The organism is Nostoc favosum CHAB5714, from assembly GCF_020829495.1.
Classification (GTDB): Bacteria; Cyanobacteriota; Cyanobacteriia; order Cyanobacteriales; family Nostocaceae; genus Nostoc; species Nostoc favosum.
In genome coordinates, this window is record NZ_JAIVFQ010000009.1 from 1 (window position 1) to 56,983 (window position 56,983).

The 56,983-nt window shown below is 41.7% G+C and carries 57 protein-coding genes and 3 pseudogenes (1 of these 60 cut by a window edge); 24 read left to right on the forward strand and 36 right to left on the reverse strand.

The window, feature by feature from the left end; genetic code table 11:
* Positions 1 to 232: 232 nt before the first annotated feature.
* The gene (locus LC586_RS08830; protein ID WP_229484198.1) at positions 233 to 955 is read right to left on the reverse strand and encodes a hypothetical protein; all 723 of its coding nucleotides are present in this window, start codon (positions 953 to 955) and stop codon (positions 233 to 235) included.
* Positions 956 to 1,294: 339 nt separating this feature from the next.
* On the opposite strand from LC586_RS08830, the gene LC586_RS08835 reads away from it, so the two are divergent.
* Positions 1,295 to 1,789 (forward strand): hypothetical protein, encoded by a 495-nt coding sequence (locus LC586_RS08835; protein ID WP_229484199.1) that lies wholly within the window; start codon positions 1,295 to 1,297, stop codon positions 1,787 to 1,789.
* A gap of 94 nt (positions 1,790 to 1,883) precedes the next feature.
* A complete protein-coding gene (locus tag LC586_RS08840) occupies positions 1,884 to 2,273 on the forward strand; it encodes a translation initiation factor (RefSeq protein WP_229484200.1) in 390 nt (129 codons plus the stop codon).
* Positions 2,274 to 2,572: 299 nt separating this feature from the next.
* Here LC586_RS08840 and LC586_RS08845 read toward each other — a convergent pair.
* From LC586_RS08845 to LC586_RS08865, 5 genes and pseudogenes are all read right to left on the reverse strand, one after another.
* Positions 2,573 to 2,824, reverse strand: a pseudogene (locus LC586_RS08845) (malate dehydrogenase); the annotation flags it as partial.
* 201 nt (positions 2,825 to 3,025) lie between these two features.
* Positions 3,026 to 3,241 (reverse strand): NAD(P)H-quinone oxidoreductase subunit O, encoded by a 216-nt coding sequence (locus LC586_RS08850; RefSeq protein ID WP_229484201.1) that lies wholly within the window; start codon positions 3,239 to 3,241, stop codon positions 3,026 to 3,028.
* Positions 3,242 to 3,383: 142 nt separating this feature from the next.
* Entirely contained in the window at positions 3,384 to 4,244 is an 861-nt protein-coding gene (locus LC586_RS08855; protein ID WP_229484202.1) for a DNA-formamidopyrimidine glycosylase, read from the reverse strand.
* Positions 4,245 to 4,495: 251 nt separating this feature from the next.
* Positions 4,496 to 4,711, reverse strand: coding sequence for a photosystem I reaction center subunit IV (locus LC586_RS08860; protein ID WP_109011287.1), 216 nt, complete (start codon positions 4,709 to 4,711; stop codon positions 4,496 to 4,498).
* A gap of 551 nt (positions 4,712 to 5,262) precedes the next feature.
* Positions 5,263 to 5,847, reverse strand: a complete 585-nt coding sequence (locus tag LC586_RS08865) for a PAP/fibrillin family protein (RefSeq protein ID WP_229484203.1) — start codon at positions 5,845 to 5,847, stop codon at positions 5,263 to 5,265.
* A 242-nt stretch (positions 5,848 to 6,089) separates the two neighbouring features.
* Here LC586_RS08865 and LC586_RS08870 point away from each other — a divergent pair, with 242 nt between their 5' ends.
* Positions 6,090 to 6,326, forward strand: coding sequence for a DUF3134 domain-containing protein (locus LC586_RS08870; protein WP_229484204.1), 237 nt, complete (start codon positions 6,090 to 6,092; stop codon positions 6,324 to 6,326).
* Positions 6,327 to 6,405: 79 nt separating this feature from the next.
* On the forward strand, positions 6,406 to 7,497 hold the full coding sequence (gene mraY, locus LC586_RS08875) for a phospho-N-acetylmuramoyl-pentapeptide-transferase (RefSeq protein WP_229484205.1): 1,092 nt from the start codon (positions 6,406 to 6,408) through the stop codon (positions 7,495 to 7,497).
* Positions 7,498 to 7,922: 425 nt separating this feature from the next.
* Here the strand turns inward: mraY and LC586_RS08880 are convergent, their stop codons facing one another.
* The 5 genes from LC586_RS08880 to LC586_RS08900 form a co-directional block, all read right to left on the reverse strand.
* Positions 7,923 to 9,674 (reverse strand): diguanylate cyclase domain-containing protein, encoded by a 1,752-nt coding sequence (locus tag LC586_RS08880; protein ID WP_229484206.1) that lies wholly within the window; start codon positions 9,672 to 9,674, stop codon positions 7,923 to 7,925.
* A gap of 317 nt (positions 9,675 to 9,991) precedes the next feature.
* Positions 9,992 to 10,495 carry a MogA/MoaB family molybdenum cofactor biosynthesis protein gene (locus LC586_RS08885; RefSeq protein WP_229484207.1) on the reverse strand — a complete coding sequence of 168 codons (504 nt, stop codon included), beginning with the start codon at positions 10,493 to 10,495 and terminating at the stop codon, positions 9,992 to 9,994.
* A gap of 93 nt (positions 10,496 to 10,588) precedes the next feature.
* Positions 10,589 to 10,930: a photosystem II reaction center protein Psb28 gene (psb28, locus tag LC586_RS08890; protein ID WP_229484208.1), complete on the reverse strand. Its 342-nt coding sequence runs from the start codon at positions 10,928 to 10,930 to the stop codon at positions 10,589 to 10,591.
* 104 nt (positions 10,931 to 11,034) lie between these two features.
* Entirely contained in the window at positions 11,035 to 11,487 is a 453-nt protein-coding gene (gene dtd / locus LC586_RS08895; protein ID WP_229484209.1) for a D-aminoacyl-tRNA deacylase, read from the reverse strand.
* Positions 11,488 to 11,711: 224 nt separating this feature from the next.
* A complete protein-coding gene (locus tag LC586_RS08900) occupies positions 11,712 to 12,824 on the reverse strand; it encodes a CobW family GTP-binding protein (RefSeq protein WP_229484210.1) in 1,113 nt (370 codons plus the stop codon).
* Between the two features lie 246 nt (positions 12,825 to 13,070).
* On the opposite strand from LC586_RS08900, the gene cysS reads away from it, so the two are divergent.
* The 4 genes from cysS to LC586_RS08920 all read left to right on the forward strand — a co-directional run bounded on the left by cysS (position 13,071) and on the right by LC586_RS08920 (position 17,644).
* Positions 13,071 to 14,546 (forward strand): cysteine--tRNA ligase, encoded by a 1,476-nt coding sequence (cysS, locus tag LC586_RS08905; RefSeq protein ID WP_229484211.1) that lies wholly within the window; start codon positions 13,071 to 13,073, stop codon positions 14,544 to 14,546.
* A 58-nt stretch (positions 14,547 to 14,604) separates the two neighbouring features.
* On the forward strand, positions 14,605 to 14,805 hold the full coding sequence (locus LC586_RS08910; protein ID WP_229484212.1) for a hypothetical protein: 201 nt from the start codon (positions 14,605 to 14,607) through the stop codon (positions 14,803 to 14,805).
* Positions 14,733 to 16,172, forward strand: a complete 1,440-nt coding sequence (locus LC586_RS08915) for a TldD/PmbA family protein (protein WP_229484213.1) — start codon at positions 14,733 to 14,735, stop codon at positions 16,170 to 16,172. The genes LC586_RS08910 and LC586_RS08915 overlap by 73 nt, the downstream gene beginning before the upstream one ends.
* Before the next feature lie 125 nt (positions 16,173 to 16,297).
* Complete coding sequence (locus tag LC586_RS08920) at positions 16,298 to 17,644, forward strand: TldD/PmbA family protein (protein WP_229484214.1); 1,347 nt, start codon at positions 16,298 to 16,300, stop codon at positions 17,642 to 17,644.
* Between the two features lie 788 nt (positions 17,645 to 18,432).
* On the opposite strand, the gene LC586_RS08925 is transcribed toward LC586_RS08920, so the two are convergent.
* Positions 18,433 to 19,473, reverse strand: coding sequence for an FG-GAP repeat domain-containing protein (locus LC586_RS08925; protein ID WP_229484215.1), 1,041 nt, complete (start codon positions 19,471 to 19,473; stop codon positions 18,433 to 18,435).
* Between the two features lie 114 nt (positions 19,474 to 19,587).
* Here LC586_RS08925 and LC586_RS08930 point away from each other — a divergent pair, with 114 nt between their 5' ends.
* Positions 19,588 to 19,779 carry a DUF6887 family protein gene (locus LC586_RS08930; protein WP_229484216.1) on the forward strand — a complete coding sequence of 64 codons (192 nt, stop codon included), beginning with the start codon at positions 19,588 to 19,590 and terminating at the stop codon, positions 19,777 to 19,779.
* Positions 19,780 to 19,883: 104 nt separating this feature from the next.
* Here the strand turns inward: LC586_RS08930 and LC586_RS08935 are convergent, their stop codons facing one another.
* The 3 genes from LC586_RS08935 to coaD form a co-directional block, all read right to left on the reverse strand.
* Positions 19,884 to 20,210, reverse strand: coding sequence for a Ycf66 family protein (locus LC586_RS08935; protein ID WP_229484217.1), 327 nt, complete (start codon positions 20,208 to 20,210; stop codon positions 19,884 to 19,886).
* A 150-nt stretch (positions 20,211 to 20,360) separates the two neighbouring features.
* Complete coding sequence (locus LC586_RS08940; protein ID WP_229484218.1) at positions 20,361 to 21,029, reverse strand: DivIVA domain-containing protein; 669 nt, start codon at positions 21,027 to 21,029, stop codon at positions 20,361 to 20,363.
* Positions 20,939 to 21,490 carry a pantetheine-phosphate adenylyltransferase gene (gene coaD, locus LC586_RS08945; protein WP_229484219.1) on the reverse strand — a complete coding sequence of 184 codons (552 nt, stop codon included), beginning with the start codon at positions 21,488 to 21,490 and terminating at the stop codon, positions 20,939 to 20,941. Before coaD ends, LC586_RS08940 begins: the two co-directional genes overlap by 91 nt.
* Positions 21,491 to 21,894: 404 nt before the next feature.
* On the opposite strand from coaD, the gene lgt reads away from it, so the two are divergent.
* Both lgt and cobM read left to right on the forward strand, forming a co-directional pair.
* Positions 21,895 to 22,770, forward strand: a complete 876-nt coding sequence (gene lgt / locus LC586_RS08950) for a prolipoprotein diacylglyceryl transferase (protein ID WP_229484220.1) — start codon at positions 21,895 to 21,897, stop codon at positions 22,768 to 22,770.
* A 234-nt stretch (positions 22,771 to 23,004) separates the two neighbouring features.
* Positions 23,005 to 23,829, forward strand: coding sequence for a precorrin-4 C(11)-methyltransferase (cobM, locus tag LC586_RS08955; RefSeq protein ID WP_438822882.1), 825 nt, complete (start codon positions 23,005 to 23,007; stop codon positions 23,827 to 23,829).
* Here the strand turns inward: cobM and LC586_RS08960 are convergent.
* On the reverse strand, positions 23,744 to 24,139 hold the full coding sequence (locus tag LC586_RS08960) for a hypothetical protein (RefSeq protein WP_229484221.1): 396 nt from the start codon (positions 24,137 to 24,139) through the stop codon (positions 23,744 to 23,746). The two genes, cobM and LC586_RS08960, sit on opposite strands and share 86 nt — an antisense overlap.
* 86 nt (positions 24,140 to 24,225) lie before the next feature.
* Between LC586_RS08960 and LC586_RS08965 the strand changes: the two genes are divergently transcribed.
* The 3 genes from LC586_RS08965 to LC586_RS08975 all read left to right on the forward strand — a co-directional run bounded on the left by LC586_RS08965 (position 24,226) and on the right by LC586_RS08975 (position 26,691).
* Positions 24,226 to 24,579, forward strand: coding sequence for a phenylpyruvate tautomerase MIF-related protein (locus LC586_RS08965; RefSeq protein WP_229484222.1), 354 nt, complete (start codon positions 24,226 to 24,228; stop codon positions 24,577 to 24,579).
* 79 nt (positions 24,580 to 24,658) lie between these two features.
* Positions 24,659 to 25,753: a dual-specificity RNA methyltransferase RlmN gene (gene rlmN / locus LC586_RS08970; RefSeq protein ID WP_229484223.1), complete on the forward strand. Its 1,095-nt coding sequence runs from the start codon at positions 24,659 to 24,661 to the stop codon at positions 25,751 to 25,753.
* 491 nt (positions 25,754 to 26,244) lie between these two features.
* The gene (locus LC586_RS08975; protein ID WP_229484224.1) at positions 26,245 to 26,691 is read left to right on the forward strand and encodes a hypothetical protein; all 447 of its coding nucleotides are present in this window, start codon (positions 26,245 to 26,247) and stop codon (positions 26,689 to 26,691) included.
* A 77-nt stretch (positions 26,692 to 26,768) separates the two neighbouring features.
* Here LC586_RS08975 and LC586_RS08980 read toward each other — a convergent pair whose 3' ends face one another.
* The 5 genes from LC586_RS08980 to LC586_RS09000 all read right to left on the reverse strand — a co-directional run bounded on the left by LC586_RS08980 (position 26,769) and on the right by LC586_RS09000 (position 30,057).
* Complete coding sequence (locus LC586_RS08980) at positions 26,769 to 26,948, reverse strand: hypothetical protein (RefSeq protein WP_012410305.1); 180 nt, start codon at positions 26,946 to 26,948, stop codon at positions 26,769 to 26,771.
* A 1,066-nt stretch (positions 26,949 to 28,014) separates the two neighbouring features.
* Positions 28,015 to 28,464 carry a hypothetical protein gene (locus LC586_RS08985; RefSeq protein ID WP_229484225.1) on the reverse strand — a complete coding sequence of 150 codons (450 nt, stop codon included), beginning with the start codon at positions 28,462 to 28,464 and terminating at the stop codon, positions 28,015 to 28,017.
* A gap of 60 nt (positions 28,465 to 28,524) precedes the next feature.
* On the reverse strand, positions 28,525 to 28,905 hold the full coding sequence (locus tag LC586_RS08990) for a hypothetical protein (RefSeq protein ID WP_229484226.1): 381 nt from the start codon (positions 28,903 to 28,905) through the stop codon (positions 28,525 to 28,527).
* Between the two features lie 130 nt (positions 28,906 to 29,035).
* Positions 29,036 to 29,419 carry a hypothetical protein gene (locus tag LC586_RS08995; RefSeq protein ID WP_229484227.1) on the reverse strand — a complete coding sequence of 128 codons (384 nt, stop codon included), beginning with the start codon at positions 29,417 to 29,419 and terminating at the stop codon, positions 29,036 to 29,038.
* A 20-nt stretch (positions 29,420 to 29,439) separates the two neighbouring features.
* Entirely contained in the window at positions 29,440 to 30,057 is a 618-nt protein-coding gene (locus tag LC586_RS09000; protein WP_229484228.1) for a hypothetical protein, read from the reverse strand.
* Between the two features lie 958 nt (positions 30,058 to 31,015).
* Between LC586_RS09000 and LC586_RS09005 the strand changes: the two genes are divergently transcribed.
* Positions 31,016 to 31,414, forward strand: coding sequence for a helix-turn-helix domain-containing protein (locus LC586_RS09005; protein WP_229484229.1), 399 nt, complete (start codon positions 31,016 to 31,018; stop codon positions 31,412 to 31,414).
* Between the two features lie 67 nt (positions 31,415 to 31,481).
* Here LC586_RS09005 and uvrC read toward each other — a convergent pair whose 3' ends face one another.
* Positions 31,482 to 33,359, reverse strand: coding sequence for an excinuclease ABC subunit UvrC (gene uvrC / locus LC586_RS09010; RefSeq protein WP_229484230.1), 1,878 nt, complete (start codon positions 33,357 to 33,359; stop codon positions 31,482 to 31,484).
* 837 nt (positions 33,360 to 34,196) lie between these two features.
* Here uvrC and LC586_RS09015 point away from each other — a divergent pair.
* Positions 34,197 to 34,376 (forward strand): hypothetical protein, encoded by a 180-nt coding sequence (locus tag LC586_RS09015; protein WP_229484231.1) that lies wholly within the window; start codon positions 34,197 to 34,199, stop codon positions 34,374 to 34,376.
* Between the two features lie 21 nt (positions 34,377 to 34,397).
* Here LC586_RS09015 and LC586_RS09020 read toward each other — a convergent pair whose 3' ends face one another.
* The 9 genes and pseudogenes from LC586_RS09020 to LC586_RS09060 form a co-directional block, all read right to left on the reverse strand.
* Positions 34,398 to 34,820 carry a response regulator gene (locus LC586_RS09020; RefSeq protein ID WP_229484232.1) on the reverse strand — a complete coding sequence of 141 codons (423 nt, stop codon included), beginning with the start codon at positions 34,818 to 34,820 and terminating at the stop codon, positions 34,398 to 34,400.
* Between the two features lie 400 nt (positions 34,821 to 35,220).
* A complete protein-coding gene (locus LC586_RS09025; protein ID WP_229484323.1) occupies positions 35,221 to 36,477 on the reverse strand; it encodes an LL-diaminopimelate aminotransferase in 1,257 nt (418 codons plus the stop codon).
* A 150-nt stretch (positions 36,478 to 36,627) separates the two neighbouring features.
* A complete protein-coding gene (locus LC586_RS09030) occupies positions 36,628 to 36,963 on the reverse strand; it encodes a thioredoxin family protein (protein WP_118168824.1) in 336 nt (111 codons plus the stop codon).
* A 174-nt stretch (positions 36,964 to 37,137) separates the two neighbouring features.
* The gene (locus LC586_RS09035; protein ID WP_229484233.1) at positions 37,138 to 37,914 is read right to left on the reverse strand and encodes a PspA/IM30 family protein; all 777 of its coding nucleotides are present in this window, start codon (positions 37,912 to 37,914) and stop codon (positions 37,138 to 37,140) included.
* Positions 37,915 to 38,316: 402 nt separating this feature from the next.
* Positions 38,317 to 39,069, reverse strand: coding sequence for a PspA/IM30 family protein (locus tag LC586_RS09040; protein WP_229484234.1), 753 nt, complete (start codon positions 39,067 to 39,069; stop codon positions 38,317 to 38,319).
* A gap of 399 nt (positions 39,070 to 39,468) precedes the next feature.
* A pseudogene (gene tnpA, locus LC586_RS09045) lies at positions 39,469 to 39,723 on the reverse strand (IS200/IS605 family transposase); the annotation flags it as partial.
* A 190-nt stretch (positions 39,724 to 39,913) separates the two neighbouring features.
* Positions 39,914 to 40,111 (reverse strand): helix-turn-helix domain-containing protein, encoded by a 198-nt coding sequence (locus tag LC586_RS09050; protein WP_229484235.1) that lies wholly within the window; start codon positions 40,109 to 40,111, stop codon positions 39,914 to 39,916.
* Between the two features lie 9 nt (positions 40,112 to 40,120).
* Positions 40,121 to 40,300, reverse strand: a pseudogene (locus LC586_RS09055) (IS607 family transposase); the annotation flags it as partial.
* Positions 40,301 to 40,372: 72 nt separating this feature from the next.
* Positions 40,373 to 41,716, reverse strand: a complete 1,344-nt coding sequence (locus LC586_RS09060) for a hypothetical protein (protein WP_229484236.1) — start codon at positions 41,714 to 41,716, stop codon at positions 40,373 to 40,375.
* Positions 41,717 to 41,929: 213 nt separating this feature from the next.
* Here LC586_RS09060 and LC586_RS09065 point away from each other — a divergent pair, with 213 nt between their 5' ends.
* Both LC586_RS09065 and LC586_RS09070 read left to right on the forward strand, forming a co-directional pair.
* Positions 41,930 to 42,469: a DciA family protein gene (locus tag LC586_RS09065; protein ID WP_229484237.1), complete on the forward strand. Its 540-nt coding sequence runs from the start codon at positions 41,930 to 41,932 to the stop codon at positions 42,467 to 42,469.
* Between the two features lie 468 nt (positions 42,470 to 42,937).
* Entirely contained in the window at positions 42,938 to 43,249 is a 312-nt protein-coding gene (locus LC586_RS09070) for a hypothetical protein (RefSeq protein WP_229484238.1), read from the forward strand.
* A gap of 124 nt (positions 43,250 to 43,373) precedes the next feature.
* Here the strand turns inward: LC586_RS09070 and menB are convergent, their stop codons facing one another.
* Positions 43,374 to 44,207, reverse strand: coding sequence for a 1,4-dihydroxy-2-naphthoyl-CoA synthase (gene menB / locus LC586_RS09075; protein ID WP_109011247.1), 834 nt, complete (start codon positions 44,205 to 44,207; stop codon positions 43,374 to 43,376).
* A gap of 141 nt (positions 44,208 to 44,348) precedes the next feature.
* Here menB and LC586_RS09080 point away from each other — a divergent pair, with 141 nt between their 5' ends.
* Together LC586_RS09080 and LC586_RS09085 are read left to right on the forward strand one after the other, a co-directional pair.
* Positions 44,349 to 45,173, forward strand: a complete 825-nt coding sequence (locus LC586_RS09080) for a DUF2887 domain-containing protein (RefSeq protein WP_229484239.1) — start codon at positions 44,349 to 44,351, stop codon at positions 45,171 to 45,173.
* 114 nt (positions 45,174 to 45,287) lie between these two features.
* Positions 45,288 to 45,437 carry a hypothetical protein gene (locus LC586_RS09085; RefSeq protein ID WP_229484240.1) on the forward strand — a complete coding sequence of 50 codons (150 nt, stop codon included), beginning with the start codon at positions 45,288 to 45,290 and terminating at the stop codon, positions 45,435 to 45,437.
* Positions 45,438 to 45,612: 175 nt separating this feature from the next.
* On the opposite strand, the gene LC586_RS09090 is transcribed toward LC586_RS09085, so the two are convergent.
* Together LC586_RS09090 and menD are read right to left on the reverse strand one after the other, a co-directional pair.
* Positions 45,613 to 46,425 (reverse strand): DUF3800 domain-containing protein, encoded by an 813-nt coding sequence (locus tag LC586_RS09090; protein WP_229484241.1) that lies wholly within the window; start codon positions 46,423 to 46,425, stop codon positions 45,613 to 45,615.
* 230 nt (positions 46,426 to 46,655) lie between these two features.
* Positions 46,656 to 48,446 carry a 2-succinyl-5-enolpyruvyl-6-hydroxy-3-cyclohexene-1-carboxylic-acid synthase gene (gene menD, locus LC586_RS09095; RefSeq protein WP_229484242.1) on the reverse strand — a complete coding sequence of 597 codons (1,791 nt, stop codon included), beginning with the start codon at positions 48,444 to 48,446 and terminating at the stop codon, positions 46,656 to 46,658.
* A gap of 182 nt (positions 48,447 to 48,628) precedes the next feature.
* On the opposite strand from menD, the gene folB reads away from it, so the two are divergent.
* The 3 genes from folB to LC586_RS09110 all read left to right on the forward strand — a co-directional run bounded on the left by folB (position 48,629) and on the right by LC586_RS09110 (position 52,846).
* Positions 48,629 to 48,997, forward strand: a complete 369-nt coding sequence (gene folB, locus LC586_RS09100; protein ID WP_229484243.1) for a dihydroneopterin aldolase — start codon at positions 48,629 to 48,631, stop codon at positions 48,995 to 48,997.
* A 1,633-nt stretch (positions 48,998 to 50,630) separates the two neighbouring features.
* Positions 50,631 to 51,914, forward strand: a complete 1,284-nt coding sequence (locus LC586_RS09105; RefSeq protein ID WP_229484244.1) for a diguanylate cyclase domain-containing protein — start codon at positions 50,631 to 50,633, stop codon at positions 51,912 to 51,914.
* 371 nt (positions 51,915 to 52,285) lie between these two features.
* Entirely contained in the window at positions 52,286 to 52,846 is a 561-nt protein-coding gene (locus LC586_RS09110) for a sugar O-acetyltransferase (protein WP_229484324.1), read from the forward strand.
* A gap of 3 nt (positions 52,847 to 52,849) precedes the next feature.
* Here the strand turns inward: LC586_RS09110 and LC586_RS09115 are convergent, their stop codons facing one another.
* The gene (locus LC586_RS09115) at positions 52,850 to 53,230 is read right to left on the reverse strand and encodes a calcium-binding protein (protein ID WP_229484245.1); all 381 of its coding nucleotides are present in this window, start codon (positions 53,228 to 53,230) and stop codon (positions 52,850 to 52,852) included.
* A gap of 452 nt (positions 53,231 to 53,682) precedes the next feature.
* A complete protein-coding gene (locus LC586_RS09120; RefSeq protein WP_229484246.1) occupies positions 53,683 to 54,666 on the reverse strand; it encodes a DUF1517 domain-containing protein in 984 nt (327 codons plus the stop codon).
* 1,139 nt (positions 54,667 to 55,805) lie between these two features.
* On the opposite strand from LC586_RS09120, the gene LC586_RS09125 reads away from it, so the two are divergent.
* On the forward strand, positions 55,806 to 56,983 hold the 5' portion of the coding sequence (locus tag LC586_RS09125; protein WP_229484247.1) for a glycosyltransferase family 4 protein. It continues 55 nt past the right edge of the window; only the first 1,178 of its 1,233 coding nucleotides appear in the window; it begins with the start codon at positions 55,806 to 55,808; the stop codon falls past the right edge of the window.

Below are 56,983 nucleotides of genomic sequence, written 5' to 3' on the forward strand. Positions count from 1 at the left end.
AGTTGTGAAAAAACCTGTATCAAAGTTTCGTTCTAAAAAGCCAACACACAGAGGTACTGGACAACCAGTTGAAGCTCCTAAATTTCATATCACTAATCAGTCTTTCAGCCTTAACTGAACCGTATTGCAATATGTCCTGCAAAAGGGTTTTGATTTTTAATCAGATCATCAATGGTAGATGTGGTAACAGTCATAGTGTTGTGAAATTAATGTGTGAGGAGTCAAATAAGGTTTAAGGTTTCAGGCGTGTGGCGTAGCAGCGTAATCCATCTAATTCTGTAGCTACCGAATCTTCAATTTTGTCGGGTGCGCTGTCTTCTACACTCCCGCCTTGCAGTTGCAAAATGTCGTCGGCTTGTGTTTCCAGCAGCCAATCATTAAACTCTGTACGACTGACGCGATCGCCAATTCCTCTTCTAATGCGGTAAATTGGCACCAGATTATTAAAGTTGTACTCATAGTTCAGCTTGTCGTAGACTTCCAACGCCACAGACTTAAACTCGTCGTAAGATGCGATTCCTTCTCTTCTCCTGTCGGAGACGCTGCGCGAACGAGACGCTACGCGAATGGAAAGCTCCGCTAACGCACTCTTCCCATTCACTGGTACATCTGCACCAGTTACCGCAACATCAAACTTACTAATCCACTTCACCAACGCATTCGCCGCCCAAGTACCGACAATCGTCCCTTCAAATTTAAAATTAGAACTTCTCAAACCCTCACCCAACACCTCTAAACCCTTGCCAGATGTCAGAGAGTATCCTTTTTTGGAGATTGCGATCGCACCCTGATTCTGCAATTCTTCAAATGAACCCTGATAATCTGCTACCTTCTGGCTTTTGGATACAATTCGCTTAGTGAGTTGACCCTTCTTAACTTCCTGCTGCGTTCCTCCCAAATCCCACAAAGCCAAAAGGAGACGAGTTCTAGTTTGGGCTGTATTTTTTGATGTCATATTGAATATAGTTTTTGGCAAAGATCATCATAGTAACTGTATCTTTTTAAATTATTTATCCCGAAAAGATAACCGAGAAATTGCTGAATATTTCAGCGTTTGGGCTAAATTGATTAATCAAAAAATCAACAATATATTTCCTTCGGATGAATACAGTTTCTCTCAAAGGCAGGATGGAATACTTGAGAAAATCGATCATCATAACAGTGAAACGCTGTAGCTGTGCAGTTGTAAATTGAGTGGTATATGTTCTTTCAATTCCAGGTGAAATAACAGGAATTCCAACTTTGTATTTGCAACAGCAAGGCTTTTAGTAAATACAGGTGATGACGAAATCCGATGAACACAGTATATAAAGAACGTAAAATAGTCTCGCGTCTATTTGCAGTGCTGCTTTCCGCATTGCTAACCGTACCCTTGCTGAGTAGCTGCGGAGGAGGTTCCCGAAACGCTTCAGTACCACCACCTGTTGATGATACTGCTGGTAGAACAGTGAGCGATCGCAACGCTACAAACCAACCCGAAGCTAAGAAAGGATTAGGTACGGGGCAAAAAGTGGCACTTTTGGCGGGAGCTGCGGCACTTTACTACATGTACAATCAACATAAGAATGCTCCAAAAGAAGGAGCGCAAGGTAAGTACTATCTTTCCAAGAACGGGCGTGTATACTACCGCGATGCTGAAAATCGCGCTCACTGGGTAACTCCACCATCAGAAGGAATTCGAGTACCAGAATCTCAAGCGCAACAATATCGGCAATTCCAAGGCTATAACGGGAGTTCTTCAGGTCGCGATCTAACTGGCATAACTTCATCCGCAGCTCCAGCACTTTAGATAGCGAAGCGTGTGTAAATAAGAAAGCGGGTTTCCCGGAGGATAACGCCGATCGCGCACGTCGGAAACACGAACTTAAATCAGGAGACAGATTATGGTAGATGAATTTTTCCGAAAGGCGAAGGATCTCTTGTTGGGAGGTAACGGCGATCAATCTGAAGATGCTGAATACCGTGATCGCAATGTCCGTCCAGCCAGCGAAGATCCCTACGGCGACCCCGCAGATATATCCTCTTACGGTGATGTACGTCCAGCCAGTGAAGATCCCTACGGCGACCCCGCAGATATATCCTCTTACGGCAACCTTATTCCAGCCAGCCAAGACCCCTATGGCGACCCTGGAGACATCGCGTCTTACGGTAATGTACGTCCAGCCAGTGAAGACCCCTACGGCGACCCCGCAGACCAAGGGGAATTTGGTAACGTCCGTCCAGCCAGCGAAGATCCCTACGGCGATCCCGCAGATGAGGATTACCGCCGTTAACGCGAAACTAATGTTGTAATGTTGCTTTTTAGAGGGTAATAAATTTTGGAATAACTAATAAATAAGGCAGAGGGATTTGAACCTACTGCCTTTTGTTTTTGCAGTTATTTCAAGATTGCAAAAAACTAAAACAATTTGATATTTAAAACATGACTGAATCAACGTCAGTTCGACCAACCTCTCCGTGCCTTGAACTAAAGTTCAAGTCTTTCGCTCTCCGACTCGGAGAGGGACGGTTTTACGTAGTAACACCAGGGAGAGGTTTCTTTATTAAGCATTACGAATTACGAATTATTTGCTCACTTGTTTTTACCCAAAATTTCCTGCGATCGCTCAATACTTTTACGCACAGATTGAGCCGAAGTATGCAAACCCTCTCTTTCGCCATCGGTGAGATTTAATTCCAATACACTTTCAATTCCACCGCATCCCAACCGACAGGGAACGCCAATTACAACATCTTCTAAACCGTATTCACCTTGTAGATACGCCGCCACAGGCAACAACCGCGACTGATTTAGCAAAATCGATTCTACCATCACACTAGTAGCCTGGGGAGTTAGGCGAAGAAGACATAATTATTAAAGTACAATTTTTATCGACAATAATTTAGGAGTTAGGAGTCAGAATTAATGCTGACTCCTAAATTAGACCTCTTTGACAAGCCCCTAACACCCCACCCCCAACCCCTCTCGAAGAGCGGGGAGGGGAGACAAAGCATAGCTTTGGCGGGGTGGGGTTCTTATTTTTAATTATTTAAACTCTTCAAGCTGATCCACACGTAACCAAACATTTGGCGTTGGCACTTTCCCGAACTTAATCAGGGCATAATCACCTTTGATATCTACAATTTCGCCCTTGCTGTCAAACAAATAGGCAGGAAAGCGAGTATCACTGGCTTTTGCTTCCAGACTGTTTTCCAGCTTCTCGCGGATAGCGCGAACCATATCTCCTTTTTTGACTGCCATGAATTCCCCTCTCAAATTTCTAGATTAGACTTATCCGCATTTTAAGAGACTTCCGAGTTAAAAACTTCTAACTCTTGTACAGACGCGATTAATCGCGTCTCTACTGCTAACTCCTGTACAGACGCGATTAATCGCGTCTCTCCTAACTCCTAACTCCCCGTAGCGTTTGACACTGTGGGCAAAAGTGACTAGATCGCCCAGCTAACCTAATCCGCATAATTGGAGTGTCACAAACTCGACAGGGTTCTCCAGCGCGGTTATAAACCCAGGCAACACCACCATAATTGCCGTTGACACCCTTAACACTTAAGAAATTACTAAAAGTCGTACCGCCAGCCTCAATGCTGGTTTCTAACACTTGAATTATCGCTGTTCGCAAACGCTCAATTTGCTTTAGCTGCAAATCTATACACAAGGTTTCAGGTAAAATTCCACTCTTAAACAGGGCTTCATCAGCATAAATGTTACCTAATCCCGCCACCACCGATTGATCGAGTAGTGCAGTCTTAATCGGACGGCGGCGATTTTGGAGTTTGAGAGCTAGATATTCAACAGTGAATTCGGGTGAAAATGGATCTGCTGCCAGTGTTGCCAAACCAGTCATAATACTTTCTACAGCAACACCAGGCGGAACCCACCACATTTTCCCGAAGGTACGCTGATCAACAAAGCGTAATTCCTGGTGTTCCCCAAAGAATAATCTAACCCGCGTGTGCTTATGTAATGGTTCATCTCGATGCAGCCATAGTAGTTGACCGGTCATTCGCAGATGAACCCCTAGCCAACCTGTGGAAGAGGGGGAAGAAAGTTCGGCTAGTAGATATTTACCGCGACGATGCCAAGTGGCAATGGCATTCGTTTTAATTCCATCAACAAACTCACCAACAGAAAACGGGTAGGCGATGGTGCGATCAAGCAATACATCTCCACCCGTAATTTCTTGGTTAAGGGTCAATTGATTTAGGCCCCTTCGGACTGTTTCAACTTCAGGCAGTTCAGGCATTCAAACTGATTAAGCAAGCAATTTTGATGTACTTGGGGGTTCAATAAAGAAGAGATAGAGTAGTAACTTACACAGCCTTAGATGGCTCGTCTTACTACCCTAGAGAAACCGTAAATACCCGCAGGGCAGCTTCTCATAGATTAGGGTAGGCTTGGGTGAAAGATGAATGAACTGAAATTTTCAGACTTCATACTTCAGACTTAAGACTACCCTTCATCATCGCATCAAACAAGCCCCTTGTAGCTTTGCTGCTATTTTTTAGGTGCTTTAGCCTTTGGTGCTTCAACCTCGACTAATTCATCCTGGGCAAAGTTGTTGGTATTGATACCAGCGTAATTGACCTTTTCAAAGCGGACAATTACAGGGTATTTGATGCCGCTTTGGTCAATGGAAGCCACAGTTCCTAGATCCTGAAACCAGTAGGATTCAGGGCGGAGAATACGTACTTTAGAACCACGTTGAACCATGATTATTTTCCCTTTTAGTTATCAATCGCCAATCTAGAGGGCTAATTGATTTCACTCTACAACCTGAAGGTAGCAGCAAGAGTCTTTGTTAAGTTATTTGTCTGAATTGGGAGTAGGGAGTGGGAATTGGGAATTGGGAATTGGGAATTGGGAATTGGGAATTGGGAATTGGGAATTGGGAATTGAATATTAATAGAACTTACGCATTGACAAAAAATACCAAATATGAATCAAGGTGAAAAACCATATCTTTCGTAAGGGCACAGCAAAAGCTTAGCCCCTACAGCATGGTCTATTTACGATCGCAGGATAATTAAGAAAAGCCTGAAAACTTCCTCAAGCTCGTTAATGCACATCAGAATGCATTTGTACAGTGCGTAAGTCCTAATTAATTATTCTTTCTCCCTCATCTCCCTCACCTCCCTTATCTCCCCCACTCCCTACTCCCCATTCCCCACTCCCTACCCAAAATTGAAAATTGTATTAGACACCACTTGACAAGGCACACGTTATAGCGTACCTTCGTTCGCAAGCGTTTATTTTGTAGAAGCTTATGTTTTAGTTAAGACAAACACACTTCCCTCGTTACCTCTGCCAATCCGCAGATCGTTATCTATATAGGTGATATCTAACCAGCCTTGCTGTTTATCACTCTTGATTGCAAAATCAATTCCGGGAAATTTTCTACCTGCTTCAATTTGTTGGATAAAAGTTACCGGAGAATTGTATTCTATTAAACGTTGTAAGCCGATAATAGACCGCTCAAATTTCACTTGGACACGCCGACCTGAAACTGGCTCAAATTTAGCAGCAACGCTGACTAATCCTTCCAAATAAGGTAAGCCATAAATCTCAGCTATGTTGTAAACACTGGCAGTATCCACCCGGATACACTGATAGATTTGACCCAGTTTGCACAAAGGTAGACCATCTAAGTTTAAAAGAGCCTTGCTGGTGGTGTATAGTAATCGCCAATCGCCATCAAGCAAATTGTTAGCTTCTACCGGACGGGGTGTAGGATTAAAATCTTCTAAATTGGCGATCGCTGCTAAGATAACCTGTTTCTGTAGCTCAGTCGCCAGTAGACCGCGATTAGTAAGTGCGATCGTATCTATAAGAGCCGCTTTTCCCATCATCGCCTGTCACCTCAAAAATCAGTCCTTTCCATCAGCATAAACAAGATATTCATGACCTATGTGTAGAGTCATAAAAATTACGACTAAATCGCTTGACCTAAGCCTTATGCCTATTAAATAAAAAATTTCTATCTGAATGCGGATTTATCAACGAAAGGGTTGAAAAGATAACTAAATAAATCCGTGCCAAGTGATAGACTCTAAATGTCAACTTACGTATACATTTTCTTGTCCTCCTCGATATGTTGAACTCTCCATTACGTGAAGTACCCCGTAATCAGCGAGCCGATGTTATCCCCTTAAAGCAAGAGTCCTCTTTGTTGGACTGGTTGCAAACCAACGGTCGGATCATCGCGCGTGACGTTCACGAACCGGATTTTCAAGATGACGAAGTAGAAATAGACTCTCTAATGGGTGTAGAAGATGGAATTGGCTACGACCTTGATGATGATGACAATATAGGAATCGCCGAGGATTAGCCTTTTCAGGCTAGCGACTTGGTAGTATCCCTAGTTGCTGATATTGAATTTTATATGTGTGGAGTGAAGGGAAACTTTTGTGGACGCTAAATTATCTCCTGAGCAAGGTTTAAATATTTCTGGAATCGCTCTAGCCTCTTTATTAACCGTAGGGCTAGCTACAACAGCATTTTTATTGGATTCGATCGCCAATAGGCTACCCTGGCAAAGTATGTCGTTAACCCTGCCACTACTATTGTGTGCTATGGGTTCAGGTGTCGTGGGCTATTGGGTAATACCCCTACTTCAAGCGCTCAAAACTGGACAAATAATTCGTGAAGATGGCCCCCAAGCCCATCTAAAAAAGGCAGGCACGCCAACAATGGGAGGTATATTTTTTATCCCTGTAGGTGTGATAATTGCCTGCATTTTGTCTAACTTTGCTACAGACGTGCTTGCAGTTTCGGCATTGACAATCAGCTACGGATTGATTGGCTGGCTCGACGATTGGCAAATTCTGCGCCGTAAATCAAATAAAGGTATATCTCCCGGAACGAAACTGGCTTTGCAGGTGGGTTTTGCGGCAGTGTTTTGTCTATGGCTGATGTTTAATCAACCTTCTAATATTACAAATATTGCTTTGCCTTGGGTTAGCTTCACACTACCCTTAGGATTCCTATTTTGGCCATTAGCAGGTTTTGTGCTAGTTGCAGAAAGTAATGCGACTAATTTAACAGATGGTATTGATGGCTTGGCAGCAGGAACAGTAGCGATCGCACTTTTGGCATTAGGTGCTTTAGTCGCACCTACAGCACCTGGGTTGATGGTTTTCTGTGCTGCATTAAGTGGTGGTTGCTTAGGTTTCTTAGCCCATAACCGTAACCCAGCCCGCGTTTTCATGGGAGATACCGGTTCTTTAGCACTGGGCGGCGCTTTAGCGGCTGTAGCGCTATTGACAAATACCCTAGTAGCTCTATTTATTCTCAGTGGTATCTTCTTCGTAGAAACTCTTTCGGTGATGGCACAGGTAACTTATTACAAAGCGACCAAAGGCCCTGATGGCAAAGGCAAGCGCCTCTTCAAAATGGCACCCTTACACCATCATTTAGAACTCACTGGCTGGTCAGAATTGCAAGTGGTTGGAGTATTTTATGTCATCGCTGCTATTTTGGCTGCCATCTGCTTGGCGTAGGCGCAGCCCGCCGCAGGCATCGCTCCATTCTGAATCATGTTTTGAGAAAATAGTCGAATACAAAATGACAACTCCCACTTCTCCAGGGAGTTGTTTTTTATATAGGAAATTCATGAGTTTCTGATCGGACTTACGCATTGACAAGAAATACCAAATGTGCAGCATCAAGGTTCAAAACCATATCTTTCGTAAGGGCACAGCATTGCTGTGCCCCTACAGCATGGTCTATTGACGATCGCAGGATAATTAAGAAAAGCCTGAAAACTTCCTCAAGATAGGTAATGCACATCACAATGCATTTGTACAGTGCGTAAGTCCTATCTGATTTCATGCTGGAAAGCCTGACACTCAATGCCAATTGAAGGGCTGCTCATTTCACTGCTTGAGGTTTTTTGAATTATGAATTATAAATTAAAAATTAAAAATTAATAATATTTGTTTACATACTCTATAACCCGATTCTTCCCTGTTCGCTTTGCCTCAAGCATCGCTTGATTTGCCCGATTCAGAAAATCCTTAACTGTAATCCCTGGTTCTGATACAGCTATTCCAAAAGAAGCGGTAATGCCTTCAAGAATTTGATCGCCGTCCTTCAATTGCATTTGTTCAACATCTACCCTTAATTGTTCTACTCGCTTCCTGAGGTTTTCTAGTGTCATATTAGGCATCACAATCACAAATTCTTCACCACCCCATCTGCAAGCAATGTCAAAAGAGCGAATAGATTTTAACAGCAGTTTTGCTAATCCCTGGAGAACAATGTTGGCAGTCAAATGCCCATAGCGCGAGTTGTAAGATTTGAAGTTATCGATATCAAGGAAAATAACACTAAGAGGTTCTCCCGACCGTTCAGCCTCCGCTAGTCTCTGTTCCGTTATGGTTTGCATATAGTTTTGATTGAATAGTTGGGTCATTCCATCCCGCAAATTATCATAGGTTAGACGTTGTTTTATTGAGAGGTTATTTAGTGCAATGCCTAAGGTTCTAGCAATAATCTCAGTAATTTGTTGATCTTCTGGACTGATTTCTTCAAGCGCATTGATGTGTAAGATCCCAACTACTTCGCCTTGTCCAAACAATGGGGCACATAAATGTGTGCCGCTAACAGGCTGTATTAAGTGATTGCACATTAGTCCTGAAGTATGAGGCGATAAAAGGTTTAATTTTCCTCTCCGCAATGCCCAACAATCAGATAGTGAAAATATTTCTTTACTGGTTATTTCATCTCCCCAAAAACTATTCATCTGAACATAATTCTTGGAATTAGCAATTATATAGATACAACCACTCATATTAGGAAACAGCTTAGAACAGGTTAAAGCGACCACTTGATACACCTCATCTTCAGATTCGCAGCAATAAAGCATATCCGCCATATCTGAGAGATATATAAGTTCCTGTTTTTTTGCCTCTAATTTCAGTGTTTTTTCTTCTAGCTGGCGATTTAGATCAGTGAGCGATCGCTGTGCTTCTATAGATTCTGTAATATCGATACTAATGCCACCGATGCGGCAAGCGCCCGTTGCGCCATCGCTAAACGGAAACTTAAACGATAGCCAGTAGCACGGCTGATCGTTACCAGGTATCTTTACCTCTTCAATCAGCTTCAAAGGGCGTAGAGTCTTCAAAACGACTTGATCGTTTTCGATAACCCGCCGCCCTTCTTCTGGATCTGGCAAGTATTCACTATCGGTTTTCCCCAACCATTCTTGTGGATCTACCGAAAATCTAGACTGTATCTCCTGGTTGTAATAAAGCACTCTCGATTGCTCATCTTTGATATAAGCTCCAAACGGGCCCTGATCTAGGAATAGCCGTTGTATCTGCTGACTGCGTTGAAGTTCGCGGGTGTCTTCTTGATGTCTGGCGATCGCTTCTACAATTTGATAAGCGGTTGGCATCAGGTAGAATAAGGCAGACAAGGAAACAAGCGCCATTACATCAAGTACGCCTAAGTGCAGCAGGGACACTCCTATATGTGGCTCAAAGATCGCCAGAAAGTGATAAAATCCGCAAAACAGTACGAATCCACCTGATAAGAAAAAGGCTAGCCAAAACTTAGAAGGGATGGTTGCCTTAGTTTTGGCAAAGAAAACCCCTATTAGTATAGGGATGCCAAAGTATGAAAATGCAGTGATGCCGTGAGCAATTATGCAATTCCAGTAAATAGGCTCCATTGTTGATCTAATATTAAAATTTTATCCGTTTAACTATAATTCTGGTATCTTCAAAATGTAAGTAGAGAAAGGATGATTTTTGTGACTTATGCCTTAGTTTTACAAAAGTTTTTATAGTAACTTTCTCAAAGGCTGCTCATTTTACCAAAGTCCTTGCACCGTGGAGAACCAATGGCTTTAGACATGGGAGAAATCGAAGTCATTAGTCATTAATAGTTTTTCAAAACCTTAGCACTTTTTCATACTAATGACTATTGACCAATACTTCTCTACGAGAGGCTGCGCCAACGACTACGCTCAGTACAAGTGACTAATGACTAATTACAAATCTGACTCACCAAGTGAGTGAGTTCGGGTAAAATCAATTTTTCCATTGCCAGTCGCACAGCATTACTGGAACCAGGAAGCGAGAAGATTAATTTATTTTGATAAACACCAGCAACAGCGCGAGAAGCGATCGCCCGCGAACCAATTTCTTGATAACTTAAAAAACGGAATAACTCACCAAATCCCGGTAAGGTTTTTTCCAGTAACTTCTCAATGGCATCATAAGTAGTATCTCTTGGTGCAATGCCTGTACCACCACTGAAAATTACAGCATTCAAATTTGAGCTTTTACGTAAATTTTCTATCTGCTCTTGAATTTGTATTGGTTCATCTTTGATAATTGTGTAGGCTCCTACAGCATGGTTAGCACCAAGGAGTAACTGTTGAATTAGCTGGCCACTTTTGTCTGTTTCAAAAGTGCGTGTATCGCTGACAGTAACCACAGCACAAGTTACCGTAATTCTAGGCGAGTCTGGGTGAGGTTGTGATGTCATAGTTGAGTCATAAATTTTTGCTCATAGATAATGGGGAATGGCGCATTGGGCATGACAATAATTACCGATGCCCGATGCCCGATTCCCTATGCCCTATGCCTCATTTTTGCTCAGTCCCAAATCGTTTTCTTCAGCATACCGTTCCATGAAGCGCATAAAGCGATCCCATTCTTGGGCAGATTTCATCACGTAAAGTGCTTCTAATGCTTCCGGTTTCCCGTTGACAAATTTAGCTTTAACTTCACGGGTAATTATCTCCCCATCTTCGTCAATCAAGTACATTCCGGTAATATCTTCGGTGCTACCTTGATCTAAAATCTTTGGATTGGTAAAAATAAATGTTGCTGTACCACTGTCACCAGTGCGCGATCGCGTCAAGCGCACCTCTGGAATTACTTCTTCGTCAAGACCTCTAGAAAACTGGATTTTCGCCATGATGACTGAATTTAAACTTTTGTGATGGTTAATTTAATATTCTCTCATCAATTAGAACACCACGGTCTAGAGGCTACTGTTATTCATCTTTTTAGTGTATATACTTAAATTGCTTCTTTTTCAAGTAACAAAGTTACTGGGCCATCATTCTCAATTGTAACATGCATCATTGCACCAAATTGACCTGTTTCCACCTGCAAACCGCTAGCTTTTAACTTGGTAACAAAATGATTATACAAATCTGCTGCTGATTGGGGAGCGGCTGAACGGTCAAAAGAAGGACGGCGACCTTTGCGACAGTCACCGTAAAGGGTAAACTGACTGACTACTAACAAATCCCCGCCAATTTCTTGTATAGATTTTTGCCAGCGATCGTCTCCTTCCTCGTCAGGAAACAACCGTAATTCCAAACACTTACGCACCATCCAGTCGATTTCAACATCAGTGTCGGTATTGGCTATGCCTACGAGCAAATTTAGCCCCCGCCCAATTTTGCCGACAATTTCACCATTAACTGTAACTTGAGATGATTTGACTCGCTGGATAACAACGCGCATTTGAATTAATTCGTAATTCGTAATTCGTAATTCGTAATTCGTAATTATTGGCGAAACACTCGCGCGTAAACACAGGGGAGTGAGGAAGGGATGTCTACGACGGGCTACGCCTACGCTATTTTCTCATTTTCATTCTTCAAAATCGATGGCGGAGCCATTGGGAATGCATTCCCAGGTGGAACCTGGGAACGTACAGACGCGATTAATCGCGTCTCTGCTAACTTTTACTTGCCAAATCCTTTACCGCGAGAGGTTGAAGGTAGACAAATGCAGTTTTCAAGTTGACTAATTAAAGCCTCACGATCTAAATTTTGACCAATTAGCACGATTTGGTTTTTTAGTTTACCTTGCCATTCATCATCATCCAAAGTAAAGCGTTTACCACAAAGGTGGAAAATATGACGCTTCGGACTTTCATCAAACCACATAATCCCCTTCGCTCGGAAGATATTTGAGGGTAGCTGGTTATCTAAGAAATACTGAAACTTCCTAATAGAAAAAGGCTTATCACTTTGGAAAGAGATGGAAGTAAAACCATCATTTTCTAAATGGTCAGAATGATGGTGATCGTGGTGATCGTGGTCATGGTCGTGATGATCGTGACCGCATGTTGAGTGGTCATGATCATCATGGTCGTGATGTTCATGATCGTGATGGTCGTGTTCATCCACCACTGTGTCAAAATATTTATCAGACTCAAACAGACCAACACTGAGAATTAACGGAAGTGGCACTTGCGATCGCGTGGTGCGGAGAATTCTCGCTCCTTCCTTAACTTCGTTAATTTTTGTTTCTAACTCATTTAAAGTGGCTTCATCAACCAAATCAGTCTTGTTCAGTACAATTACATCACCATAAGCAATCTGGCTGTATGCTGCCTGAGAGTTAAATAAATCTAGGCTGTAATTAGCCGCGTCTACTACGGTAATAATCGAATCTAAGCGAGTTAAATCTCGCAATTCTGTACCCAGAAATGTTAAAGCTACTGGTAGTGGATCTGCCAATCCAGTTGTTTCCACAACTAGATAATCTAGATTTTCTTGCCGTTCTAAAACTTTGTAAACTGCATCTACTAAATCATTATTAATAGTGCAGCAGATACAACCATTATTTAGCTCCACCATGTTCTCACCAGTGGAAACAATTAGCTCGTTATCGATGCCAATTTCGCCAAATTCATTCACGAGAACGGCGGTTTTCAAACCCTGTTGGTTGTTGAGGATATGATTGAGTAAAGTCGTCTTGCCACTACCGAGGAAACCCGTAATAATTGTTACTGGCATTCCTTGTTTGGGCGTATCCATTGCCGAAGATTCGGGTGTAACTGCTGATTGCATAGCGCTGTTATCAAATAGTCAAAAAATAGTAATGTAGCGCAGATAGTCGAGAAAACACTAGCGCCGCTACGCGGAAGTCAAAAATCAAAAGTCAAAAGTCAAAAACCTTTGATTTCTGGGCTTTCGAGATTTTGTCCAATAGTATGTTGATTTCCGCCGTGACGTACTAGCATAGGGATGCTGGACTGTCATCCCAGCTGCTTTACCCTATTATTACGTATCTTCTTATTTCAGCATTACTCTGTTATGACCCTAACTCTTTACAATACCCTCACCCGTCGTCAAGAACCGTTTGAAACAGTCGAAGCAGGCAAGGTTAAGATGTATTACTGCGGCGTGACGGTGTACGACTACTGCCATTTGGGTCATGCGAGAGCTTGCATTGTTTGGGATGTAATCCGCCAATACCTCCAGTTTATCGGCTATGAAGTGCGATATATCCAAAATTTTACCGATATTGATGACAAGATTCTCAATCGAGCCTGTGTTGAACATTCATCAATGGAAGCTGTAGCCGATCGCTTTATCAAAGCATATTTTGAGGATATGGCGCGATTGGGAATCAAAGAAGCTGATGAATATCCCCGTGCTACTCATACGATGAATGGCATTCAACGGTTAATTCATGAGTTGGAAAATAAAGGGTTTGCTTACCCTGCTGACGGCGATGTGTATTATGCAGTCCGGCAGTTTGCTGAGTATGGCAAGCTTTCTGGACGCAAGTTAGAAGATATGCAAGCCGGGAAAAGCGATCGCGTCAATGTAGAAGATCCAGAATATCAAAAAAAGAAAGACCCCTTTGATTTTGCTTTGTGGAAGGCAGCAAAACCGGGAGAACCAGCTTGGGAATCACCTTGGGGCGCAGGTCGTCCGGGGTGGCATATAGAATGCTCGGCAATGGTGCGCGATCGCCTGGGTGATACCATAGATATTCATGCTGGTGGTGCTGACTTAATTTTTCCCCACCACGAAAACGAAATTGCCCAATCTGAAGCTGTAACAGGAAAACCCCTGGCGCGTTACTGGTTACATAACGGCATGGTGAAGGTAGATGGTGAAAAAATGTCCAAATCTTTGGGCAACTTTATCACTATTCGAGAATTGCTGGATCGAGGAGTTGATCCGATGGCAGTGCGGTTGTTCGTACTGACCGCTCAATATCGCACACCCATAGATTTTACCGACGAAGCGATCGCCGCAGCAACCAACGGTTGGCACACCATTAAAGAAGGTTTACTCTTCGGCTACCAATACGGTAAAAAACTAGGCTGGGAACTAGAAAAGGGGGAAAATTCCCCAATCCGAAATCCAAAATTTAAAATCCAAAATTCAGATGTTGAACGTTTCCAAGAAACTGTGAATAACGACTTTAATTTTCCTGGTGGGTTAACAGTGCTGTTTGAATTAGCCAAAGAACTGCGCCGTGAGGGAAATATTATTGTGCATGAAGGGAAAACCGAAACTTCCCCTGATGAGTTAAAGCGTCAATGGCAAACTCTCGTCACATTAGCTGGAGTTTTAGGTTTAGAAGCCGAGATAGAAGCGGAACCTGACAAGAGTAATGGTTTAAGCGATGCGGAAATTGAAGCAAAAATTCAGCAAAGGCAAGAAGCACGTAAAGGCAAGAATTTTGCCGAAAGCGATCGCATTCGTGACGAACTCCAAGCAGAAGGTATTACGCTAATTGATAGCCGTGATGGCACACGCTGGCATCGGAATTAGAGGGGAGATGAAGGGATGAGGGAGATGAGGGGGATGAGGGAGTGAGGGAGTGAGGGAGATGAGGAAGAATAACCAATACCCAATGCCCAATGCCCAACGCCCAATGCCCAATGCCCAATGCCCAATGCCCAATGCCCAATGCCCAATGCCCCATGCCCCATGCCCAATTCCCCATTCCCTTAAATTATGTGGCCTGAACTCAAAAAAGCGATCGCTAGTTTTGATATTCCTGCTGATTGGATTGGTATTAGAGCCGTAAAGGAGACTTCTACAACCCGTTCAGTCCGTGACGGCTTACCCCAGGTAAATGGCAAATCTTTTACTGTAGGAGCCATGCTGGAAGTTTTGGCAAATGGCTGTCTGGGTTATGCAGCAACTAACTCTCTGGAACTGTCTTCCCTAAAAGCTGCTGCCGAAACAGCCTATAAACAAGCACTAGCAGCCAGTGAATGGTGGATACATCCCTTCGGTGAAAGTGAGCGCCCTAAAGTCGTTGGTGAATATAAATCTCCATATCTTGAGCCATTGGATGCTCTGAGTCCGGGAGAAATCAACGATTTACTAGTTCGGATTTGCCAAACACTGAAAGTTGACGACAAGATTGTGCAAACCATAGCCAGTGCTAGCACCATTGAGAGAGAGTCTTGGTTTATTAGCAGTAACGGCTCAGAAGTCTATCAAAAAATTCTATCTATAGGCACTCATTATGGAGCTACCGCCCAAGATGGTGCGGTTGTACAGCAACGCAGTAACAATGGTTCTCAGGCAAACTGTTACCAAGGTGGACTAGAACTTTTAAAACAAGAAAACTTATGGTATCGGGTGCGGCAAATTGGCGAACAAGCAGTAGAACTCTTGACAGCAGAAGAATGCCCTACCACTCGTACCAATTTAGTTTTAGCCTCAGACCAAATGATGCTGCAAATCCATGAAAGTGTCGGGCATCCTCTAGAAATTGACCGAATTTTGGGAGATGAGCGTAACTATGCTGGGGGCAGCTTCGTTAATAAAAGTGATTTTGGCAACCTAGTATATGGTTCGCCACTGATGAACATTACCTTTGATCCCACCGTGCCTGGTGAATTTGCCAGCTATGGCTTTGATGATACGGGTGCTGTAGCAACAAAGGAATATTTGGTTAAAGAAGGAGTACTGCAACGGGGTTTAGGCAGTCTAGAGAGTCAAGCAAGAGCAGGTGTACCAGGAGTTGCCTGTGCCCGTGCTTGCTCATGGAATAGACCTGCGATCGATCGCATGGCAAACTTAAATTTAGAGCCTCTAAACGCTAGCTTTGAAGACATTATTGGCGGGATAGAACACGGCGTTTACATGGAATCTAACCGATCTTGGTCAATTGACGATCGCCGCTACAAATTCCAATTTGGTTGCGAGTACGCTAAATTAATTGAAAACGGTAAACTTACCAAAACCCTCCGCAATCCCAACTATCGCGCCACAACACCAGAGTTTTGGCACAGCTTAATCCAAGTAGGAAATGCCACAAACTGGCAAATGTATGGTACTCCTTATTGTGGTAAAGGAGAACCAAATCAGGCTATTTGGGTAGGACATGGTTCACCTGTTTGTGTATTTGCTAATGTCGAAGTTTTTGGTGGAGGAACGTGAAAAAAGTTAGGAGTTGAAAGTTATGAGTTAGGAGTTAAAAAAATCTTCAACTCATAATTCATAACTCCTAACTCCTAACTCCTCACTTTCTCCCTTTCCCCACTCCCTATTAATATTTAATATCTATGAAAATTGAGGAATTATCTGCGTTAGAAGTCAGCTTTAATCAACTGATTGAAACTCTGCTGATTAAAAAAGCCGAAAGTGAACAATTCACTGTGAAACTCAGCAGTGAAAGAAGTCAATTTACTCGTTTCAATCATGCGAAAGTGCGACAAAGTGGTTGTGTTGCTGATGGTTGGATCGAACTGACTTTGATGGCAGATCAGCGCAGCAGTGTTCGGCAGTTTCCTTTTACTGGAAATTGGGATGTAGATTGGCAGTTAGCATATACTGCTTTGCAGGAACTACGTGACGAACTTATTCTACTACCCATAGATCCGTATCTAGTTTTGCCATCAGGAAATAATACCAGTAGAGAAATACATTCTGGGAATTTATTGGCAGATGAGGCAGTAGTACCAACTGTGCTAAAACTAGTTGCTGAATTAGATTTTACAGGGATATATGCCGGGGGATTGGTAGTTAAAGCTTATGGTGATTCCAACGGTCAAAAACACTGGTTTGCTACTGATTCTTTTACATTAGATTATTCTCTATTTTCCACCTCTGGACAAGCAGTTAAGGGCACATTTGCTGGGAGTAATTGGGATATATCTGCATATATAGCCAAAATTAGCGAAGCCAAAAAGCAACTAGAACTGCTTGCTCGCCCAGCTAAAGAATTGCCACGGGGACAATACAAAACTTATTTTGCACCTGCTGCTGTTGCAGATTTATTAGTAATGCTTTCCTGGGGAGCAGTAAGCGAAGCTGATATCCAACAAGGAAACAGTGCTTTAGCTGCTTTATCGCGTCAAGAAAAACAACTTTCTCCAAGATTTAGTTTGAAAGAAAACTTTCAACGAGGATTAGTGCCGCGATTTAATGAATTGGGAGAAATAGCAGCACCGGAGTTACCTGTAATAGAAAAAGGACATTTGGTAAATACTTTGGTGAATTCTCGGACTGCTAAGGAATATCAGATAATTGCCAACGGTGCTAATGGTTCAGAGACTTTACGAGCGCCAGAAGTGACTACTGGGAATTTAGTATTTGAGCAGATTCTTCCGAGTTTAGATACCGGATTATATGTATCTAATTTACATTACTTGAATTGGAGCGATCGCCACACTGGTAGAATCACAGGTATGACCCGTTATGCTTGTTTTTGGGTAGAAAATGGAGAAATTATTGCCCCCATTGAAAACTTACGTTTTGACGAAAGTCTCTATCGTTTTTGGGGAGATAAGTTAGTAGATTTGACCAATTTTCAGGAGTTTATTCCCGAAGTAAGTACTTATGAAAGTCGTCAACTTGGAGGTAGTTTAGTTCCCGGTATGCTAGTAAATGATTTTACATATACTTTGTAATCATTTGCTCACAGGAAATCAAAAGCCAACAGATAGAAATCGGCTCTATCGCTTCCTTTATAGTTCCTAGTATTAAATCCATACTGCTTTTTTAAACCTGTTATTCTTATAGAGAAAAAGTTTTACAGTTTTCCAACTTTGTATTAAATAGCGTAAGTCACTTTAGGATCAAGGAAGCGATAGAACCGAGAAATCTACCCTAATATCATGTTCGCTTGATTACTTATTAAATCCGAAGAACCCCACCCCGCCAAAGCTACGCTTTGTCTCCCCTCCCGAAAAGCGGGAAGGGGAGTAAGGGGCGGGGTGCAATAACTGTAAGAATCATAACTAATTATGCGGACATGATATAAGAGCTAATTTGTAAACTAGAGTAAAGTCTTTGATTCGTAAGGGTTTCAGGAATTTGAGCCAATCAAGCGCTTATTCTCTGAAAGTAATGCCCAGCAATCAATTGTATATCCTTAAGATTTTCTTTACGAATCAGCTCTAAGAGGATGTTTGAAAAGTATTGGGCCGATAGAAATCGCTACTACACAAACGTTCGCGTAGCGTCCCGTAGATAAGGGAGTTTTCCCCGTGAACAACTGGCGCACGATTTATAATCGTCAGGGCTATAGCAATCCGAATTGAAACGTGAGAAAATACGAAGATTAAAAGTACGTAATTATAGGCTTTTCAACAATATTTTCTCTCACAAATGATTTAGGATTGCTATAGTAATAAATTAGACTTTACAAACATCCTCTAACGGGCGGGTGACATTGGAGCTAATGACAAACAAACTATTAAGCTAGAGCGACGTAAACATCAGCATTTCCAAAACCAACAATATCATTGCGACCATCGCCGTTGATATCGCCAAGTTGACGCGGATATTGGTTAAAGCTAGTCCATCCGCCATCAACCACAGAAAAATTATCGCTTTGAGCTACAAACAACGGCCCGAAAGTGCCATTGGTTTGACCTAGAGCGGCATAGACATCACTATTTCCAAAACCGACAATATCATCGAGACCATCGCCGTTGATATCACCAAGCTGACGCGGATATTGGTTAAAGCTAGTCCATCCGCCATCAACGACAGAAAAATTATTGTCCTGAGCTACAAACAACGGCCCGAAAGTGCCATTGCTTTGACCTAGAGAGACATAGACATCACTATTTCCAAAACCGACAATATCATCACGACCATCGCCGTTGACATCACCAAGCTGACGTGGATATAGGTCAAAGCTAGTCCATCCGCCATCAACGACAGAAAAATTATCGCTTTGAGCGACAAATATCGAACCGAAAGTGCCATTGGTTTGACCTAGAGCGACGTAGACATCACTATTTCCAAAACCGACAATATCATCACGACCATCGCCGTTGACATCACCAAGCTGACGTGGATATAGGTCAAAGCTAGTCCATCCGCCATCAACGACAGAAAAATTATTGCTTTGAGCGACAAATATCGAACCGAAAGTGCCATTGCTTCTACCTAGAGAGACGTAGACATCACTATTTCCAAAACCGACAATATCATCGAGACCATCGCCGTTGACATCACCAAGCTGACGTGGATATTGGTTAAAGCTAGTCCATCCGCCATCAACGACAGTAAAATTATCGCTTTGAGCGACAAATATCGGGCCAAAAGTGCCATTGCTTTGACCTAGAGCGGCGTAGACATCACTATTTCCAAAACCGACAATATCATCGCGACCATCGCCGTTGATATCACCAAGCTGACGCGGATATAGGTCAAAGCTAGTCCATCCGCCATCAACGACAGTAAAATTATTGTCCTGAGCGACAAATATCGGACCGAAAGTGCTCATTATAATGCTCCTTTAATCAATCATATTGCGCGTAGTAAAACCACGTACCTATTTAGGATTCAGTTTTACTTCCGGAAACTACGCTAATCATTTACAAACCTTTACACCTTTTTTATGACAGATTCTAACTACCAAGCCATGACTGATGAAGAGTTGCAAGACTGGGTTCGCTACCATCCCAAAGATGTAGAAGCCTTCCACATTCTCATGGATAGATTAGAGCAACGTCCAAAAGTGTTTTGCAGCACAGATGAAGAAATTGAAGCCGAATTGCAAAAGCGAATTAACCAATCGCGATCGCAGTGAAGGATACTGGGGACTGGGGATTAAGTAATTTTTCCAGTATCCAGTACCCATTTTTCTGAGTTTTAAACACAAATATCATTAATTAAATTCTCCCAATACTAAAATCATCTATTTCTGTAAATTGCATTAATTACAATATCTTTGATAAGTAGGTAAATAATTAATAAGCTCAATAAAAGTTGCCCAAATTGAAGAATTGGATCTAATCGCCAGCCTTGGAAAGTTAAAATAAACCCACACAAAAACATTATAATTGGCGTAAATATCGCTTGGATAATATAAAGTGCTAAAGCCCAACTCGTAAGTCTTGCTCCATATTTGACTAGCCAAAATACCATAAAAATCAAGTAAAATACTCCTAAAAGCAAATAAATAAGTCCCAGTATACTAGCTGAATTTGCTCCAAAGTTAACTTGAGCTAAAGCAAGCATTTTTGAAAAACCCTATTTAATTAAAAGCCAAAATTTTAAATCTATTACCAGTTAGGTATAGAAAAGCAAAAGTCTTTATTTATAAAAATTGTTGGGTTAAGCAATAGCGAAACCCAACCAATAATTTTTTCTCATCTCTCGTTAAAACCTCTATTTTTTCTTAGCAGGAGGTGAATTGCGCTGAGTGAGGTTATCAATTTGCAATTGTTGCCGTCCGTTGGTGATAATTCGCAACATCTGCTTGAGATCCTGCTCAATATTTTCCAGGATGCCATCGGCATAAGCATCAGCACCATCTTCAATTTCTTGAGCCTGAGCGATCGCAGTTTGCCTCATTTGCTCTAACTCTTGTTGACAAGCATACCGTTTACGCTCAATCTCGGAGAGAGTTTCTTGCATTATTGCCTCACACTCTTGTTGCACTTGTCGCCGCAGTTGTTCAGCTTCTTGTTCTGCCTGTTGAATAATATCGCTTTCAGCTAAAATTTGCGCTCTTTTAGCTTGCGCGACCTCAACAACCTGCTGTCCATACTCTTCCGCTTCCAGCAGAATTTCGTCCTTTTGCTTGAGGATAGCTGCTGCTTCTTGAAAAAGCGATGGTAAGGCAAGCCGGATGTAATCAAGCTGATCCAGGAGCTTTTCTTCATCTATGAGAGTGCGTCCCGTCAGAGGAATCCTGAGACTAGAGAGAACCATTTCCTCTAGGCGGTTGAGTTCCTCCTGAATATCTATGCTTCCCTCTCCACTGAGATGCTCTTGAGGGGGGGGATTGCTTCCGTTGAGATTGGGTTCAACATTGGAGAGTTCTGATTGTAGCATTGGTATATATCTAGGGCAATGTGTGGGGGAACGAGATGATCGATAGAGCCACCAAACCTTGCAATCTCTTTTACCACACTACTACTTAAAAAACTATACTCATTTGAGGTTGCGAGAAAAACTGTTTCTATTTGGGTAGAAAGAGTTTTATTGGTGTGAGCCATTTGCAGTTCCACTTCAAAATCTGACACAGCCCGTAAACCCCGCAGCAAAACTTGTGCTTGTCGCATTTGGGCATAGTTGACGGTAAGACCATCAAAGCTGTCTACTTCTATATTAGGTAGATGTTGTGTAGAAAGACTGATCTGATCTAGCCGTTGCTCCACGCTAAAAAGTGGCATTTTGTTGGGGTTCCGCAGTACAGCGACAATCACCCGCTCAAACAGCCGACTACCGCGCCCGATGAGGTCAAGGTGTCCCAAGGTGATGGGGTCGAAGCTACCAGGATAAATAGCAATCACAATTTTAGATATATCAAAGTTGTTTAGGTGATTATATCGAAACTCTTTTGTGTAACTTACTCAAATTTACCATCTTGCGCTCTGAGTAAGGATGCTAAACTCAATTGTTTTGCTGTTACAAGTTATGCTCAACTAGGCGTTAGGAACTATAGCGGTGCAATCTAGTCAGAACCTCACCCCGCATTTGAGTAAAGCAAACGCTCCCCTCTCCGATGCTTTGGAGAGGGGTTGGGGGTGAGGTTGAACAAAACCGCTATAAACTCCTAAATATGGATGCTGGATTTTTATTTGTATCCCCACGAGATTGTGAAGGATTTAAGTACAGTTCCAGTATTCAAGACCTAAGAAACTCCGTACTTAGCAAAGTGCGCGGGTAGTTAACGAACTCTTCTAGGTAATTTTTCATGGCACTGGATTTTTCCACCTTGCCCTTGGCGTTTCAATTTACTTCTCCAGGACCGATTCTGGTGAAATTAGGGCCACTCAGTATTCGCTGGTATGGCTTATTGATTGCTACAGCAGTGTTAATTGGCGTCATCCTTTCCCAGGAATTGGCAAAGCGCCGTAATGTTAATCCTGAGTTGCTAGGCGATTTATTCTTTTGGTTATTGATTGGGGCGATTCCTGGCGCACGGCTATATTACGTTTTTTTTGAGTGGTCAAAATATGCCCCAACTCCAGGAAAAATCTTTGCTATTTGGGAAGGAGGTATTGCCATTCATGGAGCAATTCTTGGTGGCGTTTTGGCTGCGTTAATCTTTGCCAAAATCAAGCAGGTTTCTTTTTGGCAACTGGCAGATTTAGTAGCGCCTTCGTTGATTTTAGGGCAAGCGATCGGACGTTGGGGCAATTTCTTTAATTCTGAAGCTTTTGGCGATCCCACAAATTTACCCTGGAAGCTGTATATTCCCCCAGATCATCGTCCTCTAGAGTATGCGAGTTTCGATTACTTCCATCCCACCTTTCTCTATGAATCGCTGTGGGATTTAACGGTGTTTGCGCTGCTCATAACGTTGTTTTTTCGGTCTTTGTCCGGTAAGCCACGTTTGAAGGTAGGCACGCTGTTTCTAATTTACTGGCCAGCCTACAGCTTAGGACGCTTGTGGATAGAAGGTTTTCGCACTGATAGCTTGATGCTGGGGCCGTTACGTATAGCACAAGTAGTCAGTAGTCTAGGAATTTTATTTGGATTAGTTGGATTAGCTTGGCTTTACTTACTCAAACGCCCTTTACCCGATGTAGTTCCTACTCCTAAAGGGGATGGGGAGATGAGGGGATGAGGGAGTAGGGGGAGCAGGGGAGGTAGGGGGAGCAGGGGAGGCAGGGGAAGCAGGGGAAGCAGGGGGAGAAAGAATAACTAATGCCGAATTCCCAATGCCCAAAAAATAAAAAATGCCCCAGAGTATTCTCTAGGGCTTAACCAGGGTGCATCTACCATTACTCTCTACTAGGGAAAGAGGGTGAATCCGGAAAGATACTGAGAAAATATCAAAAAAGTTTTTTGAGGGATTGCCGTGTCTTCTTCTAAAAGTGAGTATAGAGAAAATCTGAGTTATGAAAAAACACTATATGCTGTAGAACCATCTGTGTACATTGTCGGAGCAGGCCCTGGAGATCCTGATTTATTGACGGTGAAGGCGCAGAAACTACTGGCTGTTGCTGATGTGATTTTATTTGCTGATTCTTTAATACCTGAACAGATTTTAGAACTTTGCCGAAAAGATGCGGAGATAATTAGAACTGCGAATCAGACTTTAGAAGAGATTTTGCCGATTATGATAGATCGGGTGCGATCGCAACACAAATCTCTAGTCCGTCTCCATTCTGGCGATCCTAGTCTCTACAGCGCCATCCACGAGCAAATGCACCTTCTAAGAGAAGCAAATATTCCTTTTGAAGTCATACCAGGTATCAGCGCCTTTCAAGCCGCAGCTGCCAAACTCAAAGTAGAGCTGACTGTCCCCGGTTTAGTCCAAACCATCATTTTGACCCGGATCAGTGGACGTACAGAAGTCCCCGCCACTGAAGAATTAGCCTCTCTCGCGGCACATCAGGCTAGCCTCTGCCTGTATTTGAGTGCGCGTCACGTCGAAAATGCCCAAGCCAAACTACTCGAACATTATCCAGCCGAAACCCCCATTGCAATTTGCTTTCGCATCGGATGGCCCGATGAAAAAATTAAGGTTGTCCCCCTGAATGAAATGGCAGACTGCACTCATAAAGAAAAACTAATTCGCACTACACTTTATATAATCAGTCCAGCCCTCTCAGCAGCAACAGGGCGATCGCGTTTATATCATCCCGAACATAGTCATCTATTTCGCTCATCTCATAACTAAATGTTGGGCATGGGGCATAGGGCACTTGTACTGAGCGACTTGCCCTGAGCGCAGTCGTTCGCGTAGCGTCCCGTAGGGAAGGGAGCCGTAAAGCCTGCGGCATAGCTACGCTTAGGGCGCAGCCTCTCGTAGAGAAGTATTGGGCATTGGGAATGAGTATCTGAGGTGGATGAATGAGTATCTGAGGTGGATGAATGAGTATCTGAGGTGGATGAATGAGTATCTGAGGTGGATGAATGAGTGTTTGAGCGAATGCTTCAACTTCTAACTCTCCCTCATCTCCCTGACTCCCTGTACGGGTAAAGCGCATTGTGCTTTACCCCTACTCCCTCATCTCCTCTGCGTTTCGATAAACTTAACAATGTAAATGAAATCTAAAATTCTAATTTCGGTACTATGCCTTTAATTAAAGTGCAAACTTCTGCATCTGCTCCTCAAAAAGCTGAAATTGAATCAATGCTTTTAAACCTATCAGCCAAGTTAGCAAAACATTTGGGAAAACCAGAATCCTATGTAATGACTGCTTTTGAGCCAGAAATTCCTATGACCTTTGCAGGGAATACAGACCCAGTTTGCTACATTGAAATTAAGAGCGTTGGTACAATGAAGCCAGACCAAACCGCAGCAATGAGTCAGGACTTTTGCCAGCAGATTAACCAAACTCTAGGTGTGCCGAAAAATCGAATTTATATAGAGTTTGCAGACGCTAAGGGTGCGATGTGGGGCTGGAACGGCACAACCTTTGGGTAATTTACCGTCTTCTTTGGTCAAGACTAAGTTAATCTGGCAGGTGTAGGATAGAGATCCTAACATCAACTCTTGATTTTTTATGTCTGCTACGCCTTTTGTATCTCAAGTTGAGTTACACAACCCAGTAAAATCAGAATTAATTCCTCCCCTTCTCGGTGCTTCTGTTGCGGAGTTAAGTACTTGGGTGCAGCAGCAGGGACAACCTGCTTACAGAGGAAAGCAGCTGCATGAATGGATTTATGACAAGGGAGTGCGATCGCTAGCTGATATTTCTGTCTTCTCCAAGCAATGGCGGAAAGAAGTAGCAGAAATCCCCATTGGGCGCTCAACTTTACATTACCGCTCTATGGCTCCCGATGGCACAGTCAAATATCTTTTACGATTAGCAGACGATCAAATTATTGAAACTGTTGGCATTCCCACCTTTGCAGAAGGGGGAGATGGGCCAAAATCCCGTTTGACAGTTTGCGTTTCTACTCAAGTGGGTTGCCCAATGGCGTGTGATTTCTGCGCTACTGGTAAAGGAGGCTACAAGCGCAACCTAGCACGGCATGAAATTGTCGATCAGGTGTTAACTGTGCAAGAAGATTTTCAGCAACGGGTTAGCAATGTCGTGTTTATGGGACTGGGTGAACCGTTGTTGAATACTGAGAATGTCCTAGCAGCGCTGAAATCCCTGAATCAAGATGTCGGTATTGGGCAGCGATCGCTTACAGTTTCTACAGTTGGGATTCGCGATCGCATCCGTCAGTTCGCGCAAAATAATTTGCAAATCACCCTCGCTGTTAGTCTCCACGCACCCAACCAAGCACTGCGGGAAAAACTCATCCCCAGCGCCCGCGCCTATCCTCTAGAAGATTTGCTGACTGAATGTCGAGAATATGTGGAAATCACTGGACGCCGCGTTACCTTTGAATATGTTCTCCTTGCTGGTGTCAACGATTTACCAGAACATGCATTGGAACTGTCAAAATGCTTGCGAGGATTTCAAAGTCATGTGAATTTGATTCCTTATAATCCCATTCAAGAAGTAGACTACAAACGCCCCAACCGCGATCGCATTCAAGCATTTGTCAACGTCCTTAAGCAGCAAAATACTGCTGTTAGTGTGCGTTATTCCCGTGGTTTAGAAGCTGATGCTGCTTGCGGACAACTCAGAGCAAGTAAGAATTAAACCTCTTGCAGGCAATTTTAGAAATAAACATGTAACCGCAGATAAACCCAGATGTATCCTGAGAATTATCTCTGTTTATCTATGGTGTAAAACCGCCTGAAATCCCTTCTTTAACCTACTCGCCGGAGATACATGGATTACGGAAATCCGGCAACCTATCTAACAAATGTGAATGTATAATTTAATTAAGATGAATATCTAAAAAACGATATTTTTATGCAAAATCAAGATAATGCACTCGATATAACCTTGATTTAGAAAGCTATTCTCAATGCACTGTTACTTAGAGAACGATATGGGCTAAATAATACAAGTATGTTAGTGTAGTCCACTGGAGACATAGCGCAAGCCTTAATGGTGAATAAAGCATTAGCTTTCGTTAGCTATTTCAAGCTCCTGCATTTATGTATAGGGCAATTGTAAATAATGTTTACATTTTAATGGTTTAGCGATCGCTCAATCCAATCTATAACAATTGAGGAAATAACTGCATGTTGAATCGCTTATTAATGGTTAAAGCATGGCTACTATTGATTGTGCTTGCAAAAGCTTTATCGATTAATTCTCCTGCCTATGCACAAATAATTCAGACGAATCCTCAGCTACCTGAGTCTTCTCAAGAAAGAATGAGACGACAACAAGAGCAATTTAAAGAAACATTGCTTCGGCAACAGTTTCAGCAACCACAACTACAACAACAATTGAGACTACAACAGCAACAATTTACACAACAACGGCAAGAACTGATACGCCAGCAAGAACTGAGATTACAACAGCAAGAATTTACACGACAATGGCAAGACTTTACACGACAGCAACAACAAAGAGTAAAACAGCAACAACTCAGACAAGATCAACAAATTAAACAACAGCAAGAATTTAGGTTACAAGAACAGGTACGACAGCAACAACTTAGACAACAGAAGGACAACCTGTGAAATGTTCAAAATTCTTAATAAGTAACTTTATTATTAGAAATTAGAGAAAACATTCTCTAATTTTTAATTTTTAATTACTAGCGCTGTGCATAAATACCTGGGGCGTAAGCCTCAATCACTTTGCCAGTGCGAGTGCAACTAATCATCAAATAGTCACAACTAGAGCATTGTGTTCGAGTCAATTGACTATCAGAAATGTAATAGCGTTCTGCTTGGCAGCCACAATTTGGGCAGTAAATTTTTTGTACTGTCTGCATTTTAAAACCCCTGGTTGTAAATATTTTTTATTTGAGAAAACTGCCAGTGAAACTAGCAAAAATTTTGGTTTGACCTAACTTAACAAACGCTCTTAATATTGGCTGATTATTTTAAACAAAATTTCAGATTTGAAAAGTTTTCGATATCTTTATATATTATCCTAAAATTTAGGTTATTTTACCCTCCTACTTTAGATACATAAATTGTTTTTTAATTAAATGCTGCTTAGAGATTTACTGATCCCTATGAAGAATACCTTGAGAGAGCCTTATTTATAGTCATTTCAGACAAATACAAAAAAAGCCATTCTTGTATTCAAAAATTAAACACCGAAAAATACTGTATATTTAGTCACAAAATATCTATCTTAAGATTTAGTTAATATTTGCTGGCAAGATTTGTGAGATTAAATTGTGGTGAGCTAATTTCATTAAAACTAGTCCAGGACTTACGCAAAATACCTCTTACAGCAGTTTTCATATATTTGAACTACATCTGTCGTAAGGGCACAGCAATGCTGTGCCCCTACTGCATGGTCTATTTACCTGAAAATAGCTGTAAACTCTTATTCCTCCGTGTTCTCTGTGTCTGGAGTGGTAGCCTGCGGCAAGCCCTCTGGCTTGGTGCAGTCGCTCATGGGGGAAACCCCCTTGGCGCTAGCCTCTCCCAATGTGAGAAGACCGCGCTGCTTCACCGCTTTGCGTCTACGATTTTCCGTTACCCGTACGTAAGTTCTATAGTCAACTTCTAAAGCAACGGCTTTTTTTGTACGCAGCAGAACTTCAAGATTCGCTCACAATTCTCTTGGCGTGTGATTTCTGCGCTATCGATTCAGTAATCAAAACCTAATCCCCAACCCTTGTAAGGTTGGGGGAGAGGTTCTTCCAGGATTACTGAATTGGTGTTCTAGCAAAGGATGAAATTGTTGATCAGGTTTTGACTATGCAAGAAGATTTTTAGCAACGGGTTAGCAATGTAGTCTTTATAAGTATGCTGAACTATTGTTAAGTATTATTAATCAGCGATCGCTAAGTGTTTATACAGTTGGGATTTGTGATCGCTCCTCTAAGGTTGTAGGTTAAAAGATGCTTTATTGATGAGGATATCGTTTTGAAATCTAAGTGTGACACTCCAGTATGGATTGATATCTTCTCTTTGAGATTCGTAATCAGTCAAATAAACATCTTGATTGTTCCACTGGTAAATCTTTTCATGTATTTGTCCATCAGCAGAATCGATATTGTTTTCATAAATCAAAATACCATCCCAGCCAAGAATGGAACGAACTTCATCATAAGACATGCCTGTAGATATAGAGTTATATAAATTTTCTCTGATTTCAGATGACAAATTTATCTGTTTAATCTGTATAGTCTCATTAGTATTTTGATTAAAGACTTTGAACATAGAGTTCATAAAGAAGGTTGGCATCTGAGTAATAAAAAAAACTCTATGGGAATATATAAACGCAATCCATGCCAATAAAACAACAGCTAATAATATTGAATATTTCATAAAAAAAGGGTGGTTATTCCACCCTACAATTTTCTCCAAAAATATCAAGTAGGGTAATAACTAACGAATCCCTGCACTACTTTCGTGGGTACTGGTATATGAATTCATAATAGTATTGATCGTACCCCATACTCTAGCTGTTGTTTCTTCATGAAAACTACCATTTAGTTCAGCACCAGAATTCCTAACACTAAATCTTTTAAAAACTTCTCCGACTTTACCATTGTTGTATTCAGCTTCAACCCTACCATCAATGTAAATATTATTAGACGAAGAGTTGTAATTTTGGGTGCGAGTTGAATTGGTTACATTATCGATGTTGAAATTAGTCTCTGTTCTGCTTTGCTGAATTGTCCACTGGTTCAAAACAAAAGTCTCACCTGCTTTAGCAGGGTTAGCAAACAAAGTACCAAGAATAGCTAAACCGAGAACTTTCTTCATTACTTTGTCCTCATGATAAATTAGTTGCCTTTGTCAGAGAAACTAATCTTGCCAAAGTAACTAAAAGAAGTGCTAGGGTGCATTAAGCACCCTAGAATCTATTTCAAATTGCATCAAGCACTATTAATAATTAACGAACACCTGCGCTGGTTTCGTGAGCATCAGTATATGCGTTAGTCGTAGTATGGATAGTACCACCAAGCTTAGTCCAATTAATTTCACTATATTTACCATATAGTTCAGAACCTGCTGCATGAACGGTAAATTCATCAAAGGAAATTTCTGCACCACCATCACGTACTTTGCCGATATCAAGAGTACCATCGACGTAATCCTTTTCAGCCCAAGAACTATATTTTTCGTTACGTTGGGAAAAAGTCTTAGAATCAAGTGTTAAATCGGTCTTTGTTACACTGTCGCTCCATGAATCTTCATTACGCACAAATGTTTCACCAGCAAAAGCGGGGGTAGCTAAAAACGTAGCAATAATAGCAAAACCAAGAACTTTTTTCATGAGTTTATCCTCGTTGTGAATTAGTTGTCTTTTTCAGCCTTATTTTTAGGTAATTCTTGAGACTGGAACCTGGGAAGTTTGTTAGGTTCATTTGTATTAGTTCTGTTTATAGCAACCCCTTTACAGACAGCAGAAATAGTAGGAAAGCTGTCGGGGCTTAGTTGGATACCAGCACTGATTAATTCAGCACAGGCACGAGCATTGATAATCTCTACATCATATTGAGTCTTACGAGAAATAGTTTCAGCCATTTGCTTGCAAGTACCTTCTAGGCTTCCACCCAGAGGGAAAACTATAGCAGCATTCATAGCATAAGAGGCGTTGTTAGAGAAACTAATCCCGTCATAAGAACTCAAAGAAGTCCCTAATATTAAAGATGGCCGCGGACACACAACATTTATTCCAGCTACTCCTTGAATCTTATAAGTAGCCGATTCACCAAGGTTGTAAACTCCTGTTTGATTAATTGCAGCAGAGTTCCGTTGTTGATTATCAAGAGTCTGCTCTTGATTAGGCTGAGATTGAGAATTAACAGAGTTAGTGACAGATTGTGCTTGGGCTTCGAGATTTATGCTAACTACTCCGAGTAGATATAATAAGGAATGGTTAGTAAATAGTCGTAGAGTTTTTTTAAACATTTGAAGTTTTTTAGATATTGCAAAGGAAGGGCGTTAAGAGTCATAGATTAAGTAACTTGGCAGAATAAAATCAAACTCTGTTAAGAAAGATAAATTTAATAAAAATTGTCTTTCTTCTTACCTCCTACCTCTTGCTTCCTGCCTTATCCCAACGACAAATTTTTACGCTGGTCTACTTGGTTTACTAATTGGGTGCTTTACCTCATTAAAACAATAATGAGTATCATGGCTATCTGTAGTATCCGCCACTTGATTTACTCTTTAAAGTGTCGAGGTTTCTGAACTTTTGCTGTTCGTTATTCATCACGAACTAATATTCTCAACGATCGCAAAAAAACGCGAGGGGGGTTTTGTGGGATTAAGTGGGAAAATGGCAAATATTAATATTCATAGAGCGAATATAGGATTAGCTCTAAAAGAGAATAAAAAAAACCAAATTTTTAAAGCAATGATAATAAAAACTTAAAGATAAAATAAAGCTTAAATAAATTTTTTGAAAAGTTAGTCAATAGAAGCGCATTTTTTAAAGATCAAATAAACTTCATCATAAATTAGTTCATACCTTGTATCATTACAAATACTTAGATAAACAATATTTCAATCATTTCAAGTTCATAAATTTTATATGACTCCTATTTGGCTTTTGAAAAAACGTCCTACTCCTTTACCTCTCTTCTTTCGTGTTCCCTATCTTCACGAGTAAGTTGATAGATCAAATCAGATTGCTATATGAACTATTAACAATTCAAAATTACTGTGCGCCTTGCTTGTCGTAGCCTCTCACGCCACTTGCTACGAGTGGAAATGTCCGACTTGTTTGCACAGCGTCTCCGACAGGAGAAGGAACTGCCGTAAAAACCCCCGCAATGCAGTGGCTCCCTTTGGGAGAAGGGGTCTTAAACCCTTTAATTTCCGATAATTAAGCATTTACATAAAATTCATCAGATTAGTTTGACCTATGAACATCCAAGAGTTATTAACTATTGCGGATAAAGTGGTATCGAAATCATCTGGCAGACACTTGACTGATTTACAAAGTGATTTGTTAAAAGCATCTTCTGAAAATCAGACATACGAACAATTTGCCAACGATCGCGGCTACTGCCTCGATTATATAAAGAAGGATGTAGGGTCTACGTTATGGCAATTGCTATCTCAAGCATTAGGAGAGAAAGTTACAAAAAAGAACTTTCGGCAAGCGTTAGAGCGATATCAACAGGCTGAAAAATTTGTGACTTATGACGAAAAAGAAAAACAGCAATATTTTGGCATCTACCTGATGTTTTGGCTTTTTAAGGAAGCACAGAAGAATTCGACAACCTTTGAGAATCAATACTACAGCATAGATGCCGAGTAATACTGTGGAATTAAAACTCCACTCATTGAAAATTTCAACTACTTATGTCAGATGCTTTTCACCGATATCAAGAAGGATGAAAATAATCGTAAATTTCTTGAGCCAAACGCGGGCCGATTCCTGCAACCTCAGCAAGTTGTGTGGGTGCAGCTTGCCGAATATAATCAACTGAGCGAAAATGCCCTAGTAGCTGCTTTTGTCGATGATGTCCTAAGCCAGGAATTTCATCTAAACGCGATCGCTTCAATTTATCACTGCGTTGCTGACGATGGAAAGTCACTGCAAATCGGTGCGCTTCATCCCGCAACCGCCGCAACAACTGCACCCCTGATTGTTCTGAATCAGTTGTTAAGGGTTTAGATTCTCCCGGTAAAAAAATCTCTTCTCGCTGCTTCGCCAGACTCACAACTCGCAAGTCTTCTAATAAATTCATCTCTTGCAAAACGGCGACAACTGATGATAATTGACCTTTACCACCATCGATCATGATTAAATCAGGCCAATCTGGATTACCCAAACGTGCTAACTGTGGATCGTCGCCATACTTACGAAACCGGCGCCCAATAACTTCAGCAAGACTAGCAAAATCATCTGAATGTCCCGCCGTCACCGTGGGATTTTTAATTTTGTAGTGGCGATAATGCTGTTTGGCGGGTAATCCGTCGATAAACACAACTTGCGAAGCTACTGCATTTGACCCTTGAATATGGGAAATGTCATAACCTTCGATGCGGTGGGGTACATCTGGTAAATCGAGAATGGCTGCTAAATCTTGCATTGCTTGGTCGTTGCGATCGCCTAATTTTTGCATTCTTTGCAATTCATACTGGGCATTTCGCTCTACCATTTCAATTAATTCTGCCTTAGTTTGCCGCAAAGGAGTCAAGATTGTGACTTTTTTACCTTTACGTTGAGTTAAGACATCCGCCAATATCTCGCTATCTGGTAAATCATGCTGTACCAAAATTTCTAAGGGTATTTCCACTGAGTCAGCAGTTTGATAATGTTCCTCTAAAGCTCGTTGTAAAATAGCTCCCGGTTCTGCATGAGTATCCGCCACAAAGGCCAAGCGTCCTACCAATTGTCCAGCGCGAATCTGAAATAGTTGAATGCAGGCGTATTCTTCGTTGGCTGCCAGTGCGATCGCATCCCGCGAAACTGTATCATCTGGTAAGGAAACTTTTTGATTGGCTGTCAGCGACTTTAACCCAGAAATTTGGTCACGAATCCGCGCTGCTGACTCAAAATTCAAGTTTTCAGCTGCTGCGTTCATCTGTTGAGTCAAAATATCAATCAATTCCTGAGTTCGCCCTTGGAAGACCATCGCTATTTTTTGCACAATTTTGCGATATTCTTCTGGTGAAATCATCTGTTGGCACACACCCGGACAACGCCCTAAATCATAATTTAAGCAAGGACGGTCTTTGAAAAGTGGTTGAGGCCGTTGTCGCTGTGGAAAGATCCGCTTACACAGGCGGACAATTTCTCGTAAAAGACCAGCATCAGTATAAGGCCCGTAAAATTTATCCTTTTCTTTGCCGAATTGGCGTTTACGGGTAATAAAAATTCGCGGATAATCTTCTGACCAAGTGATGCAGAGATAAGGATATTTTTTATCATCTTTGAGCAGCACGTTAAAGTATGGCTGGTGCTGCTTGATCAAATTCGCTTCTAGGGCTAGGGCTTCAGCTTCGGTATCAGTGACGATGAATTCAATTTCTGTCACCAACTTGACCATCGTGGCGATGCGTTCACTCTTGTTGTAGCCATCCCGGAAATAGGAACGGACACGCGATCGCAACTTACGTGATTTACCTATATATATAATGCGATCGCTACTGTCCCGCATGAAATAAACCCCCGGTTCCGGTGGAATTTCGGCTAGACGATTTTCCAGTCGTTCTGGCTCTTTAACCAGTGGTAATATTTGATTAGATATTGTCACAACCAAAATTAGGTAATCTTCCTCTATTTTAAGAAAAATTATTTTTTCGTGCCGATTTAAGAAAGTATTTATCAAGTAAATGTAAAGTAGCTAGGCTTTTAGTCTGTACATAGAGAAGTATGTCTGACAATTCAGGTCATCTGGAAAACCTCACTTCTATTTCTCTCTCCTAAAAGGAGAGAGACTTTGAATTTTCCCCCTTCCCGCCACGGGTTGGGGGTTAGGGGGTTAGGTTTTTGGTGGACTTTTCCACATAACGTGAAAAGTCAGAGAAGTATGTAGGCGCTTCTGCGGCTTCTTGCAGGGTGGCTTAGTTTCCGACGATAGCGGGCGCACCATCTCAATTAACAAGACTTGGGGCAAAATCCCCTTGTTAAAGGTAGACAACACTACTGATAGTGGTTCATGTCGTTAAATTTGATTAGTTGGTTTGTCATCAAAACCCTGTAGACACGCATTAGCGCAGTGGTACGTTAGCGTAGCGGGGCAAAGCCCAATCCATTTCGTGTTTTTTTGAAGTTGTCAGAATAAAAACTTGGCTTTTTGAATCTATAATTAGCATTTTAAAATCAACAATTATTTCTTATTCCAAAATTCATTTTTATATAGAAATTATTTTGTTTTCTTCATCTACCTAAATTTATATTTTTATTATTAAAAACAATTAAATTTTTTAGTATTGCTTATATAAATATTAGACAAAATTTATTATTAAACAAGATTTTTAGGTTTTATTTGAACTGAGAATATTAGGCGATTTAACGGATTTAGGAAGTTAAATTTACGAATATCATTAGAAATATAGCCATTACAATAATTTTAGGAAAAAGTTGAACTATGAATCTGCAAGAGTTTGAAGGCCAATACCGGGAAGCGATGGCTGAAACGCTCAATGATCTGCAAACAGCAGTTTTGTTGTTAGCGCAAGTACAACATAAAATTTCAAAAATTGGCAGTTCTGTACAACATATTAGTGAGCAAGTTGAAGAGTTCATCGCTGACCAAAAAGCTGAATAAAGGCACGTCCAGTAGAAAAGTTTATTTGTGGCAGCAAGTCAACTCTTCTTCAATCGTAAGTATAAGATCCTTGAGTTTTATAGGTTTGACAAAATAGCGGCGTGCGCCCAAACTCAGAGCTAGTTCTTGATCGGCTTTAAAAGCAAAAGCTGAAACCACAATAATAGGTATTTTTGACAAATTAGGTTTTTGCTGGACTTGTTTTAAGAGCGAATAACCGTCAATATCCGGCAATTTCAAGTCTAATAACATTAAATCTGGCTGAAATTTTTCTATAGTCGAGAAAAAAGTAGAGCCTTCTGATAAGCTTTCGACATCGTACCCACAGTAAATTAGATAGTCACTCAGTAACAACCTATTGAGATAATGGTCTTCAACTAGCAAAATTCGTCTAATTTTCTGTGACCGCAAAGGCTGATCTATATTGAATAATTGTGCTGTCATTGCTACCTATAGGAATCGTATTTGATTTTTGAAATTATCTACGTGGGCGGGGAGTGGGGAGTAGGGAGTAGGGAATAAGGAATTAGGCTTTTCGAGGTGTACCGAGCTTTTTCATAAATCAAATATTAGTCCTATATTATCTGATTATATTAAGTAAAAGCCAACTATTATTACCGCAAACTAGAACGCTAGTGTATTTAAACTGTAAAACCAATAGAAATTTGACTTATGTAATCTAGCCAAAGATATGAATAAATTAAAATTAGCTACACTCTAATATTTTAAAAATTGTTGAATTAAATCAACAATTAAGCTTTTATTACAAGTTTTTTTTAATTATAGTTTAAATAAACAGCTACTTTTAAAAATTGAATAGCTGGTGTTTAGCTTGAAAAGAAATTCAATGAAGGAACTGGGCAATTCTTCCCACAGCAGTTTCTAACAAAAATGGCTCATGCACTAAGGCAAAGCGGACATATCCTTCTCCAGATTTGCCAAAGCCAGCACCTGGGGAAGCTGCTACACCAGTTTGTTTGACTAGCTGGGTACAAAATTCGATGGAGTTTTGACTCCAATGTGAGGGCAATTTTGCCCAGATGTACATTGTGGCCTGGGGAGTAGGAACATGCCAGCCAATGCGATGTAAAGCAGTGATGAAAGCATCACGGCGCTGCTGGAAGGTTGCAACAGCAGATTTTACCCCAACTTGAGGGCCAGTTAGGGCAGCGATCGCACCATTCAAAATCCCCCGATACTGATTAAAATCAACGGCGGCTTTTACCTGGCGTAAGGCGTTAATTAACTGGGCATTACCGATGGCGTAGCCAATGCGGAAGCCGCCCATATTATAGGACTTGGAAAGGGTGAAAAATTCAATAGAGACGCTTTTCTCTGGATCAGCTTGCAGAATTGAAGGGACTAGGGATTTTGGATTTTGGACTTCGGCTTCGCTCAGTCGAACGATTTTGGATTTTGGATTGGGAGAAGAATCTGCCGACTCCCCAGTTTCCTGAAATACCAAATCTACGTAGGGGAAATCATGAACCAGCACAAGATTGTGTTGCTGACAGAAGGAGACAGCTTCTTGGAAGAAAGATAAAGGAGCGATCGCAGCAGTGGGATTGTGAGGATAACTTAGTACCATCATCCGCGACTGAGCCAAGACTGGGGCAGGAATATCAGCAAACACTGGTAAAAAATCGTTTTCTGCCTGTAGTGGCATTGGGTAAATTTGACCACTGGCTAGGTAAACTCCCCCCGCATGGGAGGGATAACCTGGATCGAGCAATAGGGCAAAATCTCCTGGATTTAGTATTGCTAGGGGTAAATGGGCTGTGCCTTCTTGAGAACCAATTAGAGGTAGTACCTCAGTTTGGGGATCGACTTTGATACCAAATTTTTGTTCGTACCAGTTGGCTGCGGCTTCACGAAACCCAAGAGTTCCGTTAAACAACAGATAGCCGTGGGTACTGCGATCATAGAGAGACTGGGCGATCGCCTCGATCACATGTGCCTCGGCTGGTAAATCAGAAGACCCCAACGACAAATCAATTACCTCTCGTCCAGCTGCCAAAGCGATCGCCTTGGCTCTGTCCATATCAGCAAATACATTAGATTGCAGGGGTTGTAAACGCTTTGCAAATTCCATGTTAGTCATTTGTCCTTTGTCATTTGTCATTTGTCCTTTGTCATTTGTCCTTTGTCCAATGACCAATACTTCTCTTCTTAGGCTGCGCCCTAAGCGTAGCTATGCCGCAGGCTTTACGGCAACGCTCAGTACAACTGACCAATGACTAATGACCAATGACTAATTACTATTTAAGTGCGTATCTAAGAGTTCGAGTAATTTATCTTTGCCGATAACTCCCTCAGTGGATATCAAAACTTCCTGGCCTTGAAATAGTCTGAGGGCTGGTACACCTTCCACTTGGTACTGCTTAACAGTGAGTGGGTTAGGGTCAATTTCCATTTTAACGACTTTGAGGCGATCGCTATATTTCGTAGCAGCTGAGTTAATCAGGGGCGACATCAATTGACAAGGCCCACACCAGGAAGCCCAAAAGTAAACTAATACAGGCTGTTCAGCTTTTAACACTTCTGTTTCAAACTCAGCATCAGTTATGGTGATTACAGCCTTACTCATTGCAGTCTCCATCAGGTGGCGATCAAAGTTGGCACACACAATACTTTATCCCAAAGTAGTCAATAGTTTATAGTCAATAATTCATAGTTCTTTTGACTGTTAACTATTGACTAATGACGTAAAATCCCACAGCCAACAGGTGTGGGACTTGCTCAAATAAGTTTTCTACCAATTTTACAATTGATCCAATTGCTTGCGTAGAGAATCCAACTCGGCATCAACCACTTCATTAGACTTAGGAGCAGTGGTTTCTTGTTGCGGTGGCAGTTGCGCTTGATTTTGTGGAGTAGCCGGTGGTAACATTTGTGCTTTTAAAGCTGCCAATTCATCATCAACATCGCTACTACCTTCCAACTGGGCAAATTGGCTTTCTAAATCGGCACCCGCCAACTCTCCTGCTGCTTGGGCCCGGGATTCTTGCATCAAAACCTTTTCTTCCATCCGCTCGAAGGCAGACATTGCACTGCTGGTATTCATCCCACGCACCATGCCTTGGAGTTGCTCTTGGGCTTTGGCAGTGGTGATCCGAGCTTTGAGCATTTCTTTCTTGGTTTTAGCTTCAGAAATCTTGCTTTCCAGCTGGATTAAGTTGCGCTTGAGGGTGTCAACTTGAGTACTTTGGGTATCTAAACTAGCTTTGAGAGCGGCGCTGGTGTCAGTATAAGTTTTTTTGCGCTCTAGAGCTTGTCGTGCTAAGTTCTCATCACCTTTTTGCAGCGCCAGTTGGGCATTGCGTTGCCACTTATTGATTTCATTTTGGGCATCATTATACTGTTTCTCACTGCGTTTTTGGGAGGCGATCGCCTGGGCTACTCCCTGACGCAGCTGAACCAAGTCTTCCTGCATTTCCAGGATGGCTTGTTCTAGCATTTTTTCGGGGTCTTCGGCTTTGTTAACCAGGTCGTTGAGGTTAGAACTAACTACTCGCTTAATGCGATCAAATAATCCCATAACTTTGTTTTTCCTTGTTTGGTTTACGCTTTTTGTTGGACAGTTAGCTTTTTTATTTTTTAATAGCTACCTATTTCAATGTAATCTTTCCGGTTTGAATCAGTACGTTCTAACAACTCTTAATTGTTAAGATATCTCCAAAGAGGGGTAATTAGCCGAACTTCAATGAAGAGGAAGGGGGCAGGGGGCAGTTCTTGCTGGGAGCAGGGGAGATAGAAAAGAATTGGGATTCGCGCCCCCACCTGTTGCGTTAGCTTCCCGCTCTTTACGATAACCACGCTTGCTTGAGTGGGGGATTCAGACCCATGTTCTCTCCCTCATTCCACGACAGTTCTTGATGGGGTCATTTCCCCCTGCCCCCAGCAAGAACTGCCCCCTGCTCCCTCCTCCCTTGCCTGTTTTTCAAGAGTCCTGAGTTTTAGGTAACTGCTGTTGGAGAGGCTGTGTCTTCTGGCTCTCCTGGGTGAGGAGATTGTTGTGCTGTGTGTTTTCTGCCCCGTTTAAAACCTGCACCTTCATCGCTGCCAATTCGGTATCTACATTATTACTAGATTCCAAGGAAGTAAATTGTGTTTCCAAGTCGTCGCTACTGAGTTGAGCTATTGCTTCTGATTTAGCTTCTATTTGCGAAACTTTTTCTTCCATGCGCTCAAAAGCACTCAGACTACTGGTGGCAGAAACTCCGCCAAGCATTTCCTGGAGGCGATAAGACGCTTCGGCAGAACGGGCGCGAGCAATATACATATCTTTTTTTGTTTTCGCCTCGGAAATTTTTAACTCTAGCGATCGCATATCCTTTTTTAGCCTAGCGACTATCTCGTTTTGCTGCTCTATCTGGGAAAAGAGGGCTGTAGCGGTTTCTTTATAGGCTTGGCGCTTAGTCAAAGCTTCCCGTGCTAGAGGTTCGCTACCTTGTTGCAGGGCCAATTGGGCGCGGCGATACCATTCTTCTGTTTGAGACTGGGCAGCGCCTGCCTGCCGTTCGGTACGTTTCTGGGTAGCGATCGCTTGTGCTACACCCTGCCGCAACCGCACCAGATTTTCCTGCATCTCTAGGACAGTTTGCTCCAGAATCTTTTCTGGATCTTCTGCGCCACCGATTAAACTATTGAGATTAGCTCGAATCACCCGCAGGATACGCTTGATTAATGCCATGTCGGCTCTCCATTCACGAAACCCAGTAATGAGTGCTGAGTGCCTAGTTAAAGTCCTGAGTATAATATTTTGTCATAGGGTAGTTATGGAGTGCTGAGTGCCTAGTTAAAGTTTTGAGTATATATAATTTTTGTTGTTGGGTTGTAAACAAACAATATTTTGTCTCTACCACTCAGCACTCAGCACTCAACACTCATTGACTTAGCGCTCATGACTCAGGACTGTTCTCTGCTATATAAAACCTATACAAGTATAGACTTTATTTCTTGCTTCATAGGGAGCATGGGAGCGGTTAGCCCTCAGCAAGCTTCTCACAAGAAGAACGCCGAACGGCATGGAAGCCCCTTTGACTTCAGTCAGGGGAGGAAATGCCAACGGCGAATTTATTCGCATTCAGTATCAACCATGATGCGGATCTTCGATATATCTTTTAATAACATCTGCTGAAACCTGCCCAGCCGTAGAATAAAAATAACTATTAGTCCATAGACTAGGCAATTTCAATAATTGTGGAAATTCTTTACGCAACATATAAGATGAGCGTCCCTTAAAGGCTTTTACTATCTGGTTAATAGCAACATCCGGCTGATGCTCTACAAATAAATGTACATGATCCAAAGCGACTTCTAAAGCTAAGATATCCCAGTCTTTCTCCAGGTAGTTTAATTGACTTACCACCTACGGGAATTGGTACACCTCCAGCATCTATACTGAAGCTATCGTGTTGACCTTTTTTCTTGAATTTAGGGTAGCTGCCTTTACCAGAGAAAAACCTAGAAAAAGCATCTCCTAAATGATCGAAAGCATACTGAGTAATACGTTGAGATATTCCCTTTTCTTTAATCTAAGTTAGTTCTGGCTTAACGTGGTTGTTGAAGAATTTTTTAAGAATAAATTTATTAGGCTTTAATCCGCTTTTGTATAAATCTTGCCAAGTAGCTAAACCCCAGTTATATGTAAACCTTGCTATACCAGCATGTTTACTCATTATTATTTGTTGGTTTTTACTTAGCTTGAGTTTAGTTTTAATGGATAAAAGCATTGCTCGACCTCAACACTGTATTTCTTTTTTGTCTGATTCTGTCAGGGTTTGTATAGGATTGTCAATAACATTTTTCAGATTATCCTTAATTTCTTTTGAGTAATTCCTCAAACCATATAAACGACAAGAGAAGCAATGAATAATAGCCATTAAATCCTCTACCAATTCTTGTTGAGGGGATAAAGACTCGCTTAAATGTAAAGGTTTGTCTATTTAATTGTCAACTAAGGACTCACTCATGGTATCGTAGATTTTTGCAACTTATGGCTGCTGAACCCGTGCCTTGATTCCCTTTGCCTGTAACAATTTCAGATGTTGTTGTACTTGCTCTTTAGTCTTAAAAGCACCCAAATAAACCAATTCTTTGTTGGGTGATAAATAAGCATCGGGAATTACTTGCCGTGCTGAGGCAAAAGCCGAATCTTTATTATCTATCACTACATGATAGAACCCATCTGTTGCTGGTTTGATTTCTGCATCCGGCTTTGGTGAGGTTTTTGCCGTTGAAGTGGGAGGCAAATTCAGGGGAGGCAAGGGCTGTACTGTCGGTACTGGTGCTAAAGCGATCGGATTTGTCGGTTTTAGGGCTGTGTTAGCTTCAGGCAATGCCGCTTGAGGATTTGCGGGGTTTTGGGGAACGACTGGATTAGGCACTACTGCGAGGGTTGGTTGGACTTTGGGTTTTAAGCCAACTACATCATTAGGGTCTCTCACCTCAGGAAACTCTTGGGCAGCTAGATTCGGATACTTGGGTATAGATGTGCTTGGTGGCTGGATCTGAGGTTGGACACTACTTCCGACTTCCTGAGTATTTTCTGGTGCAGGAGACGAGTTCCCGTTAAACAACTTGCCTAAATTCCACTGTGGCAAGCTTTTGGGATTGAACACTACATAACCTAAGGTAAGACTCGCTACCAATAGCAGCAACATCGAGCCAATACCCAAAGGTGATAGCAGACTATCGCTAGAATTGCTTGGTTTCTTGGTTTCTGGTTGTTCTTCTGTCAGACTTCGCAGCAGTGCTTCACTAGATTCCAAATAGTCATCTGGGTGCTTAGGGGTGTCATTTGGCTGCAAGAGGTTTTCGCTCTTAGTATCTTTAACGATTGCTGACACGATGCTGCTACTAAAGTTGGGGGGCGGCGGCGGAAGTTGAGTTTGTGTTTTAGCAGAATCAGAGATGGAGGGCACATTGAGATTATTTAGTTCCTCAGTTTTTGGCATAGCTGACGCTGGGTTCTTTTGAGGATTCACAGCTAGAGAAGATGTCGGTGGTACGTCAATTTTTGCCGTAGCTGGCGCTGAAGTTCCCTGAGGATTCACGGGTACAGATGCAGGCGGCACGTTAGTTTTAATTTCCATTACTGATGACTGAGTTGTGCCCGATGTTTTAGGGATGGCAGTTAACGGCTGGGGTTGACTGCTCATGTAACTTGCAACACGGGGCTGCTTTGATGCCACCAAACCAGTTCGCGTGCGTCGGTATCGAGCTAACTCCTGATCTAGCGGCACCTCTAAACTTGCTAGCGCTGCTGCTAGTGCTGGTTTCAACCCAGGTGTTTTAGACGATTGACTACCGGAATCATTCAGGGGGTTTTGAGTCATGGCCTCTGTGCCTCAAACGTAGATTGCTGGAATTAACTTTAGATATATTTGTGACAATAGTAGCGAAAATTATCTAAATAGATAGATTGGAAATTGGGCATTGGGCATGGGGCATTGGGCATTGGGCATTAGTTATTCTCTCTCCCCCATCTCCCTCATCTCCCTCATCTCCCCCACTCCCCACTCCCCACTCCCCACTCCCCACTTTTAACGATGTCGTTGAAATCAATTAATGATATTTTAGGCGTTCTAGAAAAGCAAGCTAAATGGCAGGAGCAACCATTTCAACGCCTCCTCAAGTGTTGGCCAGAAGTTGTTGGGTCAGTGGTTGCCGCAAATACTCGACCATTGTCGATTCAACGCGATGTTTTGTCGGTAGCAACTTCTAGTGCTGCTTGGGCGCAAAATCTGACTTTTGGTCGCACGTCTCTGCTTTTAAAGTTGAATAAAAACCTGCCAACACCTCTGGTTGATATTCGCTTCTCTACTGCTGGCTGGCAGAATCCATCTCTGGAGAGAAAACAGCAACAAACGGTTTCGCCCCATGAGCATCCCAGTTACCTTGGTGATGAGATTAACCGCCCTGATGTTACACCCGCCAAGGATGTAAATGCTGCTTTTGGGCATTGGACGAAGATCATGCGATCGCGATCGCACGGCTTACCCCTTTGTCCCCAGTGTCAATCTCCCACCCCACCCGGCGAACTCCAGCGCTGGGAAGTCTGTTCTGTCTGTGCTGCTAAACAGTTTTGAAGGAAGTCAGTCCTGACTTAAATTGAAAGCAAAATAGTTTAGCGATTATTTTTTGAGCAGAATTTATCCTCAAGTAACTTGCTGCTTCACATAAATATAGTTTTGATTCTTGAGAAAAAATATATTTTACTGCTAAAGTATGACTAACGTGGTATGTAAAGCAGACTATTTATCTGAAATTCTATGCCTTCAGCTATCCTTAAGGAGGAAGTTAAAAGGCTAGATAAATCAAAAGCTTTACTTTTAGTCTTGATCCCTAATAAGTTTTAGCCAAAATCCATAGGCAACCACTCTAAGCATTATTGAAAAATATAACAAGAATATAAAAATATCCTAAAGTTTATTTTTTCGTTGGGATCGCTGAAACCTATAGAAAATAATGGCTTTTTGGCTCTTATCTGTCTTTATATATAGAAGCAAAATATAAGGATGAAATTCAGCCAGAAACGGCACTAAAGATGAATCCAAATGAAACCCATTAAATTTTTAGCATCTGCCTGTAAATATTGCCGTCATTACCAGCCAGAGGGTCGCCGTGGCGGAACGTGCCAGCAATTGGGAGCGCCAGTTCAAGGAACTTGGAAGGCTTGCTCTTTGGCGCTTCCACCTTTTGCACCTTCTTGGGAAACCTTGGAAGATGCTTGGATTTTGCCAGATGCAGCCCCAGTTTTAACATCTTCTCATTCCTTAGCCTCAGATTTAGACAATGCTGTTGCCACTGTGGAGGAAATAGCTGCCTCTATATGTCAACAGGTAAAGACTAAAGCAGTCGTTATTTAGTCATCATTATTACTGAACTGATTTTGTAGTTTGCTTAAGATAAGATTTTTTTAAGATTTTTAGTGCTGTAAACGTTGACATCTACAAAAATCGCACCTCGATAAAGGGTACGATTTTTGCAGTTTTAAGGTAACCAAGGAAAAGAGCGGAAATCTGGTGGCCGCTTTTCGAGAAACGCTTGTTTGCCCTCAGACCCCTCTTCTGTCATGTAATAAAGTAGGGTGGCATTGCCAGCGAGTTCTTGTAAACCAGCTTGTCCATCACAATCAGCGTTGAACGCAGCTTTGAGACACCGAATTGCGATCGGACTTTTTTCTAAAATCTCCTGTGCCCATTGAATACCTTCTGCTTCTAGTTGTTCGACTGGGACGACACAATTAATTAAGCCCATTTCTAGCGCTTGTTGTGCATCATATTGACGGCAGAGAAACCAAATTTCTCTAGCTTTTTTTTGTCCGACAACGCGGGCGAGATAGCTGGCTCCAAAACCACCGTCGAAACTGCCGACTTTCGGGCCAGTCTGTCCAAAAATAGCGTTATCGGCAGCGATGGTAAGGTCGCAAATTAAGTGTAGGACATGTCCACCACCGATCGCATATCCAGCTACTAAAGCAATGACCACTTTCGGCATCGAACGAATCAGGCGTTGTAAGTCCAGCACATTCAAGCGAGGGATGCCAGTATCGTCCACATAACCCGCATGTCCCCGCACACTTTGATCGCCACCAGAACAGAAGGCATATTTACCATCAGTATGTGGGCCATAACCAGTAAATAGGACAACACCAATAGTAGTATCTTCACGAGCATTACAGAAAGCGTCGTACAGTTCAAAGACTGTTTCAGGACGGAAAGCATTGCGTTTATGGGGACGGTTGATGGTGATTTTCGCAATGCCATCAGTTTTTTGATACAGAATATCTTCGTAGGTTTTGGCAGTTTGCCAGTTAATTTGCATTGGTATGGAGTGCGCTGTTGTGCTTGAGAATTTTATCGCGGACGTAGGGACATGCGATACCTGCGGTGGGCTACGCCTACGCTAAAATTGTTGTCTCAAGCCTTTACAATCTGGTAATTGTCTGGGTGTTGAGGAATAAAAATGCGACGCGACTCCATCTTTTACAAATTATTTAAGCAATTTCCCGGTTTGCTATTTGAATTAGTAGATGAACCACCCCCAGAAGCCCAAAACTACCAGTTTGAATCAGTTGAAGTCAAAGAAACGGCTTTTCGGATTGATGGAGTATTTTTACCTCCGGCGAATGCAGTTTCCAAAACCGTCTTTTTTGCGGAAGTCCAGTTTCAGAAGGACGAAGACCTGTATCACCGCTTCTTTAGTGAGTTGTTTTTGTTTCTCTACCGCAACTCGATTCGTTACGATGACTGGTTTGGGGTCATAATTTTTGCTTCTGGCAGCCTGGAACCTTCTTCTTCTTCGATTCACCGCGCTTTGTTGTCAAGTGGTCAAGTCAAGCGGGTTTATCTGGATGAGTTGGGGGATTTGCGACAACAACCTTTGGGATTGGGTTTGATGTTGCTGACAAATGTTACTTCTGAAACCGAAGCAGTGGAAGGGGCGCGGTTTTTGCTAGAACTTGCACGGCAACAGTCGGAGCAAGCGATAATTGATTTAGTTACGACGATTATTGTCTACAAGTTTTCTAAGCTTAGTCGAGAGGAGATTCAAACAATGTTGGGACTGAATTTGGAAGAACCACGGGCTATTCGGGAAGCGAAGGAAGAAGAAGCGCGATCGCTCATCTTACGACTGTTAAACCGACGGGTGGGTGCAGTTCCTGAACAGCTTCAGCGCCAGATTCAGGTGTTGTCGCTAGAACAGTTGGAAGCTTTAGGTGATGCTTTGTTGGATTTCTCTACTCTTGCTGATTTGGAAGGATGGTTACAAGGTGAAGTAAGCGGGTAAGTTTCACCCACAGACGCAGAGAAGAAGGGCGATCGCTCTTTGTAAAATAATTATGGCTACAAATAAAGTTTCTCGTAGTGAAGAAGCATTTGCAGACACGCGGGTATATAAGCGGTGGAAGGAAAAGTGCGATCGCTCGTTCTGCGACTGTTAAAACGACTATTTGGTGAAATTGCTGAGGAACAGTTGGAAGCGTTAGCTTTGGCGTTGTTGGAATTGAGATTGCGATCGCTGGCTTGGAAGAGTGGGTACAAGCTCAATTAAAAGGGGAAATTTTACACACAGACGCTGAAGTAAAATTTAAAGTTTAATAAACAAGGCTATTTTAGCTTGCACTTAATTTTAAATGGCCTTATGATTTATTTATTGGGCAACGCCCCGGGGTTTTCGTATGAAAGCCGAAATTTTAAAGGCTCGGAATTTGTCCGAGTCTTTAGTTTTATATGTCGTCAAAACAGCTATATTTGATACCCATCTCAGGTATTTTGTCCGGCTCTAGAACGCAATCAACAAGTTTTAACTTACTTTTAAGGGACTCATAAGTTCGGTAGCTTGGGTCATAACGTCCCTTTATTATTGGATACAACACTAGATCAGCAAGCTGTATCATTGGTGATTTTTTAGTTTTATGCTGTGGTTCTCCTAACCAATTTATTTTAAATTTCTCTGCTGTTAGTCCCATATAAGCTGCTGAACTATGTCGGTCAAAATACATTCCTTGAGTTTTAAGTTCTTTCGCATATTGTAAAATTGCTCTATCCGCATCTTTCCCACTTTCTTCAAAAAAAATGCGTAGCTTGCGTTCTTTGTAAATCGCATATTTTACTGAACGTTCAGCTAAAATAGTGAAGGCAGTTTTACACATCATCCAAATATCGTTATTGTACTTGTTTTTATAACGAGCATTGTAACCTGGTAGGTGGATAGCACATGCAATGATAGTAAACGGTAAATCGAGCATCAGCATTTCTAAGTCGCTTAAAAAATCCTGAGATTTCTGTTTATTCTCTTCCTTACCTAACCAAGCAAAAGCTTTCTGTCGAGAACGAATTTTAGTAGAATGCAATGGTTCAGTAACATTCCATTTATCACAGAATACTCGATGCGTTATTATAATATTTTCTATATTCTCTTCCTGCACTAAAATTCCACCCAAAGCAAAGCAATCAATACCATCACGGCGCGGTATGGCTTCTGAATCTGGATTACGGCTACCAGAGTCATCAAAATAAAGATGAAGTTCATTTGTCATATTTAAAACAATCCTGTGAACGCGCACTATTTTAATGTACTACATAGAGTAATAAAAAATATTCAGCAAATTTAAGCTAAGGCATTTGTTGAAGCTATAACTGAGCCAGATTGATTATCATTATTAGCAAGTTAAACACTTTTGGTAGATAAGTTTTAACTTTCATTCCACAAGTATTCCATTTAATTAGTAGATTTCATCCCCTAATTCCAAAGCACCTAACGGAATATTTAAATCGTAATATCTGCGGCAAACTTCCTTAAATTATCTTGTCGCCACTTGGCATCAGCTTTGCGATTTGTCCGCAACTCTAAAACCCGAATTCCTGTAGCTGGGAGCGGGTTTAATCTCTGTTGCAACTGCTGCCAAGAAGTAATCAATTCATGCTGCACATTATAAGTAGCGCACAACTGAGCAAAATCAATATCCTGGGGAGTGCCGAAAAACTCTTCAAATGGTGGGTCAAATTTGGCAATGGGTAACATTTCAAAAATACCACCGCCATTGTTATTGATTAACACAATCGTCAAATGTCCGACAAACTTATTGCGAATTAAAAAACCATTGGTGTCATGCAACAGCGCTAAATCTCCCGTTAAGATCACACTACTTTGCTGGCGATGGGCAATTCCTAAAGCTGTGGATAATGTGCCATCAATGCCATTTGCACCCCGATTGAAATACGATCGCACTCCTAAATTATTCGGTTTCCAGAAATATTCCACATCCCGCACAGGCATACTATTGGCAATAAACAAAGGCGTTTCTGGCGGTAAAATCTGAGAAATTAACCAAGCTGCTTTACTCTCAATGATTTCATCTATCTTCCCCATCGTCTGGTCAACAGCTAACCTAACCTTCGCTTCTGCATCACACCATTGCTTTCCATAGTCTGAAGATAAAGATAAATTTATCTCCTCTGCCTTTATTTCTTCTACAGATATCCGTAAATGCGTCGTCCTCCCATGCAAAGGGTCGAGGTTTTGGTCACTGGGGTCAATTACCCAGCGTCGCGGTTGAGTTGCATCTATCCAGTTACGCAGTTCTTTACTCGTGGGCATTTCACCTACCTGAATCACCATTTCGGGCGCTAACTGCTTTGCTAGTTGCTGATTTCGCAAAATCAGGTCATAAGTGGAAATCAAATAAGGGTTGAGTTCGGCATAATTTCTGACTGGGGAGAGTCCCTCAGCTAGCACTGGCCATTTGAGAGTTTGGGAAAGGTGCGCGATCGCTCTACAATATTCCTGTGGTTGCAGCGGTTGGGCAACACCTGCGATAATAATGCCGCGATCGCATTCTTTCCATTGTTGGGGAATGGGGAACTCGGGGCCCCCTCTGGGGATTAGGGGCAATGGGGAGTGGGGAGTAGGGAATGGGGTATTGCTTGTTATTCCTGCGAAAAAGTCTTCTGGGTGGAACTGGGACTGTAAATAACTCAAGTCGGTTCCATCAGGAACAGGCGCTAAGGGATCGCTAAAGGGAATATTCAAATGTACTGGCCCCTTTGTAGGGGTTTGCGCCCTTTCCCAGCTATGAATTACCGTTTGTCGCAGATAAGCTAGCATTCCGATATCAGCAGAGGGTAAGGCTAACTCTGTTTGCCAATTTGGGTAGTTTCCATATAATCTCAATTGATCTACAGTTTGCCCAGAGTGACAATCTCGCAATTCTGGGGGTCTATCGGTGGTTAATAGCAACAATGGGACGCCACTATATGAGGCTTCAATGACTGCTGAATAAAAATTTGCTCCTGCTGTACCAGAGGTGCAAACTAGTACTACAGGGCGACTGGTTGCTTTAGCTTGTCCCAAAGCAAAAAAAGCGGCGGAACGTTCATCGAGTATGGAAATTGCTTCAATTTCAGGTGCTTGTTGAGCAAAGGCGATCGCTAAGGGTGTAGAGCGCGATCCAGGGCAAATGATAGCACAAGTCAATCCCAACCGCTTTAGCGTCTCTGTTAAAATATAAGCCCAAAGTTGATTAACATTCCTATAAGCGATCGGCATTAAATCAAACATAGCTATAAAACAATCTTAAATTTTAGATTTTGTTTAGGGGAATTCAATTTAAAATCCATCTGAGAAAGTTTGACAAATGCAAAGATGGAACCCAACACCGCCACGCGAGTTTGTGGGAAGGAAAATCTCCAAGCAAACTTGCTCCACTTTCTACAAAATGCACAATTTGCTCTCAAACATTTATGGACTGCATTCATTTAACGGGAATTCGTTGCTATGGCTACACTGGGTATCTACCAGAAGAACAGGTGCTAGGACAATGGTTTGAGGTGGATGTGAGGTTATGGTTGGATATCTCCACAGCGGCCAAGACTGACGCGATCGAAGACACTTTAGATTATCGCAGCGTCATTAGCTTGATACAACATCTGGTCAAAACGTCTAAGTTTGCTTTGGTGGAGAAATTGGTAGCAACGATCGCAGATTCTATTCTCCAAGAATGCGATCGTGTAACAAAAGTCCAAGTCACTCTCAGCAAACCTGCTGCACCTATTCCAGACTTTGGTGGCAAAATTAGCATTGAACTTACTAAAAGTAAGTCCAATCTCTAAAGCACAAAAGGTGTTTTTCTCAATATCTATAGGACTTACGCAAAAAACCTCTCAAACTCTTATTCCTCCGTGTCGCGCCAGTTGCTTCTCCCAAGGGGAGACGCTGCGCGAACAAGTCTCTTAACCGCAAGGGCGCACTGGCTTCTCTGCGTCCTCTGTGGTAGCCTGCGGCAAGCCGATGCAGCGTCTACGATTTTCCGTTCCTTATGCGTAAGTCCTGATCTATAAGCTAGCAAAAAGAGGGGGTTTACGTGGAGCGTGGAAGTATCTGACAAAGATAATTTTTCCTGCCATTGCTCCCAGCACCCGCTCGTTCGCAAAAAGCTAAAAAATTACGTGATCTCCTGATGAGCATTTAACTTGCATATTTTCAGATCATAGGATTTGTGATTAAGTTACTGGATAGGGGCGCACATCTGTGCGCCCCTACGAGCATATACGCTTATCTGTGGTTAATTATTTTTCTCTGTACTTATCTGTGCAGAAACTGCTATATAGCGTTTTCTAAGCAACTCAGGTACACCCAAATCTTGTTTAACAAGGTTAGTATAGCCGTTCCCATTCAGATGCGGTACAACATTACATCACGGGGTGTAGGGGCAAGTCTTTGCCCATTGGTGTCAACTTAACGTGAAACCCTTGCAATGACGTTATATCAAGCCTACTCAATTACTAATTATGCCCTCGCAACCCCACCCCGCTTTTGTCTAGCGACAAAATCTCCCCTCCCCGTGAACGGGGAGGGGATTAAGGGGAGCCAGTGCGGTCTTGGGGTTCACCTGCGTGGAGCATCTGGCGTGTGGGGTAAAACGCCTGTGGGATAAGCGTTTTAGCTTAAGTTGACACCTATGGGCAAAGACTTGCCCCTACGGGTGTACCTCACGTAAACGAGAACCGCTATAGCTTTGAAAACGTACCTTACTAGGTCGGAAACTTTTATAAATAGTTCTAAATAATACCATTTCACTCACCATTGAAAATTTCAAACAGTTTCAGACAGGAAGTTAGACCCCGAATAAGACAAAAATTATTTGTAGACAAAGGGGTATTAAAGTTTTTAATTCCAGATAATGATAAGTTTTTAGTAATATTATAGGGAGTGGATACTATTATATTAAATATAACACACTAGATTATTTTTACTTACATAAAAGTACTATGTTGTTATTTGATGAACTTATCTTATTGATTAATTTTTACATAAATATTATACTTAATATTTATTTTATTCAGGAAAATTATTACATATTTCTGAAAATCACTTTTTGATTGCTAGTACCGCAAGGCGGAAGTCACGCATTCAAAAGTCACGCATTCAAAAGGCTTTAAATTGGGGCTTTTTGCCTGTAATGAAACGGTAGATTTATTTTTGCCGATCTGTACTAGTAATTACATGAAAATTTATATTTTATGTTAGTAGCTTGATATTAGATATATGGGATAATCAGAATTAGCTTTGACAAGTACAGAAATTATTGGAGCTTAATAACATGATGTTATCTGATCATGACTCAGTATTTATATCAAGCAAGAAGGCAAAATAGTTAGATATTGTTTATGATAAAATAATGAATTTTAGATGAGTTGATACTCACAACAAAAATATGAACCTTAGCAAACAGGTTATTGTAATATGTTCGTTCGCAAAATCCTAGTTGTTGAGGATGAAAAAATCCTAGCCTCAAATATTAGAAAAAGTTTAGAAAAATTAGGCTATTCCGTTTCAGTAATAACTAAGTCTGGTGAAGAGGCAATAAAAAAGGTAGCAGGAACTCATCCACATTTAGTATTAATTGATGTCTGCCTAGCTGGGGAAATTGACGGTGTAAACGTAGCGGATACGCTCCAGAATCATTTCCATGTGCCTGTAGTATTTCTAATAGACGGTTCGGAATATAAAACATTACAAAAAAATCAGCTACGTGAGTCTTTTAGTTATATAGTCAACCCATTTGTTGAAAGTGATTTACATTTTACGATTGAAATGGCTCTGTACAAACATCAGAGCAAAAAGATATTATACGAAGAAAAACAGAGGTTGGCGGCAATTATTAACAGCATGGGCTGTGCAGTGATTGTGACTTATGCAAATGGTTGTATTCAAATGATGAATCCCATAGCAGAAATAATCACTGGCTGGAAGCAAAGTGAAGCATTCGAGAAAGATTTAGTAGAAGTTGTTAGCTTAGTTGACAAAGATGTAGGAGAAAAAATTGAAAATTTAGCTACATACGTAATCGAAGCAGGCGAAGTTTTAAATTTACCAGAAAACTGTATATTGATTACCAAAGATGGCAAAGAAATATCCATTGGGGATAATGTTGCACCCATCCGCGATCAAAATGGCAATATTACTGGCGCGGTTTTAGTTTTTCAAGACATCACTAAACGCAAGCAGACTGAGGCGCAACTGATGCGTAATGCGTTCTATGATGGGCTTACAGAATTACCGAATCGGGTTTTATTTTTAGATCGGCTCAGACAAACCATTGAACGTAGCAAACGCAGAAGCGATTATTATTTTGCAGTTTTATTTTTGGATTTAGATGGCTTCAAAGAGATTAACGATCGCTTTGGGCATGGAATAGGGGATGATTTTTTAGTAGCGATCGCTAGACGTTTAGAGTCGTGCTTACGCGGTGGCGATACTGTAGCACGATTTGGTGGTGATGAGTTTACTGTTCTTTTGGAGGATATTAAAGATATTACCGACGCTACCAATGTTGCCAAACGGATTCAAGACTCCTTACGATTGCCAGTTAACCTGAATGGATATCAATTATCTACTACAGCTAGCATTGGTATTACTTGGAATTTTAGTAATTATGAGGAGCCTGCAACTCTCCTGCGGGATGCTGATATTGCTATGTACCGAGCTAAAAGGCAGGGAAAAGCTACTTATGCCATATTTAGTTAACATTTTTGAGGGGTCTAAGTCCCTCGCTTCTAAATCGCGACAAGTTTTGCGGTGGGGTTAAAATCCCCAGACGCTCTCGAAGAGACGCTAAAAGCGAACGCGGACTCGAAGAGAGCAACTCTTGGAGACGCACTCGCGTTCGCTAATGCAAAACAAAATTTACGAAAGCGTTGCGGGGCGAAGCCCATTACGAATTACGAATTACGAATTATTTTAATTAGTCTTTTCTGCTGCCACTTCAATCAAATTACTCAGATTTTCTTCACCAGTATCTGAAATTTTGATTCATGGCGGTTTTGATATGGATGGAATATGCTACTCTAGCCGCTACTAAGGTGTATCCTAGAATCGAGAAGCTAAATAAGTCTGTCATGGAAAAAACCGAAAAACAGAAAATGCTCGCAGGCGAATTATATCTGGCGGATGATCCAGAATTGGCTGCCGAAAATAAGCGAGCTAGTCGTCTGTTGCGAAGGTACAATTCTACAACCGAAGAACAGCAAGAGCAACGGCAGCAAATTTTGCAAGAATTATTTGGAAAGATCGGTGACAAAGCATCAATTGTGCCACCCTTTCACTGTGACTATGGCAGTAATATTTTCGCTGGTGACAGATTGTATATGAACTATGGCTGTGTAATTTTAGACTGCAATACAGTTCATATTGGTGAAAATGTCTTGTGCGCTCCTTATGTGCAAATTTATACTGCTTATCACCCAACAGAGCCAGAAATTCGTCTTTCTGGGAGAGAATTAGCTGCCCCAATTAACATTGGTAACAATGTCTGGATTGGTGGCAGTGCAATTATTTGTCCAGGTGTAACCATTGGTGATAACACAACCATTGGTGCTGGCAGTGTAGTTGTCAAAGATATACCTGAGAATGTTGTCGCTGCTGGCAATCCCTGCCGCGTCATTCGGTATTTATCCTAGAATTCAAAATTTATATCCTCTGGCAATCCAATAGAGCCAGTCTGCGATCGCTTCTTGAGTTTCGCTGTCAACATCAATGGCTGTTATTTCAGATAACTTTGCAGAATATACATCATCATCTTTACCATTAATGTAAGCCACTTCTACAAGCATATCTTTTAAGCACTCATCATCTGGGGCCATTCCCAGCACTTCCACTGGTTTCTCCTCGGTAGAACCTGATTTGCGTCCCTTCTTAGTCCATTTAGCCATAAAGGGAAAATTCAGGGACTCTTCGAGGTAATAGTACCAACCCATGGCCCGGTCTTCTTTATCTTCAGCATCTACAATGATCTCTGTTTTAATGCGATGCTCTCGGTTTTCGTCGGCTTCAACACTAGGCATAAGATAACGCTTTACGTATAATGCATTTTGATAATATTACCAAAGTCTTGGCTAAGAATAATTTTTCTACAATATAGAAGTATATAGGACTTACGCATAAGAGATACCCCAACACCCTTAAAAAGGCGGCTTTTAGGGTTCTTTCCTTTTTAAGAGGGATCTAGATTTCAGTTTTCAGTGCGTAAGTCCCGATATATCTAAGTTATACAAAAAAACGCTTGTCATTGACAAACGGTTTTCTAGTTATTGCCCTCAAAGGGGAACTTATATCAGGTTCGCTTGATTGCTTATTAAACTCGAAGAACCCCACCCCGCCAAAGCTATGCTTTGTCTCCCCTCCCCGCTTGCGGGGAGGGGTTGGGGGTGGGGTTCTTTATGGGTAATTTGGCGGACATGATATTATTTGTTGTATTTAGATGCCAAGTTCTTTCTTAGCACTAAAGCGCGAAATATTAAACAAGTCTCAAATCAGGATAATTTGCCAGTACATCATCAGATGTCAGGGTATCATTTTCAGCTTGCGGAGTCCAAAGAACTTCAATTGCCAGAAGTTTCTCGCTGGGGATACTACCAATTTGCCGCAAAGCTTGACGCAAATCATCAGCACTGTTAATTGCTGTTGGGATGTCAAACTTGCCTAATGTCGCCGCCAGCAAGGTGACGATAATGTATTCACCAGGGCCTTCAGTAAAGAGGCGGGTGGGGTTATCGAGTTCACCAGCCGGGGGTAAAACATCTTTGGCAAGGGCTGCTCTTAACTGGTTGTTGACATTAGAAAGAGTTTCTTCGCTAAACTTGCTGCGTTCTGCCAATGACAGCCGATTAAACTGACCTTCAGCTGAATTTAAACTGGCTTGTTGAGTACCACCACCTGCATATACAAAGTATTCGGGATGGCGCAGTAAAGCTAGGCTGGCTTCTTGGAGAATTTCTGCTCTCCCCTCTGGGGTGTTAGTATCAGCAGTTTCAGCAATGTGGTTGAGTTCATTTTGCAATTCACGGGCTTGAGCTAACAAACCTACTTGCAAACGAGTCACAGAAACAGGAGAGTTACTGGTGTAATCTGCTTCTGGAGTTTCAGCGCCAGAGACGCGGCGGAAAGTTTGCAATATGAAATTTGCGATCGCAAAGAAGATTAAGATGCCAAATAGACCACCAAATCCTCCCCCAATACCCCAGAAAGGAAGTAGGAAGGGAAAGCCAAAACCACCACCAAAACCACCACCAGGATAGTATCCGCCCCCGCCAGGAGGTGCATAAGTGCGCGGTGTATAGGTGCGGCTCGAAGGTACTCTAAATGAGCCACCACCGATTCGACCCCCACTGCGGGCCGCTAATGCTCCATCGGCGTGGCTAAGAGCCAAAGTTAACACCAGTCCTAGCGCTAACAAGCTTTTTAACAGTGGTTTGATGGTTTGTTGTAGTTTTTTACGCATAATACAATCGCTTGGAAAACTGAATTATTTATGATTTCTCCCCATGCTGGTAGGAGTGTTTCAATCTGTCGCTAACGCCAGCCCGTAAAAGCTTGCTTTGTAGCATTCACGTAGCATTCACGAGTAAAGGCTACATATTTAATCTACCGCGTCTTCTGTTGGGTAGGCAGCGATCGCAGGGGGGATTTCTCGACTGGGGAACCGTACCTTAAGATATGTTCACAATTACAGAAAGTTGCGATGTCTACGACGGGCTACGCCTACGGGCAATTGTTGCTACCTTTTGGACTAGCACTTTCAGGCTACAGTCTGGAATTATACAGATGCTTTTAATTTTTAATAATTATTTTGATTAATTTTTTAACTAGTTCCGTGGGTTTAAGTCCCCCGGTTCAATAAAAATTTTGTTTTGTGTTGGGGTTAAATCCCCATTACAAAACAAAATTTACGAAAGCGTTGCGGGGCGTTCGCGTTTAGCGTCTCTAAGAGTTGCCCATTACGAATTACGAATTACGAATTATTTAATACTTCACCCTACTTACAGCAGATTGCAACAGGCGTGAGGTACAGATAATCGTAGGGGCACAACATGTTGTGCCCCTACCCGTGTACTTCATTTACCTGAAATACGCTGTATTTGATCACAAGGTGAAAGGATATTTTTAAAATATGAGTACTACTTACTACTTTTAACAACCTTAAATTTACGTGTACATCAGAGGCTAGAAAGTGCCCGTAATTCTTATCAGTAAATGTATACAGACACCAGACAGATCTCAAATACTTATCCAAATTTTTGGCATTTTGGCACAACATCCTAGAGAATTCAGGATATTATATGTGAACGTAGCTAAATGTCGTAATTTTCGCAACAGTTGTTCACTGATCAATTTGGCTACAAGTATTAGCTTTTATTTATTGTTCATCATGCACAGAAATTCTCAAGTAGTGAGAAATTTGTAGCAAAAATCAAATCAACACAATAAAAAAACAATCTTCCTGGCTAATTTTGTAAAATCGGCTTCAAATTTGTCTACCACATTCGTTTTAAAAGAAATAAAATAAGAATTAAGGCTTTGAAAATAATCCTAATAGTAAATAGATTAAAAATTATTTGAAGTAAAGTTATCAGCTTTATTATGGAACATATTTCTCAACTAACAGCCGAAATCAGAGACAAAGCTGCATACCCAGATATCCTAGTCATATCCCGGATCTTCCTGCCGAAAGAAGCTGTAATTGGGGAATATATCTACAATCGCTGTCTCCAAGATCCAGAACGAGTAATTGTGCTGGCGGCTAGTTGCTCAGGAGACAAAGTATTTGATGAAGGTCAACAGTTTCCGGTGTATCGCTGGTTTTCTCCTAGATACTGGCGTAGTGGCTTTGTGGGAAGTATCCTGAAGCCTTGGGTGAATATCGTCTGCTCATTTGTCCTAGCAATTAAACTCTATTTTCGCTATCACTACCGTTATATAGAGTGGGGCCACGGCTATGACTTTCCTTCACTGTTGCTATTGAGCTATTTTCTACCTATTCGCTTTTTTATCTATCTGCACGGCAATGATCTTCATTGTACTTTACACAATCCCGTGCTGCGATCGCTCTTTAAACTAACACTCAAACGAGCCGAAGGTATTGTTTGTAACAGTTCTTATACACGAGACTATCTCAGAACTGCTTTCCGATTAGATACTCCTACCCATGTCATTAACCCAGTAATCAGGCCAGAAAAATTTGGTAATAATGTAGCGAGTCCCAGTAGCCTTGATGATTTACGTGTTCGGGTGCGTCAAACTTACAACATTCCCGAAACAGCAATAGTTATTCTCTCCATCGGAAGGCTAGTAAAACATAAAGGTTTCGATCGAGTAATTGATAATATCCCACTATTGCTAACTTTTGGGGTCGATGTCCACTATATAATCTGCGGTCAAGGGTCAAGTGAATCGGAACTGAAATCTCTAGCGCATCGTTTGCGCGTAGATAAGCGCGTCCACTTTGCCGGATATGTGCCTGAGCGAGAATTAGCAGGTTATTATGCTGCTTGCGACATATTTGCCATGCTGACTTTATTGGATACTAAAGCTAATAATATGGAAGGTTTTGGTATGGTTTATTTAGAAGCAAGTTACTTCGGTAAGCCTGTAATTGCCCCTCGCTTAGGCGGTGTTCTAGACACAGTTCAGCATGAAGAGAATGGGATACTGGTTAATCCCAATTCTGGTTATGAAGTGTTTCAAGCTTTCAATCGGTTGTGCAAAGACCAGCAATTACGTGAGCAGCTTGGCCGCAAAGGTAAAGAATTAGCCAAGCG

Excerpts from the sequence above, each read along its gene's own strand:
- menD (WP_229484242.1), bottom strand. The coding sequence starts at position 48,446 with ATGTTTGATTTAATGCCGATCGCTTATAGGAATGTTAATCAACTTTGG.
- LC586_RS09030 (WP_118168824.1), bottom strand. The coding sequence starts at position 36,963 with ATGAGTAAGGCTGTAATCACCATAACTGATGCTGAGTTTGAAACAGAA.
- LC586_RS08990 (WP_229484226.1), bottom strand. The coding sequence starts at position 28,905 with ATGAAGAAAGTTCTCGGTTTAGCTATTCTTGGTACTTTGTTTGCTAAC.
- LC586_RS09035 (WP_229484233.1), bottom strand. The coding sequence starts at position 37,914 with ATGGGATTATTTGATCGCATTAAGCGAGTAGTTAGTTCTAACCTCAAC.
- LC586_RS08965 (WP_229484222.1), top strand. The coding sequence starts at position 24,226 with ATGCCTTTAATTAAAGTGCAAACTTCTGCATCTGCTCCTCAAAAAGCT.
- LC586_RS08925 (WP_229484215.1), bottom strand. The coding sequence starts at position 19,473 with ATGAGCACTTTCGGTCCGATATTTGTCGCTCAGGACAATAATTTTACT.
- LC586_RS08915 (WP_229484213.1), top strand. The coding sequence starts at position 14,733 with ATGTGGCCTGAACTCAAAAAAGCGATCGCTAGTTTTGATATTCCTGCT.
- LC586_RS08910 (WP_229484212.1), top strand. The coding sequence starts at position 14,605 with ATGAGGAAGAATAACCAATACCCAATGCCCAATGCCCAACGCCCAATG.
- LC586_RS09115 (WP_229484245.1), bottom strand. The coding sequence starts at position 53,230 with ATGCCTAGTGTTGAAGCCGACGAAAACCGAGAGCATCGCATTAAAACA.
- LC586_RS09065 (WP_229484237.1), top strand. The coding sequence starts at position 41,930 with ATGTCGTTGAAATCAATTAATGATATTTTAGGCGTTCTAGAAAAGCAA.
- psb28 (WP_229484208.1), bottom strand. The coding sequence starts at position 10,930 with ATGGCGAAAATCCAGTTTTCTAGAGGTCTTGACGAAGAAGTAATTCCA.
- rlmN (WP_229484223.1), top strand. The coding sequence starts at position 24,659 with ATGTCTGCTACGCCTTTTGTATCTCAAGTTGAGTTACACAACCCAGTA.
- LC586_RS09015 (WP_229484231.1), top strand. The coding sequence starts at position 34,197 with ATGAATCTGCAAGAGTTTGAAGGCCAATACCGGGAAGCGATGGCTGAA.
- LC586_RS08985 (WP_229484225.1), bottom strand. The coding sequence starts at position 28,464 with ATGAAATATTCAATATTATTAGCTGTTGTTTTATTGGCATGGATTGCG.
- LC586_RS08850 (WP_229484201.1), bottom strand. The coding sequence starts at position 3,241 with ATGGCAGTCAAAAAAGGAGATATGGTTCGCGCTATCCGCGAGAAGCTG.
- LC586_RS08870 (WP_229484204.1), top strand. The coding sequence starts at position 6,090 with ATGTTGAACTCTCCATTACGTGAAGTACCCCGTAATCAGCGAGCCGAT.
- LC586_RS08880 (WP_229484206.1), bottom strand. The coding sequence starts at position 9,674 with ATGGAGCCTATTTACTGGAATTGCATAATTGCTCACGGCATCACTGCA.
- LC586_RS08830 (WP_229484198.1), bottom strand. The coding sequence starts at position 955 with ATGACATCAAAAAATACAGCCCAAACTAGAACTCGTCTCCTTTTGGCT.
- LC586_RS08975 (WP_229484224.1), top strand. The coding sequence starts at position 26,245 with ATGTTGAATCGCTTATTAATGGTTAAAGCATGGCTACTATTGATTGTG.
- LC586_RS08885 (WP_229484207.1), bottom strand. The coding sequence starts at position 10,495 with ATGACATCACAACCTCACCCAGACTCGCCTAGAATTACGGTAACTTGT.
- LC586_RS08930 (WP_229484216.1), top strand. The coding sequence starts at position 19,588 with ATGACAGATTCTAACTACCAAGCCATGACTGATGAAGAGTTGCAAGAC.
- LC586_RS09025 (WP_229484323.1), bottom strand. The coding sequence starts at position 36,477 with ATGACTAACATGGAATTTGCAAAGCGTTTACAACCCCTGCAATCTAAT.
- LC586_RS08900 (WP_229484210.1), bottom strand. The coding sequence starts at position 12,824 with ATGCAATCAGCAGTTACACCCGAATCTTCGGCAATGGATACGCCCAAA.
- LC586_RS09120 (WP_229484246.1), bottom strand. The coding sequence starts at position 54,666 with ATGCGTAAAAAACTACAACAAACCATCAAACCACTGTTAAAAAGCTTG.
- LC586_RS08960 (WP_229484221.1), bottom strand. The coding sequence starts at position 24,139 with ATGCGCTTTACCCGTACAGGGAGTCAGGGAGATGAGGGAGAGTTAGAA.
- LC586_RS09090 (WP_229484241.1), bottom strand. The coding sequence starts at position 46,425 with ATGACAAATGAACTTCATCTTTATTTTGATGACTCTGGTAGCCGTAAT.
- LC586_RS09040 (WP_229484234.1), bottom strand. The coding sequence starts at position 39,069 with ATGGCATTAATCAAGCGTATCCTGCGGGTGATTCGAGCTAATCTCAAT.
- LC586_RS09060 (WP_229484236.1), bottom strand. The coding sequence starts at position 41,716 with ATGACTCAAAACCCCCTGAATGATTCCGGTAGTCAATCGTCTAAAACA.
- menB (WP_109011247.1), bottom strand. The coding sequence starts at position 44,207 with ATGCAAATTAACTGGCAAACTGCCAAAACCTACGAAGATATTCTGTAT.
- LC586_RS09080 (WP_229484239.1), top strand. The coding sequence starts at position 44,349 with ATGCGACGCGACTCCATCTTTTACAAATTATTTAAGCAATTTCCCGGT.
- cysS (WP_229484211.1), top strand. The coding sequence starts at position 13,071 with ATGACCCTAACTCTTTACAATACCCTCACCCGTCGTCAAGAACCGTTT.
- lgt (WP_229484220.1), top strand. The coding sequence starts at position 21,895 with ATGGCACTGGATTTTTCCACCTTGCCCTTGGCGTTTCAATTTACTTCT.
- LC586_RS08835 (WP_229484199.1), top strand. The coding sequence starts at position 1,295 with ATGAACACAGTATATAAAGAACGTAAAATAGTCTCGCGTCTATTTGCA.
- dtd (WP_229484209.1), bottom strand. The coding sequence starts at position 11,487 with ATGCGCGTTGTTATCCAGCGAGTCAAATCATCTCAAGTTACAGTTAAT.
- LC586_RS08940 (WP_229484218.1), bottom strand. The coding sequence starts at position 21,029 with ATGCTACAATCAGAACTCTCCAATGTTGAACCCAATCTCAACGGAAGC.
- LC586_RS08935 (WP_229484217.1), bottom strand. The coding sequence starts at position 20,210 with ATGCTTGCTTTAGCTCAAGTTAACTTTGGAGCAAATTCAGCTAGTATA.
- LC586_RS08920 (WP_229484214.1), top strand. The coding sequence starts at position 16,298 with ATGAAAATTGAGGAATTATCTGCGTTAGAAGTCAGCTTTAATCAACTG.
- LC586_RS08995 (WP_229484227.1), bottom strand. The coding sequence starts at position 29,419 with ATGAAAAAAGTTCTTGGTTTTGCTATTATTGCTACGTTTTTAGCTACC.
- LC586_RS09105 (WP_229484244.1), top strand. The coding sequence starts at position 50,631 with ATGTTCGTTCGCAAAATCCTAGTTGTTGAGGATGAAAAAATCCTAGCC.
- folB (WP_229484243.1), top strand. The coding sequence starts at position 48,629 with ATGGACTGCATTCATTTAACGGGAATTCGTTGCTATGGCTACACTGGG.
- LC586_RS08865 (WP_229484203.1), bottom strand. The coding sequence starts at position 5,847 with ATGATGGGAAAAGCGGCTCTTATAGATACGATCGCACTTACTAATCGC.
- LC586_RS09020 (WP_229484232.1), bottom strand. The coding sequence starts at position 34,820 with ATGACAGCACAATTATTCAATATAGATCAGCCTTTGCGGTCACAGAAA.
- LC586_RS09005 (WP_229484229.1), top strand. The coding sequence starts at position 31,016 with ATGAACATCCAAGAGTTATTAACTATTGCGGATAAAGTGGTATCGAAA.
- LC586_RS08855 (WP_229484202.1), bottom strand. The coding sequence starts at position 4,244 with ATGCCTGAACTGCCTGAAGTTGAAACAGTCCGAAGGGGCCTAAATCAA.
- LC586_RS09050 (WP_229484235.1), bottom strand. The coding sequence starts at position 40,111 with ATGCTTTTATCCATTAAAACTAAACTCAAGCTAAGTAAAAACCAACAA.
- LC586_RS09070 (WP_229484238.1), top strand. The coding sequence starts at position 42,938 with ATGAAACCCATTAAATTTTTAGCATCTGCCTGTAAATATTGCCGTCAT.
- LC586_RS08840 (WP_229484200.1), top strand. The coding sequence starts at position 1,884 with ATGGTAGATGAATTTTTCCGAAAGGCGAAGGATCTCTTGTTGGGAGGT.
- LC586_RS08980 (WP_012410305.1), bottom strand. The coding sequence starts at position 26,948 with ATGCAGACAGTACAAAAAATTTACTGCCCAAATTGTGGCTGCCAAGCA.
- LC586_RS09110 (WP_229484324.1), top strand. The coding sequence starts at position 52,286 with ATGGAAAAAACCGAAAAACAGAAAATGCTCGCAGGCGAATTATATCTG.
- LC586_RS08860 (WP_109011287.1), bottom strand. The coding sequence starts at position 4,711 with ATGGTTCAACGTGGTTCTAAAGTACGTATTCTCCGCCCTGAATCCTAC.
- LC586_RS09000 (WP_229484228.1), bottom strand. The coding sequence starts at position 30,057 with ATGTTTAAAAAAACTCTACGACTATTTACTAACCATTCCTTATTATAT.